Genomic DNA, 57671 nt, shown 5'->3' on the forward strand with positions numbered 1-57671 from the left:
GCAGACCTTGCCCTTACCTCCACCGCCTCTACCTGCGGCGCCCATAACGGCAAGTTGGAAGTAGCAGGCGTGACCGGCGGCACGGCTCCCTACAGCTACTCCATCAACGGCACCAATTTCCAAAGCAGCACCACATTCAGCGGTGTATTGGCGGGAGAATATACGGTAACGGTGAAGGACGCCAACGGCTGTAGCATCAGCAAAAAAGTGACGGTGGGTGATCAGGCTGGTCCCACAAACCTAACAGCTGGCTTAACGTCATCCACCTGCGGGGCCAGCAACGGCGAACTTGCCTTGACTGCCGTAACCGGGGGCACTGCGCCATATGCCTACAGCATCGACGGGGTGAACTTCCAGGCGGGGGCCACTTTCACGGCACTGCCGGCGGGAAACCACACCCTTATAGTGAAAGACGCTAACGGCTGTACCTTCGGCAAGACCTTTACCATCACCAACATCGCCGGCCCGACGGCGGCCACCGCTTCCTCGCTGCCTGCCACCTGCGCCGACAACGACGGCAGTATCACGGCAGGGACAGTGACCGGCGGAACGGCTCCTTATCTCTATAGCATCGACGGGTCAGATTTCAAGGCGGAGAAAGCGTTCGGCGGCCTGGCCTCCGGCGCCTACACCCTCACCGTGAAGGACGCCAACGGCTGCACGGTCACCACACCAGTGGCGGTCAGCAAAAACATCCCGACAGCCTTTACCTCCACTACTACCTCCTCCACCTGCGGCGCCAGCAATGGGCAGTTGACGATTACGGGCGTAACCGGCGGGTCATCTCCATATGCATTCAGCATCGACGGAACCAGCTTCCGCTCTTCCGCTACCTTCACGACCCTCTCGGCAGGAACCTACCAGGTACGTGTGAAAGACGCCAACGGCTGTGTCTACACCGGAAGCGTGCAGATAAGTAACATCGCGGGCCCGGCGTTTACAACAACGGCACAGGCAACCACCTGTGGCGGTACCAACGGCAGCATCAGCATCAGCAATGTTTCAGGCGGCACGGCCCCCTATACCTACAGCAAGGACGGCACGAGCTTCCAGGCCTCCACAACCTTCAACGGGCTTGTGGCAGGCGGCTACACCATCATCACCAAAGACGCCAACGGCTGTATCAGCTCTAACTTGGTGGAAGTACAGGACATTGCCGGTCCAGCTACGGTTGAGCTGACAGCTACGGCGACCACCTGCGGCAATAGCAACGGAAGCATAACGGTAGGCGCGGTAACCGGTGGAAAGGCCCCTTATATATATAGCATCGACGGATCAGCTACTTTCCAGAGTACGACTACTTTTGCTTCTGTCGCGGCGGGCAAACACGCCATCACGGTGAAGGACGCCAACGGATGTACCCTGATCAGAGAGGTGTCGGTGGAGGACATCGCCGGCCCTGCGGATCTTATGCTAAGCAGCACAGCCTCTACCTGCGGCGCAAGTAACGGAAAACTGGAAGTTAGCGGCGTAGACGGCGGAACGGCACCCTACATGTTCAGCCTGAACGGCGCACCTTTCCAGTCTGCCACCGCCTTTGCGAACCTGGCAGCCGGGCAGTATGCCGTTACTGTCAGAGATGCCAGCGGGTGTACGTTTGTAAAAAATATCACGCTCTCCAACATGGCCGGACCAACGGCAGTAGCTGTTACTTCGCTGCCTGCCACCTGCGCCGACAACGACGGCAGTATCACGGCAGGGACAGTAACCGGTGGAACCGCTCCTTATCTATATAGCATCGACGGATCTAACTTTAAACCGGCCACCCTGTTTGGAGCACTGGCCTCCGGCAGCTACACGCTCACGGCAAAGGATGCCAACGGCTGTACCGTCACCAGAGCCGTGACAGTGGGCAGGAACACCCCGACAGCCTTTGCCTCCACTACTACCTCCTCCACCTGCGGTGCCAGCAACGGCGAACTCACCATCACCGGCGTGACCGGCGGAAAGGCCCCTTATCTATATAGCATTGACGGCACGACGTTCCAGAGCGCCCCTACCTTTGCGGCCCTGACTGCCGGCAGCCACACCATCACCGTGAAAGACGCCAACGGCTGTACGGTTGCAGGTCAGGTGCAGGTAAACGACAGAGGCGGCCCGACCAACCTGGCGGCAACTGCAACCGCCACTACCTGCGGCAACCCCAACGGGGGCATCACCATCGCTTCTGTGACCGGTGGATCCGCGCCTTATATATACGCGCTGGATGGTGCCAACTTCCAGGCAGCGGCGAATTTTACTGCGCTGGCAGCGGGCACTTACCAGGTTAGTGTGAAAGATGTCAACGGCTGTGTATACACCGAGGAACTGGTCGTGACGGACCTCGCAGCGCCAACCTTTACGGCCACCCCACAGGCCGCTACCTGCGGAAACCCCAACGGAAGCATCGCGATCTCAGACATTTCAGGCGGCACGGCTCCTTTCCAGTTCAGCCGCGACGGCGTGACCTTCCAGGCGGCAACCACTTTCAGCGGACTGGCAGCGGGTGCCTATACCATCACAGCGAAAGACGCCAACGGCTGCCTGCGCACGGTGGCTGTTGCGCTGGAGAACATCGCCGGCCCGACAGACTTTACACTGGCCACAACCGCCTCCACCTGCGGCGCCAGCAACGGCAGCATTGTAGCGAGTGGCGTGACAGGCGGTACGGCTCCTTATACCTATTCCATCAACGGCGCCAGCTTCCAAAGCGCTGCTGCCTTCGAAGCCATACGGGCAGGAGAATACACGGTAACGGTGAAGGACGCCAACGGCTGTCGCATCAGCAAGAAGATAGTGGTAGATAACGTAGCCGGACCAGCTGACCTTGCCGCCAGTTTAACGCCTACTACCTGCGGCGCCAGCAACGGCGCCTTAACGGTAAGCGCTGTAACGGGCGGAACGGCACCTTACCGCTACAGCAGGGATGGCGTGAACTTCCAATCCTCTGAAACGTTCAGCGCCCTGGTAGCCGGGTCCTATGCCATCACCGTGAAAGACGCCAACGGCTGTACATTCGTGAAGACTTTCACACTGTCGGATATAGCGGGTCCTGCGGCCATCGCTTCCAGCACCCGGGCCGCCACCTGCGCCGACAACGACGGCAGCATCAGCATCAGCGGCGTGACTGGCGGAACGGCTCCTTACCTCTATGCCATCAACGGAAACACGTACCAGCCAGCGGCCACTTTCCCGGCACTGGCTTCCGGCACCTACACCCTCACCGTGAAAGACGCGAATGGCTGTACGGCAAGCAAGGAGGTTGCAGTAGCGAAAAACGTAACGACCAGCTTTGCCAGCACTACTGTTTCCTCTACCTGTGGCAACAACAACGGGCAGTTCACGATAAGCAGCATAAAAGGCGGCACCGCCCCCTACACCTACAGCATCGGCGGCGGCACGTATCAGACCAGTGCTACTTTCACAGCGCTCGCTGCCGGGGTATATAGGGTAAGCGTAAAGGATGCCAACGGCTGCGTGTTCATGGATGAAGTGCAATTGAACGATGCCTCCGGCCCGGGCTTTACGGCTACGGCACAGGCATCGACCTGCGGCAGCCCCAACGGCCAGGTAACGGTGAGTGCGGTAACTGGCGGCACGGCTCCTTTTACATATAGTGTGGATGGAGGAGCCTTCCAGACCACCACCACCTTCGGCAACCTGACCGCCGGAACGCACTACATCACCACCAGAGACGCCAACGGCTGCAGCACGTTAAAGGCTGTGGACGTGGGAGACATTGCGGGACCAGGCTATATAGGCATCCAAACAGTTTCCTCTACCTGCGGCAACAGCACCGGCCAGATCAATATCAGCGGCGTAACAGACGGCACGGCTCCTTACAGTTACTCCATTAACGGCACCGGCTTCCAGGGTGCGGCTACGTTTGCTGCGCTGGCAGCGGGGGAATATACCGTTACCGTGAAAGACGCCAACGGCTGTACCTTCGCCCGGAAAGCGGTAGTGGAGAACATCAACGGACCAACAGGGTTTACCGCCAGCACCATCGCCTCCGTCTGCGGTAATGCGAACGGAGAACTGACAGTTGGTGAGGTAACCGGTGGAGTTTCGCCCTATACCTACAGCAAAAACGGCACGACGTTCCAGTCCTCCACCAACTTCACAGGACTGGCGGCAGGAAACCATGCCATCACGGTAAAAGACGCCAACGGCTGTACCTTCATCAAGGCTTTCACCATCACCAACATCGCCGGGCCTGTCGCCGTGGCGGCCTCCGCGCTGCCGGCCACCTGCGCCAACAACGACGGCACGGTCGCCGCCGGAACAGTGACCGGCGGCACGGCCCCTTATCTCTATAGCATCGACGGGTCAAGTTTCAAGGCAGAGAAAGTGTTCAGCGGCCTGGCCTCCGGCGCCTACACCCTGACGGCAAAGGACGCCAACGGCTGTACCGTCACCACACCAGTGGCGGTCGGCAAAAAAATCCCTACTGCCTTTACCGCCACTTCCACCGCCTCTACCTGCGGCACTAGCAACGGCGCCCTCACCATCACCGGCGTGACCGGCGGAACCGCTCCCTATATATATAGCTTAGACGGATCTGCCTTCCAACAATCCACCACCTTCGCTGCCCTGGCTGCCGGAAGCCACACCATCACCGTGAAAGACGCCAACGGCTGCACCTACGCCAAGCAGGTGCAGGTCGGCAACATTGCCGGGCCGGCTGATCTAACGGCCGCCGCGAGATCATCCACCTGCGGCGAGCGCAACGGGCAGCTCACCGTCTCGGCTGTGACGGGCGGCACCGCTCCCTACGCCTACGCCCTCGACGGCGGGACCTTCCAGCCCGGGGCTGTATTCTCAGCGCTGGCCGCGGGTGATTATACCGTCACGGTCAAAGACGCCAACGGCTGCGTGTATACCGAGCAGGCAACGGTGACGGACATCGCCGGGCCGGCCTTCGCCGCCACGGCAAAATCGTCCACCTGCGGCAACAGCAACGGAAGCATAACGGTCGGCGCAGTAACCGGCGGCACGGCTCCCTTCTCCTACAGCAGGGACGGCGTGACCTTCCAGTCCTCCACTACCTTCAGTGGGTTGGCGGCAGGCACCTATACCCTCACCGTAAAGGATGCGAACGGTTGCCTTTCTACAAGGCCGGTGACCCTGTATGATCTTGCCGGACCGACAGACCTTGCCCTTACCTCCACCGCCTCTACCTGCGGCGCCAATAACGGCAAGTTGGAAGTAGCAGGCGTGACCGGCGGCACGGCTCCCTACAGCTACTCCATCAACGGCACCAATTTCCAAAGCAGCACCACATTCAGCGGTGTATTGGCGGGAGAATATACGGTAACGGTGAAGGACACCAACGGCTGTAGCATCAGCAAAAAAGTGACAGTGGGTGATCAGGCTGGTCCTTCTGACCTGGCTGCAACGTCTAAGCCTACGACCTGCGGGGCCAGCAACGGCGAACTTGCCTTGACTGCCGTCACCGGGGGCACTGCGCCATATGCCTACAGTATTGACGGGGTGAACTTCCAAGCGGAGGCCACCTTCACGGCACTGCCTGCCGGGCAGCACGCTGTAACGGTGAAAGACGCCAACGGCTGTACCTTCGGCAGGACTTTCACCATCACCAACATCGCCGGCCCGACGGCGGCCACCGCTTCCTCGCTGCCTGCCACCTGCGCCGACAACGACGGCAGTATCACGGCAGGGACAGTGACCGGCGGAACGGCCCCCTATCTATACAGCATCGACGGGTCAGATTTCAAGGCGGAGAAAGCGTTCGGCGGCCTGGCCTCCGGCACCTACACCCTCACCGTGAAGGACGCCAACGGCTGCACCGTCACCAGAGCCGTGACAGTGGGCAGGAACATCCCGACAGCCTTTACCTCCACTACTACCTCCTCCACCTGCGGCGCCAGCAACGGCGAACTCACCATCACCGGCGTATCCGGCGGAAAGGCCCCTTATCTATATAGCATCGACGGCACGGCGTTCCAGAGCGGCGCTACTTTCATGGCCCTGACTGCCGGCAGCCACACCATCACCGTAAAAGACGCGAATGGCTGTACGTTTGAGGGCCAGGTGCAGGTAAACGACAGGCCCGCGCCTTCTGGCCTGGTGGCTTCAATCAAAGCATCCACCTGCGGCGACAGCAACGGAGAGATCAGCATTACCTCTGTTCAGAACGGAACGGCACCTTACCTATATGCCTTGGATGGCACCAACTTCCAGGCGGCGGCTACTTTCGCTGCGCTGGCAGCCGGGGAATACCAGGTAAGCATAAAAGACGCCAGCGGTTGTGTGTATGCGGAGAAGGTGCAGGTGGAGAACGCCTCCGGCCCAACGTTCACGGCTGCGCCGCAGCCTTCTGCCTGCGGCAGCCCCAACGGCACCATCACGATCAGCAATGTAACCGGTGGGGCCGCGCCCTATACCTACAGCAAAGACGGCGCGGGCTACCAGGCTTCCGCCACGTTCAGCAACCTTGCCGCGGGCATATATAACGTCTCTACCAAAGATGCCAACGGCTGTCTGCGCACGGTGGCTGTGGTGGTTGAGAACATCACGGGGCCGACTGCCTTTGAGGTGGCCTCTGCTGCTGCTACCTGCGGTGCTGGTAACGGAAGCATCACCTTCGGCAGCGTAACGGGCGGCACGGCTCCTTACAGCTACGCCATCAACAGCACCGCTTTCCAGAGCACACCAGCCTTCGAAGCAGTGGCGGCCGGCACCTACACCGCAACGGTGAAAGACGCCAGGGGCTGTATTGTCACGCAAGAAGTAGTGATCGGAAACATCGCCGGTATATCGGATTTCAGAACGTCCGTGGCCCCCTCCGCCTGCAGCGCCAACACCGGCAGTATAACAGTGAACGCGGTAAACGGCGGAACGGCACCCTATGCCTACTCGCTGGATGGTGTGAAGTACCAGGCTTCGGCCACCTTCACGGCACTCGCACCCCAGGCACACACCGTATATGTGAAAGACGCCAACAACTGCAGCACATCCGCCACGGTTACCATCGGCACCAACGCACCGACCGACGCGACACTCACAGCCACGCAGGCCGGTTGTGCCGCTAGCAACGGCACGATCACGGTGGCAACCGTAACGGGCGGAACGCAGCCATATGCCTATAGCATTGATGGCCAGGCATTCCAGGCAGCGGCCAAGTTCGAAAACCTGGCTGTTGGCAGCTATACCGTTACCATCCGGGATGCGGCAGGCTGCACGCTCACACGCACCGCAGCAGTGGGAAGCACGGGAGGCGCAAGGTCCTTTACCGTCACCGCCACCGATGCCGGCTGCGGCGCGGCGAACGGGCGCCTCACGATCAGCAACGTGAGCGGGGGCAGGAGCCCTTACAGCTTCGCTGTGAACGGTACCACTTTCCAGGCAACAGCATCGTTTGCCAGCCTTGCCGCCGGCACTTACCAGGTGTCTGTAAAAGATGCGGAGGGATGTATTGCCACGCAGGTGGCGACTGTAAGAGGCGCTGAGCCACTGGCAAACCTGCAGGTGAGCGTAAGGCCAGCGGGCTGTGGCCAGAGCAGCGGCCAGGTGCTCGTGGAGAACGTGACAGGCGGCACCGCCCCTTATGCCTACTCCCTGAACGGCACCAACTTCTCCGCCTCCGCCACCTTCACCGGGGTGGCGCCGGGCAAGTACACGCTTACGGTAAAAGACGCCGGCAACTGCAGCATTACGGCGCAGGTGGTGGTGGAAACCGTGAGCAGCACACTGGCCCGCGTGCAGGACGAGAGTTGCTTCGGAGCAGCCGACGGCGAGATCGCCATCGCGGCGACCGGCGTGACTGACCAGACAGCGTACAGCATCGACAACGGGGTAAGCTTTCAGCAGAAGGCGGTGTTCTCCAACCTGCCGCAGGGCGTTTACCAGGTAATCACCCGCTTCTCCCCTACCTGCTCCGTCACCATCGGGAAAGTGGAAGTGAAAGGACCTTCGGAGATCCGCGCCACGGTAACGCCGCTCACCAAATCCATCGGGCAGCAGAACGGAGGCAGTGCCTCCATCACCAAAGTGGAAGGCGGCGTGAAACCTTACGCTTACCAACTGGACAACGGCAGCTTCACCACCGCAACAGAGCTCAGCAACCTGAGCGGCGGCACGCACACACTGGTGGTGAAAGACGCCAATGGCTGTACCACCGAGGTCACCTTCACCATCGATGCCATCACAGAAATCGAGATCCCGAACGGGTTCACGCCAAACGGCGACGGGCTCAACGACAGGTGGGCGATCAAAAACCTGGCGCTCCTCTACCCTAACTGCAGGGTGGCCGTGTACAACCGCTGGGGCAGCCCGGTGTTCGAATCGACGGGCTACAGCAGGGAGTGGGATGGCACCTTCAACGGTAAGCGGCTGCCGGACGGCACCTACTACTGCATTATTGAGCTGGGCGATGGCCAGGCCTCTATGAAAAAGTCTGTCACCATCATGCGATAACCCCATTACGCTTTGATTTTTACTGTTATGAAAAAATTCAGCATACTTCTTTTGTTTTCGCTGCTGGCCTCGGTTACGGTTGCCCAGCAGAAGGCCCTGTACAGCCAGTACATGACCAATTATTACCTGCTTAACCCGGCCGTGGCGGGCTACGGCAAAAACCTGAACGTGAAGGCCGGTTACCGCAACCAGTGGGTGGGTTTTGAGGATGCGCCCGCCACTTTCTACGTAAGCGGAGAGGCCGCCCTGTTCCAGAACGGGCGGCGGCGCAACCGCAGAAATCAGCCTTACCACGGGGCAGGCGGCTATATATACAAAGACGTCACCGGGCCGACCAGCCGCACCGGCGTGCTGCTTTCCTATGCGTACCATGTGCCGCTCAACCGGACCATGTACCTTTCCTCGGGGGTGTTTGCGGGGGTGCAGCAGTTCGTTTTCAGCGCCGATAAGATTCACCTGGCGGACGGCTCCAACGAGCGCGACCCGGTCACCAGCGGCGGCAACCAAACGTCCTTCATGCCGGATCTGAGCGTGGGCACTTACCTCCATTCCGATCAGTTCTTTGCGGGCGTGTCGCTTTTCCAGGTACTGGGGAACAAGATCTTTGAGTTTGATGATTCGAAAGACGCCAGCCGCCTGGCCCGGCACCTGTTCGTGTCCGGCGGCTACAACTTCGATATAAACCGGAACATCACGGTAGTGCCTTCGGTGCTGCTGAAATACGTGAGTCCCGCCCCGCTGCAGGCAGACCTCAACGTGAAGGGAGTATATAACTTCAGCAAAAGCCGCCGCAGGTCAGACTATGCCGACAAGGTGTGGGTGGGCGCATCCTACCGCACCCAGGATGCCCTGGTGGCCCTCTGCGGCTTCCAGTTCATGGAGCAGTACGAACTGGGCTACTCCTACGATATCACGGTGTCTCCGCTGCGGCACCACAGCTCCGGCTCCCACGAAATCACGATCGGCTTCCGTGTGAAGTAGGAACGCAACCCGGAAGGAAGGCAGACGGGCAGGGAAGGGGACAGTTTTTTCAGCGACCTCCAGGACATTGGTTTTGGGGGTCGCTTTTTTATATATAACCTACAGTATAGCCGCGCCAGGCAGCATAGAAAGCGCAAGCGTACAACGCAGGATTTTGGAGGATAGCTTTTTGGATCAAGATGCTCCCTGCGTCTCGTTGCCTTCGGAAGCGGGGGTTAGCTGATGTTTTCCACAGGTCAAAACATTTATATATAATCTGGTTATATATAAATGTTTACTCCGGCTCACTATATTAGCGGCTTCCGGACCGCCTGCGCAAGTTGTAGGCTGCCGCTACAACAGCCAGGCTATATAGCCCGTTACACTTAGTACCAACCTATATAAATGAAGCACGATACCATCACCCCCACGCCACCCGGCGCTCTTTCCCTTTTGTTGATCCTGCTGCTGGCCCTGAGCGGCTGCGCCCGGCTCCCGCTGGCAGACGTGCAGTATATATATGACCCCAGCATCAACTTCAGGAAGTTCCGGACATTTTCCTGGTACAAGGCCGAGGTGCCGACACCTTTGGCAGGCGGCGCCGGGCCACAGTTCACCACGCTGGTCGATGACCGGGTGAAGGGCGCTGTGGCGAGTGAGCTCGTGAAACAGGGGCTGAACCTGGTGGTGGACGAAGCACCTGACCTGCTGGTGGCCTATGACATTGCCGTGGATACCGCCCAGCTCGTGGCGCAGGATAATAACCTGCCTCCGGGCTACGGCTACGCCTACTGGTACGGGTACCGCTACCGCTACAGCTATGCCGGCGTGGCCAACTACCGAAGCATTGAGCGGCACGACATCGGCACCCTCGTCATTGACCTCATCGACCCCGACACAAACCAGCTCATCTGGCGCGGCTGGGTCGACTCCGACATTAACCCTACGGCTTTGGATGACTCCTATATAGCCGTGGTGGTGGCCAACATCATGTCACAATTCCCGCCTACGCCGGATATTACGCGGTAATCATTTCGCATTTCGTATACCGTTCCCCGTTATTCGGATGGGCCTGAACAAAGAGGAGAGCGGCGGCGGATAGATGGTTCCGCTGCCGCTCCCCTCTTTATATAGAAGCTCTTACAAATTATAGCTCACCCGGATGCCGCCGTAGAAGTTCCGGTCGGTGGCGGGCTGGAAGAAGCGGCCGCCAAAGGCGTTCAGGTCGTTGCCGAGGCTGTATTTCTCGTCCGTCAGGTTCTCTGCCCCCCCGAAGATATCCAGCGCGAGGCGGCTCCCCAACTGCCGCTTGTACCCCGCGCGCGCGCCTACTATGAAATAGGCATCCGAATACACCGTGTTCTCGTCATTCAGCGGAATCTCATCCACGTAGTTTGCCGTGGTATATAGATAAAAGCCCGGTTTGGTGAGCACATCCAGGCCGGCGGTGGCAGCGTGCGGCGCTACGCCTGTGAGTTCGTTGCCTGACAGTACCGTCTCGTCCCGCTGGTACTCCCTGAACCGGAAGTGGTTGTAGGTGTAGCTTCCCCACACCCGCAGCTGGCTCAGCGCAAGCCGGGCATCGTCGATGATGGTATACCCGAGCATGGTCTCAATGCCTTTCTGCGAGGTAGAGCCCACGTTCCGGAACACTGCCACACTGGATATATCCTGCCGGCTCACGATGGTTTCGCTGAGGCGGAAGTAGAAGCCGACCACATCAAACGAGAGGCGGCTGTTTAAGGCAAACCCACGGACACCGGCTTCATAGTTCACTCCTTTCTCCGCTTCCAGGTCCTGGTTCAGGCTGCCTTCCGAGGTCAGGATCTCCTCTTCGGTGGGAGGCGAAAAGCCGGAGCTCACGCTGGCGTGCACGGACACCTCATTGGTGATACGCTTGAGCAGGGCCACGCGCGGAGACAGCACCGCCTCAAAATCCCGGATATAGGTATAGGGCTCCCCGCTCGTGGCCTGCGCCAGCCGCGTAATGTCATACTGCGTGTCGTTCAGGCTCAGGGCGACGGTGGCGATGATGTCGGCGGGCAACTCGAGTTCGGCCTGCGCAAACGCGAAGCCTATTTTGGAGATTACCTCATCGTCGGAGCGGAGCGAGTCAGGGCTGCCGCCCCGGTTGCCGTAGGTGCGGGCCACCTCCAGGCCGCGCTGAAACTCGCCGCCAAAGGTGTAGGTGGCAGCGATGCGACCGATGTGTCCTTCCTTTACAAAGCTGGTGCGGCCGCCAAACTCCTGGTAGGCGTTGCGCTCGTAGTCGGTGTTAAACGGGTGGTCCTGGTAACGGTGCGACCCATATATGGAAGTGGTGTTCTGCCAGCTATCGCTGAACCGGTACTCCTGCCTCACGCCCACATTCATTGCCTCGTGGTTCATGGAGGCATTCTGGGCCACGCTCCCGAACATGCCGCCACGCGCCTGGCGCGGATTCTCGTCGTACTGCTCGCGTGTAAGGCCGCCCGGAAGCTCGTAATACAGGTTCGAGTAGAGGATATTGGCGGCAACGGTCTGCTTATCGGATATATAAAACTCCGGGGAGATCAGGAGCACGTGGCGGTCCATGGCGGTTTGCTCGCGGTAGCCGTCGTACTGCTGGCGGCTGTACTGCACCAGCAGGTTGCTTTTCTCGGATCCTGAGCTGGCGGTGGCCGTGTAGCGCCGCAGGCCATACGACCCGAACGTGGCGCCCGCCTGCAACTGGCTCGTGCCCGCCTCGGCCCGCCTCGGCTCCAGCAGGATGGTGCCGCCCGTTCCGGCGCCATATACGCTGGCGGTGGGGCCTTTCAGAATCTCAACCTGGCCGAAGTTGGCCGCATCCAGGAGGTTAAGCTGCGTCACGCCGGTGGCCTCGGTCAGCGGGATGCCGTTGTAGTACAGCTTCACGTTGCGGATACCATAGGGCGAGCGCAGCGAACTGCCGCGGATGGAGATGCGGTAGCTGGCGGGCGCGCGTTCCTCCATCCGCACGCCCGGCACCGTGTTTACGGCCCGCACCAGCGAACTCTCGTCGAACCGCTCCAGCATCTCCCGATCCACTACACTCACTGCCCCGGCCGTTTCCAGCAGAGGCCGGTTGGTTTCGTACCCCGTGATCACCACCTCCTGCAGGCTGGCGCCCGTAGGCTGCAGCAGCACCCGCAGTTCCTGCGCCGGTTCGGGGACCACGAGGCTTTGGGTGCGGTAGCCAAGGTAGCTGAACGTGAGCCGCCGCGCCGCTTCCGGCACTGACAGGCTAAAGTTCCCCAGTTCGTTGCTGATGGCTTGCCCGCCACTGCTGGCCGTCACGGTTACGCCCTCCAAAGGCAGTTCGCTCTGGGCATCCAACACCCGCCCGCTGACAAGCCGCTGGGCGATGAGGGCCTGTGGCAGCGCAAGCATCAGGAAAAAGAGCGTAAGGGTATAGAAAGGTATGGGGAATTTCATTTGTACATTTTAAAATCATCTTTCCAAACGCGGGAAGCCGCGCAGAGTTGGTGTGAGGAGGCATCAATTTTCAAAGACTTTCACCTGCCACCACCCCGTAACAATTAAACCGGCTTTGGGTTATAGGTTCATATCGCTACAGGGCTTCTTGTCCTGAGCATCTTTTTTGAACCTTAAATATAGCTATGAAAACGCAAAGTATCTTGTTAAGCATGAGCCTGGCACTGGCCTTCTCGGCTGCCACGGCACAAAACAGCGGCAAACCCATTACCGCCTCCATCGAAGGCCACATCTACAAACCCGCCAAAGTGCCTGCCTCCGACGAGCGGGTGAAGCAACTGAAAGTACCTGCCGGCTTCACCATCACCAAATTTGCCGAAAACCTAAACAAGCCGCGCATCCTGGCCACAGGCGCAGACGGCACGATCTATGCCACCGACCGCGACAAAGGCACCGTCACGATGCTGCGCGACACGAACAACGACGGCAAGGCAGACCAGCAGCAGGTGGTGGCCGCCAAAGAGAAAATGCACGGCATCGCCCTCCACAACGGGAAAGCTTACCTGATGGCCGTTAACGAGGTATACACCGCCGACATCAGGAGCGACGGAACGCTGGGTGAGCTGAAGATGATCGCGAAAGATTTCCCGGATGGCGGCCAGCACGCCAACCGGACCCTCAGGTTCGGGCCGGACGGGCTGCTTTATATATCGGTTGGCAGCACCTGTAACGCCTGCGAAGAAACGAGCAAAGAGAGCGCCACGCTGGTGCAGATGAAACCCGACGGCTCCGGGCGGCGCGTTTTCGCCAGGGGCCTGCGCAACACGATCGGCTTTGCGTGGCATCCGCAGACGAAAGTGCTTTACGGCTTCGACCACGGCATTGACTGGCTGGGCGACACGACGCAGAAAGAGGAACTCAACAAAATCGAGGACGGCGGGGATTATGGCTGGCCCTATGTATATGAGGACGGGAAAGCGAACCTGGCCGATGAGCCGCCCAAAGGCATGACCTGGGAAGAATATGCCAAAAAGACGAAATTCCCGGAGCTGACATATGATGCGCACGCCGCTCCCATGGACCTGCACTTTTACAACGGCTCTCAGTTTCCGAAGGAATATACAGGGGATGCTTTTGTGGCGCTGCACGGCTCCTGGAACCGCAGCGAACCCGCCGGGTATAAAGTGGTGCGCGTGCGTTTCGAGAACGGGGAGCCGAGATCCATGGAAGACTTTGTGACCGGTTTCCTGGTGAACGGTAACAAGGAAGTGTTCGGGCGCGTGGTGGGCCTGGCGCAGCACAAAGACGGCTCGCTGCTGGTATCCGACGACGAGAACGGCGTTATATACCGCGTAACCTACAAAAAGTAAAGCGCATTCTCACAACCTATATATAAACAGCCTATGCGCCTGTTGCCCCTGCACATTTCACCGGGCTTTAGCTGCCCTGGCAATGAATCCATAGCAGCCCTATAACACATAAAAAGGCCCGGCAGAATCCGCCGGGCCTTTTTGCTATATTAAGGGTGAAGTCTGTGTTTTATTTATTCCTAATGATCTTGAACTCGGTGCGGCGGTTGAGCTGGTGCTCTGCCTCAGAGCATTGCACGTTGTCGCCGCATTTGTTCACCAGCTTGGTTTTGCCGTAGCCTTTCGCCGTCAGCCTGCTCTTGTCTATGCCCTTCGACACGATATAGTCCACGGCTGCCTGCGCTCTCTTCTCAGACAACACCTGGTTGTAGTTCTGGCTCTCGCGGCTGTCGGTGTGCGCGCTCAGCTCCATGGCCACCTTCGGGTTGCTCTGCAGCAGCGAAGCCAGCTTGTCCAGTTCCCTGGCCGCATCCGGGCGTATGTCCCACTTGTCCAGGTCGTAGTAGATGTTCTCCAGCACGATGGCTTTCTCCAGCTCGTTCTTGTCGAACAGCAGCGCCACCTCTACCGTGTCAGGCGCCGTGGCCGGTATCTGCGCCACCGCCAGCGTGTTCAGGTAGCCTTCGCGGGCACCCGTCAGGGTATAGGTGTTGCCTTTCCTTCCGTCCATAAAATACTTTCCTGCATCGTCTGTCATCACGATCGCAGAGTCAGCGGTGGCTTCCTGCGCCACGATTACCGTTGTTCCCGGCAGCGGCCCCTGCACCGTGCGCTTCTGCTCGTTTTGCTTCCGCTCCAGCGTCGTAATGGCCAGCACCACCGGCTTCTGCAGTATCGTGAAGGTGTAGATATCGTCGGTACCGTTCTGCGCGTCGCGGTTAGACGACAGCAGGCCTTTCTCGCCCGGCTCGGTGAACATAATGCCGTAATCGTTTTTAGGTGAGTTTACCGGATAGCCGAGGTTCCTGACAACACGCCAGTCGCCTTGTGCACCCTCCGCCGAGAATACATCCAGCCCGCCCATGCCCACATGGCCGTCGGAGGCGAAGAACAGCTTGCCGTTGGCGTCCACGTACGGGAAGCTCTCGCGGCCCGGCGTGTTGACGGTGGTGCCGGCGTTCACAGGCTCCCCCCAGCTGCCGTCGGCCCGGCGCTCGGTGTAATAGATATCCGTTTCGCCCATGCCGCCGGGCATGTCGGATGTAAAGTACATCACCTTCCCGTCTGGCGTCAGCGCCGGGTGGCCCACCGAGTACTCGTCTACCTTATTATATTCGAAGGGCTTGATGTTGCCCCAGTTGCCGCTCTCTTTCTCAGCCGTGAAAATCTCCAGCCTGTTGAGGTGCTCTTTCTCCTCGGAGGCAGGCGCTTTCACCCAGCTGGTCGGGTCGGCGTTTGCGTACGCCTTTCTCGTCACTACCTGCGTGCGGGTGAAGTACAAGGTTCTGCCGTCTTCCGCGGCAGAGGCCGTGGCGTTGTGGTAATCGGCGTTGATGACGTCCTGCAAGGCTTTTGGGTTTCCCCAGTTACCCTGCACATCCTGCTCTGCCGTAAAGAGCTGCAGGTAAGGGCGCCCCGTCCAGCCATATATAGCCGTCTTGTCTTTTGGAGTTTCCAGGCCCCTGTCGGAGGTGAAGATGATGCCTTTGTTGCCGTACTGCATCGGGCTGAAGTCGGAGAAGTTGGCGTAGTTCAGCACCTGCAGCGGCTCTATCGTCGCTACGGCCGGCTGGTTGACCCACCTCGCGGCAGTCTCAGCCGCCTGGATCAGTTCCTGCGCCTGCTCTGCCTTGTCGGGCATCTCCTCGCCCCAAAGCATATACTGCTCTTTGGCCTCGGCATACTTGCCGTTGCTGCGCAGGGCCTCCGCAAAATAATACAGGTTCATGGGCTCACGGCCCTGCATGGCAACCACTTTGCCATACCAGTTCTCGGCCATCTGCGTCTGGCGCGTCAGGCGATACGAATCGGCAATGCGTTTGGCTGTCTCCAGATCCGGCGTGCGTTTCTGCACTGCCTCCTGGTACTCCTGCAGCGCCAGCGCGAACTCAAAGTTCTCGTAGTACTTGTTTGCCTTGCGCAACGACGACTGGCCGTTCGCCGCGGGGGCTAAGCCTAACATTGCCGCCACTACGAGGCATAAGGGTGTGTATTTGTAGTTCATAGGTATATGCGCTAAAAATTAAAAGTACTGTGGTGTCAGCATTTTCGTGTCTTTCTTCTTCTTGAAGAAGTAATAGCCAACCGAAACCTCGTGGGTGTTAAAGCCCCCCAGGCCGTTCAGCATTTTGTCGTAGGCATAGCCCACGCGCAAGGTCTTCAGCACCTGCAGCTCCGCGATCAGGGCCACTGCCGTGCGCTTGGTTATATCCTCTCCCTCGGTCTCGCCAAACAGCTCCATGCTCGTGCGGTAGGAGCTGCCCAGCCACAGGCGGTCGCTCAGCAGCACAAAGGCATTCAGGTCTATGTTGGCAGGGGCGTTGAAATCCTCCTTCACCAGCACACTGGGCTTGAATTTCAGGAACGGGCTCACATCAAACACATAGCCTGTGGTGAAGTAGAAATGGCGCTCCGGCTCCACCTGGTCCATGTCCTCGTACTGCAGCAGGTCGGAGGCCGACAGGCCGGCGTAGAAGCGGGGGGTGTGCAGGTAAGCGCCCAGCTTCACGTCCGGCTTTATCGTCGTCTCCTTGCCTGACGGAATAGAGGCGTCTCCCTCAATCCCGAGCTTTGAGCCGTCCATGGTGTACTGCACCAGCCCCGGCGCCATGCCCAGGCTCATTACGGCGTTCGCGCTGATCGGCAGCTTTACGGCGGCATTGGCATACACACTGAACGTGCTTTGCGCACCGATCTCGTCGCGGGTCATGTTCAGGCCCAGGCCGAGCCTGTCGTTTGCCACCACGCCGTCCACGGCCAGTGTCTGCGTATTGGGCGCTCCCTCCACACCTGTCCACTGCGAGCGGTGAAAGGCGTTCAGGTTCAGCACGTTCTTGCTTCCGGTGTAGGCCGGGTTGATGGACATGCTATTGAAGATATACTGCGAGTACTGCGGATTCTGCTGGGCGCTGGCCGCCGTTGTCAGCAGCAGCGCGAGCATTAAGTAAATTATTTTCATATTGATTGAAATTTCAGGTTTTACGACTACTGCTTATCGGAAAATAGTTGTGTATCCGGTGAATTCTTTCACGACACCCTCACATACTGTCACCCTTACCTTATAGAAGTAAGTACCCTGCTCCAGCTTGTTTCCCTTCCAGTCGTTCTTGTAGTTCTTCGTCTTGAAAACCTCAGAACCCCAGCGGTTGAAGACCGTCACGTCGCAGTTAGCGAACTTCTCCAGGTTTTTGATCACCCATGCATCGTTGTTGCCGTCCCCGTTCGGGCTGAATGCTTTCGGGAAGTTCAGCTGCCCGTCGGCAAGGGAGGCGTCGATGGCGGCGCTGGCGGCGAGGCCTCCGCAGGTGCCATTCAGGGCCACCACTGTCACCTCGCCTGTGGCTGTTGCACTCTCCGCCTTCACTTTGATAGAGGCGGTTCCCTGCCCGGCGGTGATGGTGAAACCAGCGGGCACGGTCCATTCGTAGCCTGTAGCGCCTTGTGCGGCATCCACACTGTACGTGAGGCCGTCGCATACGCTGCTGTTGTCGTGGATAGTGGCCGGTGTAAGTGGCGGCACTGTTATGCTAACCTCAGTCGAGATGCGCGCTGCCGTACCGCAGCCATTGGTGGCAACCACGGCGATGGTTCCGCCTGTGGCGGTTCCGTTTACTGTGATAGTGCCAGTCCCGTCTCCGGATACCAGTGTCCAGCCAGTAGGCACGGTCCAGTTGTAGGTCACGCCTTCCTCCACAGTAGCCAAAGTATACACGATGCCCTGGCTGTCGCGGCACACGGCGGCGTCTCCCACTATCTGGTTTGCCTCCATCGGTGCAAGTGACGGGGCGACGTTTAAGGTAGCTGCGTTGCCTGTGCCACATCCGTTGATCACGCGTACTGTTACCTGGCCTTCGCCTGTGCCAACCTCCGCTACAATGCTGGCAGTGTTCTGTCCGCTCACCAGTCTCCAGGTAGCAGGCACTGTCCATATATAGCCGGTGGCCCCGGTTACAGAAGGTATGGTAAAGGCCAGTTGCCCGCCGATGCAGGCGCTTGTTTCACCGGTAATGGCTGGCGCGGCAAGCTTGTCGTTTACAACTACTGCCTTCACTGTCGTGGCGCTGCCGCCGCAGGCATTGTCTGCGGTTACGCCCACGTTACCGGAAGTCGCCCCCACCTGTACCGTTACCTGTGCGGTGCCTTCGCCGCTGATGATTTCCCATCCGGCCGGGAGCGTCCAGGTATATCCCGTGGCGCCCGTCACGGCAGCCACACTGTAAGTCACTTCAGTGCCTGCACACACCGTGGCGTTGCCAGAGATGGCAGCTGGAGCCGCCGGACTTGGGCTGATGGTGCTGTTATAGGTACGCTCCCCGCTCTTCCCGCACTCGTTTACCGCTTTTACCTTGACAGTTCCTGCGGCTGCGCCTGCTGTTACGGTGATAGAGGGTGTGCCCTCGCCCGCTGTGATTACCCAGCCCTGTGGCACGACCCACTCATATGATGTGGCACCCGCCACGGCTGCAATGCTGTAGGTATTGCCTGTTCCCTGGGCACACACGGCAGACGGGCCGGTAATGGCACCCGGTGTGGCCGGTTTGTTGTTCACGGCTACGGCCAGTGTTGTGGCCGGGCTGCTGTCGCAGCTGTTGTCCGCAGTCACAGCGATGTTACCTGACGCTGTGCCCACCTGTACCCTTACCTGTGCGGTGCCTTCGCCGCTGATGATTTCCCATCCGGCCGGGAGCGTCCAGGTATATCCCGTGGCGCCCGTCACGGCAGCCACACTATAGGTTATTTCAGTGCCTGCGCACACGGCGGCGTTTCCGTTGATGGCTGCAGGCGCTACCGGCACCTCGTTCACCTGTACCGCAATCGCAACTGCGCTTGTGGTGCCGCATGCATTGCTCGCTTTCACGCTCACATCACCGGCGGAGCTGCCAACCTGTACTTTAAAGGTGCGGGTGCCTTCGCCTGAAACCACTGTCCAGTCTGCGGGTATGTCCCATATATAACTGTCGGCACGGGCTATGGCAGCCGTACTGTAGGTCACCTCATCCCCCACGCACACCGTGCGGCTGCCTGTAATAGCAGTCGGCGCCGCCGGCAAGGTTGTGGTTGTGATTACTTTGGTGGCAAGCGTTGTGGTAAAGCAGCTATTGCTTACCACCAGGGTCAACGACCCTCCCAACACACCGGCGCTTACCTGCACGGCGGGCGTATTGTTCCCGGCTGTGATCTGCAGGCCGCCCGTGGCTACCCAGGTATAGGTCACTTCATCGCTGTAAGCCGTCACGCTGTAGGCATTGCCTGTGCTGTTCTGGCAGATGGTGGCGGGCCCTGTGATAGCAGGGTTAGCCAGGCGCTTCACAACGTTCACCTCTTTCGTGGCTGTAAAGGTGTTTCCACAAAGGTCAGTCACCGTTACTTTCACCGTGCCAGAAGCGGCCCCGGCACTTACGGTGATGCTGCTGCCTGTTTGCGCCACCTGTGTCAGCCCGCCTGTGAGGGTGAAGGCGTAGGTAGCGCCCGGTATGGGTGTTGCCGAGAACACGGCGTTCGTGATTCCTTCGCAAAGCGTGAGTTCGCCTGTGAGCTCAACTGCTGTTACCGGTACGCAGGTCACGTCAATTTCTTCCTGGTCTGTGTTATCCCCCGGATTTGTGTCAGGCACCGTCGTGCCGGGAGCCACCACCACCGTGTTCAGGATTTTGCCCGGCGCGGTTATTCTGGCTAACAGGGTGAGGGTTGCCTGGCCGTTTACTGGCAGGCTGCCGATGGTATAAAGTCCTGTTGTCGGGTTGTAGCCCCCCTGGCTTACAGAGGCAGACACAAACGCAAGGCCTGCCGGAAGCAGCTCCGTCAAGGTAACTCCCTCAGCAGCGTATGGACCTGCGTTGTTCACCGTGATAGTGTACGTCACGTTGCCGCCTACCATATAGGGTGCGCCTGAGGCAACTTTCGTTACACTCAGGTTGGAGCTGATCACCGGCACGACGATCTCCTCTTTGTCGGTGTTGTCGTCCTGCTTCGGGTCTGTCTCGTTGCTTCCAACGGTCACGGTGTTCTCAATAGCACCTGCTGCCACAATGTCGAACGTCAGCTTTATCTCGCTGCTCTCGCCAAACTGCAACATATCCATACTCCAGGTGTAGGTGCTTTCGTTGAAAGTGCCGTTGCTATAAACAGCAGAACCGGGCACGTAGCGCAGGCTAGCCGGGAAATTATCCGTTATCACAAGTTTGGTAGCGGTCCCCGGGCCTGCATTGCTGACAACGATGGTATAGGTCACCTGCTCGCCGACGCGGTATTCTCTGGCAGGGGCGGTTTTGGTGATACTGAGGTCCGGATACAAGTTGGAAGGCAGGAACAGGTTGTTCCTGTCATTGAGCACCACCTTGCCCTCCAGCGACATCACCCTTCCTTCTACAATCACGCCATGCAGGTTGATGTCTTTTTTAGCCAGCACATTCCCTTTCATCGCGGAGATGCTGCCCAGCCTCACCTCGCCGCTTATCACCCAGTAAAGGTTCTTTACTTTCGCACGGTTCTGCTCCAGAATACCCGCATTCGGGGATTCTGAGATCAGGTCGCCATCCACGATGATGATAAACACGGAGTTGTCATCGCCTAATCCATCCAGTGTTAGGACACCTTGCAGGCTTAGGTCGCCACTAATCCTGTAGGTACCGGGCGTCAGGGTCGTTCCTGTGCCGATAATGGGAGAAATGGTATTGACAGGTTGGCTGGCGAGGAGGGAGTTATAGGCGGACAACGCGTCTCGCATGCCGCTTGCGGCAGCATCAGTGCCTTTTTCGGCACGGCCCTTCAGAATTGTTATCGCCTCTTCCCCGAATATGGTAGTACCGGGATGCACGCCGATGTTTCCCGTTACACCGGTCACCCCGTTGTTCACGATTTCTGTGGCGGCCAGCACGGTGAAGGGAGTTGCTTGCTTAAGCGTTGGGTCATTCTGCGCGAAGCTAAGGGTGACGCTCGCAGCCAGGGAGAGATAGACTAAGAGTAAAGTTCGGATCATAGGGATATATTAATACAAATTGTTAATTCACTCCTTTAAATTACTGACTTGTATAATCTTATATATAGATATATGATTAACAATATTATTTACTCTTAATCTTAAATAATGTTGCCTGAAAGCGCAGTATTTTCCCAAAAAATATAAACAAAACTAAATATATTAATTAAAAGATATACCAGCGGGCGCGTCAGCGGGCTTTTAGGATGATTTTGACGCAAAAGAACTCCATAACATCTGATCAACCGGGAGCAAAAATACAGATTTTTCTATATAAAAGAATAAGATATATAAATATATAAAAAATAAAATTGGTACACACCCAAAATGACCTAATCCGACTCCTGATAGCAGTTTACAAATCAGAATAGCTAAAATATTTCCGAATGTAGTGCAACAAAAAGCCCTGCTGCAGAATCTGCAGCAGGGCTTTTTGCCTTGATTGTATGAAATATGTTATCAGACGTTCACGTGGCGCTCGGCGTGGTAAGAAGACCGCACCAACGGGCCCGACTCCACATATTTAATTCCCCGGTTAAGGCCTTCTTCGCGGTAGTGGGCAAACAGGTCGGGGTGGATGAACTCGGCCACCTCCAGGTGCATCTTGGTCGGCTGCAGGTACTGACCGAGGGTCAGGATATCACAGCCGTTCGCGGCCAGGTCGTCCATCGCCTCGTACACCTGCTCGCGCGTCTCGCCCAGCCCCAGCATGATACCGGTTTTGGTGCGCTTGCCATATTCCTTGGTGCGGCGGGTCTGCTCAAGGCTACGCTCGTACTTGGCCTGTGGCCGCACGCGGCGGTATAGCGCCTTCACCGTCTCCATGTTGTGTGACACGACCTCCTGCCCCGGCGAGATCATCGTGATCAGGGCATCCCAGTTCGCTTTCACATCCGGGATCAGGGTTTCGATGGTGGTGGTCGGCGAGAGCAGCTTCACCTGCTTCACTGTTTCGTTCCAGATGGCAGCGCCACGGTCCTTCAGCTCATCGCGGTTTACGGAGGTGATCACGGCGTGCTTCACGCCCATCAACTGGATGGCCTCCGCCACGCGGCGCGGCTCATCCTCGTCGTACTCGTTGGGCCGGCCGGTGGCCACGGCACAGAACGAGCAACTGCGGGTGCAAACGTTCCCTAAGATCATGAACGTAGCGGTGCCTGCCCCCCAGCACTCGCCCATGTTCGGGCAGTTGCCGCTTTCGCAAATGGTGTGCAGTTTATATTCGTCTACGATGCTCCTTACTTTGGCGTACTCCTTCCCGACCGGCAGCTTGACGCGCAGCCAGTTTGGCTTACGGGGCTGGCCCAGCGCGTTCAGCCCCTCGGGCGTGGCATTAGGCTGTATAACCGGAAGTGTCATTAATTCATCCATGTTGCAAAGATAGGAAGTTATGCGTTAAGAGGTTGCCGCAGGGCTAAAAATGTAGCCGCGCGGGGTTGCTTCTTAACAAAACAGGAGAGTGGTTTGTTCGGGGAGCGGGTTAATTGCGGCTGCCGTAGTAGAGGTTCAGGTACACGGAGGTAAAGGTCTTCTTGTTGCCGGCGTTGGGGATGATGATGGGCGTGCTGGCGTAGCGCTCCACCATAAAGCCCACCTCTATGCCGGCGATGCTCTCGCGGTAACGGCCGTACTCAAAACTGAGCCCGGCCTTCAAATGCACCCCGGGCTTGAGCTTCATCTCGCCCAAGCCCCGGAACACGTTATCGCTGCCCAGGATGTAGTCGCGGTCCAGGTGCTTGCCCGGGTCATACTGCTCGGTGCGGATGCTTGTGCCCTGGCCACCGTAGTTGTAGTCTATATAATAGGGCACCAGCAAGCCCAGTGACGGCCCCGCTGCCGCCAGGGCGTTTACCTGCACCCCCGACTCAGGCGCCTTCTTGAAAAGCACCACCTCGCGGCCATAGTGCGGCCGCACCACGAACAGGTAATTCTGCTTGCCATATACAAACGCCTCCCCTGAGATAGGGCTGAAGTCGCGGTTTTCCTTCGGGTGCTTCACCTCCACGATCTCCAGCCCGCCGAACTGGTACATCTGATCGCTCATATAGAACGAGGAGCGGATAAACGCCCCGCCGATCAGGCCGCCGTTGGAGTTGAAGTTCACGCCGTAGCTCAGCTCGTTCTGGAAGCTTTCATCCTCCTCGGATTGGGCTTTGACCTGAGCAGCCAGCAGCAGTGCGAAAGCAAGCAGGAGTAAAAGGGGTCGGACCAAGGATTTGTGTCTTTTAGATTATATAAAAGTAAGTAACTTTACGCTGATTTCAAAAACTGAGTTTACACCTATGGCTACCATAAAAAGCACCTACAAAGGAAGTTTGCGCACTTCCGCCCAACATCTATCCTCCGGTAACACCATCATCACAGATGCCCCGCTGGACAACAACGGCAAAGGCGAGGCTTTTTCGCCCACCGACCTGGTAAGCGCCGCCCTCGGCTCCTGCATGATGACCATTATGGGCATTGTAGCCAACCGCGCCAACATCGACATCGACGGCATGGACATGGAAATAACAAAGGTTATGGCTGCTGAGCCACGGCGCATTGCCGAGGTGGTGCTGAACTTTACCATGCCCGCCGGCAAAACCTACTCCGACAAAGAGAAGGCGATGCTGGAGAACGCCGCCCGCACCTGCCCGGTGGCCCTTAGCCTGCACCCGGATGTGAAACAGACGATCAGCTTCACGTATTAAACGCAAAGCGACGCTGCGACAGTATATAAACCGCTACGCCGCTACCTTTTTCTTCAGGGCGTCTACGCCAATGCTCATATGGGAGGCATCGTAGGTGCAAACGCCATCCTGCAGCAGCAGCAGCTGCGGCGACTGGTGGTGCACCTGCAGCACTTCAGCCACTTCGTTCGAAACCGGCCTGTAGCGCAACAGGTCCAGGTAATAGGCTTTTACATGGTCTAAGCCTGCGCCGTCCCACTGCCGCTCAATGCGGCTTTTAGCGGTGGCGCTTATCGAGCAGGAGGTGCTGTGCTTGAAAATCACCACCGGCGTCTCTTTTGATTCTGCAATTACCTCGTCCAGTTGCTCTGTGCTTGTTAGTGGGTGCCAATTCATATCACTCGTTTCTTTTTCTTCTTTAGTCTGTTTTCTTTTCCCGCTTGTGTTTTCTCTTCCTGAAGATCTTGGTCCATTTCACCGGTTTGCCGTTTTCGTTGAACTGGTACCCGGACCGCTCCTGCTGCTTTAGCCGCTTGCGGGCCGCCACTCCTTTTCTGAAACTATACGCGTGGGTGTTGAGGTGTGTCTCCTTGTAGGCAAGGTCCGCCTGCTCCGCCTCCTTCAGCGACTTGCGCATTTCCCGCTCGTGCCGCTCATGGGCCTTGAAACTGATCTGGCCATACCCTGGAAGGGCCACCAGCAGTAGCAGCAGCGCCAGGCCCCATGCGGCTTTCGCGGACCTGCTTTTACCTATATGCTCCTCTCCCTTCACCATCGTAAGAGATTATACTCTTCCTGAAAAAAGTAGTTTCTTTTGCTTACCATATACTCCAGCCCCCCTTCTTCACCCGGCCGTTCTTGTCGGTGGGCACTTTCACGGCCTCGAATCCCTGTCCTCCCTGCGTCTCCATCTTCACGCGGTTTCGCTTGCCGGTGGGCTTGGGGCAGGGGATGCCCTTGCGCTGGCAGCCGCTGCCCAGCACAAGCGTAAGGCAAAAGGCAGTGAGAAGGAAAGCGTGGAAAGTGCGCATGAGGCTGTAGGTTAAAGGTTCTTATATAGCGTTTATATAGTACTTAGCAAATATAGATTAATACTGTAACATTTCCTCTGCTTTTTGACGAAGACGCTGCTTCGGCAAAAACTCCTGTTCCAACGGCGGGGCAAAAGGCACGGCCGTATCCATGCTGGCGACGCGGGCCACCGGGGCGTCCAGCAGCTCAAAGCAGTGCTCCCCTATCCAAGCGGCAATCTCGCCGCCTATGCCTCCTGTTAACGTATCCTCGTGCAGGATCAGTACGCGTCCTGTCCTGGCCACTGCGGCCCGCACGGCCTCTTTGTCCCAGGGCAGCAGCGAGCGCAGGTCCAGTATATACAGGCTGGCATCTGTTAGCTCCTGCTGCAACTGCCTGGCCCAATGCACGCCCATGCCGTAGGTGATGATGGTCAGGTCGGTGCCTTCCGCCACGGTGCTGGCCTTGCCTATCTCCACGGTATAGTAATCGTCAGGTATCTCCTGCGAAACCGAGCGGTACAGCAGCTTGTGCTCAAAGTACATCACCGGGTTCGGGTCTTCGAGGGCGGCGTTCAGCAAACCTTTGGCATCGTAAGGCGAGGAAGGGTAAACAATTTTCAGGCCAGGCGTGTGGAAGAACCACGCCTCGTTGCTCTGCGAGTGGAACGGACCTGCCGCAGCGCCCGCCCCGGTGGGCATGCGCACCACCACATCGGCGTGCTGCCCCCAGCGGTAGTGGCTTTTGGCGAGGTTGTTCACGATCTGGCTAAAGCCCGCGCTCACAAAGTCGGCGAACTGCATTTCCACCATGCTCTTCTGCCCACGCACCGACAGACCCAGGCCTACGCCCACGATCGCCGACTCGCACAGCGGGGTGTTGCGCACGCGCTCTTTGCCGAACTGGTCCACGAAGCCTTCCGTCACCTTGAACACGCCACCATACTCGGCAATGTCCTGCCCCATCAACACCAGCTCCGGGTAGCGCTCCATGCTCTGCCGCAACGCGTCCGAGATGGCATCCACAAAGCGCCGCTCCGATTTTGCCTCCGAGGCCGGCTGGATCACCTCCTGGTCAAAGGGCCTGTACATATCCTCCAGTTCCTCCTGCGCATCGGCCTCTGGCATTGGCGTGGCAAAGGCGGCCTGCAAGCCATTCTCTATTTCGGCTCTGATTTCCTCTTTGATGCTCTCCAATACCTTATGCGTCAGGATCACCTCATCTAGCAGGTACTTCTCAAAGTTCTCCACCGGGTCTTTCTTCGCCCACTTCTCGAACAGCTCCTGCGGCACGTACTTAGTGCCGCTGGCCTCTTCGTGGCCGCGCATCCGGAAGGTAATGGCCTCGATCAGCATCGGGCGGGGGTTCTTGCGGATGCTGGCCGCTGCCTGCCGCACGGTATGGTATACTTCTATGATGTTGTTGCCGTCCACCTGCAGCGCATCGATGCCGTAGGCCGGGCCCTTGTCTATGAACTGGCCAAACTTAAACTGCTCGTTGCTGGGAGTGGACAAGCCGTAGCCGTTGTTCTCGATCATGAAGATGACGGGCAGGCCCCACACCGCCGCCACGTTCAGCGCCTCATGGAAATCCCCTTCCGAGGCGCCGCCATCGCCACTGAACACCAGCGTCACTTTCTCTTTTTTCTCCAGCAGGTCAGCCAGCGCGATGCCATCGGCCACGGCCAGCTGCGGCCCCAGGTGCGAGATCATGCCCACAATATGGTGCTCGTTGCTACCGAAGTGGAACGAGCGGTCGCGGCCCTTCGTGAAGCCGGTTTTCTTGCCCTGGAACTGGGCAAACAACCGGTCCAGCGGGACCTCGCGGCTCGTGAACACCCCCAGGTTGCGGTGCAGCGGCAGGATGTACTCGTCTTTGTCCAACGCCAGCGCCGCCCCGACCGATATGGCTTCCTGGCCGATGCCCGAAAACCACTTGCTTACCTTGCCCTGCCGCAGCAGCACCAGCATGCGCTCCTCAATCATGCGCGGCTTGAGGATGGCGCGGTACAGGCTGATCAGTTCGTCCTCGGTATAGTCTTTGCGATTGTAGTTCATCTCTGAAAAAAGAAACCTTGTTGAAGGGCGGCAAGTTACTATATCAGCGCATGACCTGAAATTTATGCCGCTTATTTTTAATTTTGTTGAAATTTAGACACAAGATATTAGACTCAGGACACAAGACTTATATAAGGATGAAGCAAGATTTCTTTCTTGATAGTCTTGTGTCTCATATCCTGTGTCCTGCGTCCATTCGAAAAACATGATAGACTTCAAAGAATTTACCCTTGACAATGGCCTGCGCGTGATCGTGCACGAGGACCACACCAGCCCGATGGCAGTGCTGAACGTGCTCTATGACGTGGGCTCCCGTGACGAAGAAGAGGCCCATACCGGGTTCGCGCACCTGTTTGAGCACCTGATGTTCAGCGGCTCCAGGCACATCCCCATATATGACGAGCCGCTTCAGCGCGTGGGCGGTGAGAACAACGCCTTCACCAGCCCCGACATCACCAATTATTACCTGTCGTTGCCGGCGCAGAACATCGAGACGGGCTTCTGGCTGGAGTCGGACCGCATGCTGGAACTGGCTTTCAGCGAGAATGGCCTGGAGGTGCAGCGCAAGGTGGTGGTAGAGGAGTTTAAGCAGAACTACCTGAACCAGCCCTACGGCGATGTGTGGCTGAAGCTGCGCCCGCTGGCCTATAAGGAGCACCCTTACAAGTGGGCGACCATCGGCAAGGAGATCTCCCATATAGAGGACGCGACCATGGACATCGTGAAGGCGTTCTTCCGCAAGCACTACTCCCCAAGCAACGCCATTCTGGTGGTGGCCGGCAACGTGACCTTTGAGCGGGCAAAGGCCCTGACAGAGAAATGGTTCGGGCCGATACTTGCCGGAGAGAGATATGTGCGCAACAACCCGCCGGAGCCAAAGCAAACGGAGCCGCGCGTGCTGGAGACAAGCGCCGATGTGCCGCTGAGCGCCATATATAAAGCATACCATATGCCCGCCCGCACCGAGGACGATTACCACGCCGTGGATTTGATCAGCGACATCCTGGGCCGGGGCAAGTCGAGCAGGTTATATGACCGGCTGGTGAAGGAGCAGAAGCTATTCAACTCTATCTCAGCTTCGGTTTCAGGCTCTGTGGAACGCGGGCTGCTGATGATACAAGGCAAGCTGAACGAAGGCGTGGACCTGCAGGCGGCCAACGCGGCCATCGAGGCCATCAACCAGGAACTGATGGACCAGCTGGTGGACGAGGAGGAACTGAACAAGGTGAAGAACCAGGCCGAGACCTCTATTGTGTTCTCCGAGATCGAGCTGCTGAACCGCGCCATGAACCTGGCCTACAGCAAGCTCCTCGGCGATGCCAACCTCATCAACCAGGAGGGCGAGAAAGTGCAGGCCGTGACGCCGCAGGACATTCTGCGCTGCGCCAAAGAGGTGCTGGACCCGAATAACTGCTCCACCCTGCTCTATAAAGCGGAGAAAAAGAAGAAGAAAGCGGAAGAACCCGTGGCCGCAGAAGCGTAAGTTGTGGCAAAAGACCCTTTGACAAGAGACAAAGGATTCTTTGACAATATATAAGTCTATATAAGTACAACGGCTGCCATATTCCCGACAGCCGTTGTACTTATGTATTTAAACCCTGGAGTAGATTTTAACTTGCCAAGAAGTGAAAGCTCTTCCAGTTTTCACTTGAGGCGCCTTGTATATTTCTGGTGCCGCGGATGCGGCAGCCGTCAGGCAGGAAATCTACACAGCGCCGAGGGGAAAACGAGGCCGCTCGGCCTGAGAGCACCGCTGTCGGCTATAGGACTTCGAAGGAATTAAGCCAGAGGCATATGGAGCAGCAATGGTATATAGCAGTCCCAGAAATATGAATTCAGCCCGTAAGTTCTCAGCTCTACACTATTTAAGTTATAAAACCCTTCTTCCTTTTCAACTCCTTTGCTCACAACGCAACCTTCCCCGCACGATGTTTGTATATACAAACATTATCCATACCTTTGCAGTTACTGAAAGAGAGATGCGCATAGAAGACGAAATACATCAGAAGGAATTTAAGGATGATTACCGTCGTCTGCTCACAAACCTGTTGTTCACCAACAACTGGCTGAACCAGCAGCTCATGCCGTTCTTCAAAGAACTGGGGCTTACGCTGCAGCAGCACAATGTGCTGGCTATCCTACGGGGGCAACACCCCGACCCGGTGTGCTTCGGTGATATCCAGAACCGGATGGTGGACCGCAACTCCAATGTGACGCGCCTGATCGACAAGCTGATTGAGAAAGGCTACGTGACCCGTGACATCTGCCCGAGCAACCGGCGCATGATCGAGGTGCGCATTACGGAGCCGGGCCTGCGCAAGCTGCAGCAGGTGGATGAGAACTTCCCGAAGCTGTTCGCCAAACTGAATAACCTGACGCGCGAGGAAGCCGTTTTAGTAAGCAACCTGTTAGATAAGCTTCGCGGATAGCCTATTTTTTTATCCATATAGTTGTATACACAAATTATGTATACACACTAAACCAACAGCTATGAAAGACATTAAAATAAAAGACGCTACCATACCGGCCCTTGGGTTCGGGACCTATGAGTTGGCGGGAAACACGGCTCACAAAATGATAACGGCGGCCCTTGGCGCCGGCTACCGCCACATCGACACGGCGCAGATGTACCAGAACGAGGAAGCGGTGGGCAAGGCCGTCAAAGAAGCAGCCATCGCGCGTGAGGAGGTGTTTCTGACGACAAAGGTGCTGCCTTCCAACCTGGACAAGAAAAATTTTCTGCCGTCGGTGGAGGAAAGCCTGCGGAAACTCAAAACAGCGCACGTGGACCTGCTGCTGATTCACTGGCCAAACGCAGCGGTTCCGGTGGAGGAATATATGGCCGAGCTGGTGAAGGCGCAGGAGAAAGGCTACACAAGGCATATCGGCGTCAGCAACCACACCACAGCGCTGCTCGACAAAGTACTGGCCACAGGCGCCAACATCGTCACCAACCAGGTAGAGTATCACCCCTTCCTCAACCAGGACAGGCTATATAGCTACCTGCGCACCCACGACCTGACCCTGACGGCTTACAGCCCAATTGCGCACGGCAAGGTAATGGGCAACAGCACCCTGAGAGGCATCGGTGGAAAGTACGGCAAAAGCGAGGTGCAGATCACGCTCCGCTGGCTCCTGCAACAGGATGGCGTGCTGGCTATTCCGAGGTCCTCGAAAGAGAGCCACATGAAAGCCAACTTCGACATCTTCGATTTTGAGCTGACGCAGGACGACATGCAGCAGATACACCAGCTGACGCAGCAAAACAGCCGCCTCATCAACCCTGCTACCGCCCCGGCCTGGGACTAGAAAACCAAAGCAATTATAGGATGAAGCGCCTGCCCCTACGAAAGGGGAAAGCGCTTTTAATGAGCATAAAACTAATAATCAAGCATTTAATAATTAGCAATTAATATGACACAAGCACTTTTAAAACCGATAACATTAAACGACCTCGAGCTGAAGAACCGTGTGGTGATGGCCCCCATGACGCGAAGCCGCGCCGACAACAAGGGCAATGTCCCGAATGACCTGATGGTGACGTATTACACGCAGCGCGCCGGCGCCGGACTAATCATTTCGGAAGGCTCGCAGATATCGAAGCAAGCAGAAGGCTATATCAACACGCCCGGTATTTACACGCCGGAGCAAGTGGAAGGCTGGAAGAAAGTGACAGCGGCCGTACACGCGGAAGGCGGTAAAATCTTCCTTCAGCTGTGGCACGTGGGCCGCATGTCGCACCCTGATTTCCAGGACGGCGAGCTGCCCGTCGCCCCATCCGCAATCAACCCGAACGCCCAGGCGTACACGCCGCATGGATTCAAGGACACGGTGACACCGCGCGCGCTGGAGATCCCGGAAATAAAGGCAATCGTGCAGGACTACCGGAACGCCGCAAAGAACGCCATGGACGCAGGCTTTGACGGTGTGGAGATTCACGCCTCGAACGGCTACCTGCTGCACCAGTTCTTCGTGAGCACAGCCAACACCCGGACCGACGCATATGGCGGCTCCAAAGAGAACAGGGCGCGTATCTTGTTCGAGGTGCTTGACGCGGTGAAGGAAGTCGTGCCGGTTGAGCGCATCGGCGTTCGCCTGAACCCCAGCCTGCACGGGGGCTTTGGCATCACGCTGAACGGGGACACCATCCCGACGTACGATTACATCATAGAAAAGCTGAACGACTACAAGCTATCGTACCTGCACCTGACAGAGGCGGCGCCCAGCGTGAAAAACATGCCGGATGCCGAGCCGAACATCGCCAAGCGCTACCGCCCCCTTTACAAAGGCAACTTAGTGATCAACGGCGGCTTTAAGCAGGAAACCGGTAACCAGGTGATTGAGGAGGGCGATGCCGACATGGTGGCCTTCGGGGTGCCGTTCATCGCCAACCCTGACCTGCCGGAGCGCTTTGCCCAGAGCGCGGACCTGCAACAGGCCGACCAGAACACGTTCTACGCGCCCGGTGCCAAAGGCTATATCGATTACCCGACGCTGGCGGAAGCCGAGGCTTAAGCCAACGGCGCTTGATGTACCCTCTTTATATATAAACTAAAGAACAGCCAGTTGCCGAAAGGCGGCTGGCTGTTTCTTTTCCGGCAAAGCCTATGGACAGGCCATGATTATGGCGGCAGGGCCAAGGCCGGCGCAGCAAAAATCAGCAGGCTGTTTACCTTTTCAGCACAAATTAAGCTACTTTTACTTTCCAGTCCTGCAGCTAAAGAGCGGCACAACAGGCCTGAAACAAGGATATTCGACATGAAACTGAAAATAAGAACAGGCTTCGGCTACGATGTGCACCAACTTAAGGAGGGGCTGGATTTCTGGCTCGGCGGCATCAGGGTTCCCCACACGCACGGGGCGCTGGGCCATTCCGATGCCGATGTGCTGATTCACGTGATCTGCGATGCCCTGCTGGGCGCGGCCAACATGCGCGACATCGGCTTCCACTTCTCCGACAAAGACCCGAAGTACAAAGGCATCGACAGCAAACTGCTGCTGAAAGAAGTGGTGCACCTGCTGGCGCTGGAAGGCTATGAGATCGGCAACATCGACTCAACGGTGTGCCTGCAGGAGCCCAAGGTGAACCCGCACATCCCGGCCATGAAAACCTGCCTGGCGGAAGTGATGGGTATCCCGGAGACGGACATCTCCATCAAGGCCACCACCACCGAGCACCTGGGCTTTGTAGGCAAAAAGGAAGGCGTGGCCGCTTACGCAACCGTTCTGATCGTGAAGCAGTAGGAAGCAGGGCACGGCGGCATATACCGCTGCGCCTTTGCCCTAAACTCATCCATATATAAACCAGTCTGATACTTTACATCAACCACTAATTCACACAAACTACTATATGCGACATTATGTCTATGGCTATGTGCTGCTGGCCGCCCTCGGGTTTGGCTGCGCAAAAACACCGGCCACTTCCACTACCGGCACAGCCGGAACAGCCACAACAAGTCCGGTAACCGATGCGGCCGTGCTCAGCGAGGCTGCGCCGAAATATGCCAGTTCTGTTACCGCCGCTGACCTTTCCAGGCACCTCACCATCCTGGCCTCCGATGAATACGAAGGCCGCAACACCGGCGAGAAAGGGCAGAAGATGGCAGCCGAGTATATAGCGCGCGAGTTCCGTGAGGACGGCCTGGCCGGCCCTGTAAAGAACAACACCGCCAACCCCTATTACCAGCCCTTCGACCTGGAGCGGAGCATGTGGGGCGATGGCTACATGCTCATCGGCAAGGAGAAATACCTGATGATGCAGGATTTCTTCGTGCTGGGCAGCTCCCCTTTCCAGACCGAGCAGGCCGTGGACGTGGTGTTTGCCGGTTACGGGATTGATGACCCCGCCTACTCAGACTACGCCAACCTGGATGCAACAGGCAAGGTGCTGGTGGTGCTGGCCGGGGAGCCGAAGGGCGCTGACGGGAATTTCCTGGTGAGCGGCACCGCCAAAGCCTCGGACTGGGGCAACGACTACCGCATGAAGCGCAACGCCGCCTCCGAGCACGGCGCCAAAGCCGTGATGATCGTGACCGGCACCAACCCAGGCGAGTTCAACAGCCTGACGCAACGCTACAGGTCTTATGCCAACCGCCCGTCCATCGGCCTGAAGAGCAGCGCCGAAAAGCCGGAGGCGGCCACTATTTTTATATCGCCGGTGGCGGGTGCGACCCTGCTGAGCACTACTACCGAAAAACTGTTAAACTACAACACGCAGGTAGCCAGGGCAGGCAAGCCGGTAACAGCTGATTTCAAAGCTGCCAAAGACGTCAGGATCATGACGGAGCGCAAGTCCGATCCGCTGCCGACGGAGAATGTGCTGGGCTTTATCGAGGGCACCGACAAGAAAGACGAAGTAGTGGTGGTGACGGCGCATTACGACCATGTGGGCGTAGATTCCACCCTGCAGGGAGACCAGATATTTAACGGCGCCAACGACGACGGCTCCGGTACCGTGGCGGTGATAGAACTGGCCGAGGCGTTTGCCCAGGCGAAAAAGGACGGTTTCGGCCCGCGCCGCAGTATCCTGTTTATGACCGTGACAGCCGAGGAGAAAGGGCTCCTTGGCTCTGAGTATTATTCGGAGAACCCGGTCTTCCCGCTCGGGAATACGGTTGCCAACGTGAACATCGACATGATCGGCCGCATGGACACCGACCACGAGAAGACCAACGACAGCAACTACATCTACTCCATCGGGGCCGACAAGCTCTCCTCGGAGCTGCACCAGATAAACGAGGCCATGAACGAGAAGTACGTGAACCTGACCCTCGACTATACCTACAACGACGAGAACGACCCGAACCGCTTCTACTACCGCTCCGACCACTATAACTTTGCCAAGCACGGCATCCCGATCGTGTTTTACTTCAACGGCGTGCACGCTGACTACCACCAACCGTCCGACGAGGTGGACAAGATCATTTTCGAGAGCGCCGAGAAAGTGGCAAGGCTGGCGTTCCACGTAACCTGGGAACTGGCCAACCGCGAAAACCGCATCGTGGTAGACAGCAACAAAAAATAGTTCTGAGTGCCGGGTTACGGGTTGAGTTAATCAGCAGTAAAAAATGGCTGCACTGTTTCCTTCACAGAGCAGCTTGCCATACAAGCCTTGAATTCGTAATTCTTAATTATTTAGAACGTTACAGAAAAACACCCTAACTTTAAGGGTGTTTTTTCTTTTATCAGCACAAAAAAGTGAAGCTATATATAGACAAAGACCGTAGGGGAGATTAGCATGAGTAAACTGAAACAGTTTCTGCTGGATGCAGAGACAAAATCCTTTGACAAGGGCCACCGCGCGACCATCCGGTTCAACATCGGCAAGTATAACACTGCTGTGGCGCGTGGCCTCACCCAATACACCGACCATGAACTGGCCCGTGAGCGTGGCTCTTTTATAAAAACCAACACCATCAACAACCTCGACAAGTACCTCATGGAGTTCGAGGCCAACTTCACTGCCCGTGGCGGCAAAGTGATCTGGGCCCGCGACGCACAGGAGGCGCTGCGGGAGATCGGGGAGATCATGAAGCGCAAGCGCGCCCGGTCGGTGGTGAAGTCCAAGTCGATGACGACCGAGGAGATCCACCTGAACGAGTACCTCGAGAAGAACGGCATCGAAACCGTGGAGACCGACCTGGGCGAATATATTGTGCAGCTGGCCGAGCAGCGCCCGTACCATATCGTGACGCCGGCCATGCACATGTCCAAGAAAGACATCGCGGAGCTGTTTGTGCGCAAACTGGGCATCCCGCTCACCGACAACGCCGAGGAGCTGGTAGCCGTGGCACGCAAGGTGATGCGCGAGAAGTACACAGCGGCAGAGGTAGGCATCACGGGGGGCAACTTCCTGATTGCCGATGTGGGCGGCATCGCCGTGACGGAGAATGAGGGCAACGCCCGCCTCTCCACCACCTTCCCCAAAACGCACATCGCCATTGTGGGCATCGAGAAGATGATCCCCTCTATCATGGACCTGGACCTGTTCTGGCCGCTCCTGAGCACCAGCGGCACCGGCCAGAACGTGACCATCTACAACACCATCATGACGGGCCCGCGCCAGCCGAAGGAAAAAGACGGGCCGGAGGAAATGTACGTGATCCTGCTCGACAACGGCCGCACCGACCTGCTGGCGCTGCCCGAGAAGCGCGAGGCCCTGAACTGCATCCGCTGCGGCGCCTGCCTCAATGTGTGCCCGGTCTATAAAAACATCGGCGGCCATACCTACGAAACCACGTACAGCGGCCCGATTGGCTCCGTGATCTCACCGCATTACGACGGCATGGCCGAGCACAAGCACCTGAGCTTTGCCAGCTCCCTTTGCGGCGCCTGCACCTCCGTGTGCCCGGTCAAGATCAACATCCACAACCTGCTGCTGCTGAACCGCAAGCAAAGCGTAGACGAGGGCCTGGCCGACAAGCAGGAGACCACGGCGTTTAAATTCTGGCTGAAGGCGATGAAGAGCCGCACGCTGCTGAACCTGGCCCCGGCCTTTGCGAAGAACTTCGTGCTGAAGCAGATCCTGAAAGACACCTGGAGCAAGCGCCGCGAACCGCTGCACGTGCCGCCAAAATCGTTTAACCAGCTCTGGAAGGAGCGTCAGAAATAAACAAAAAGCCTGCTATCTATATAGCAGGCTTTTTTATGAACTAAAGAATATCAACTCAAAAGAACATGAGGTCAGAAGTCAGTCAGTTATATAATAGGAGGTTATATAAAAAGTAGCCTTAGACTTGATTTTGCACGGAGTGAAAGCTCTTCCAGTTTTTCCTGGAGGCGCCTTGTAGATGTTGCGGTGCCGCGGATGCGGCAGCCGGAGCAGAGCGGAGGCAGCTTCAGCTACACAGCGCCGAGAGGGAAAACGAGGCCACTCGGCCCGAGAGCACCAAAGCCAGATATGGAGCTTAAAGTTAATTAAGCCGCAGGGATGTACAGCAGCGTATAGCATAGGCAGAAATTACTTACGAGCTCAGTTCATATAGCCAGGGATTTCACATTCCATAACTAGTTCATGCCCGCATCCATATATAAAGCATATATAACTAGAGCCACCAGCTATCAATCACAATTAAAACATATATCCCCATGACTGTTTCTAAAATGGCGCAAAACCTTATCGGCTCCGAGATCATCCGGGTGGCGGGCGAGGTAAACGCGATGATAGCCAAAGGCGGCCGATCTGTAACCTCACCATCGGCGATTTCAACCCGGCCCTATACCCTATCCCGGAACCTTTGCGCAAGGGCATTACCAAGGCCTACGAGCAGGGGGCACACCAATTACCCGCCCGCAAACGGGGTGGCGGTGCTTCGCAAGGCGGTGGCCGCCTTCACGCAGGAAAAGCTCGGCCTCTCCTACCCCGAGAACGATATCCTGGTGGCTGGCGGTTCGCGCCCGCTCATATATGCCACCTACCTGGCCATTGTAGACCCGGGCGACAAAGTGATTTTCCCGACGCCCTCCTGGAACAACAACCACTACTGCCATTTGTCGGGGGCCACGCCCGTAATGGTGGAGACGCGCCCGGAGAACAACTTTATGCCCACGGCCGCCGAGGTGAAACCGCACCTGAAAGGCGCAACGATGCTGGCCCTGTGCTCGCCGCTGAACCCAACCGGCACCATGTTCACAAAAAAGGACCTGGAGGAGATCTGCGACCTGGTGCTGGAGGAGAACCGCCGCCGCAGCGAAGGCGAAAAGCCGCTCTATATCCTCTACGACCAGATATACTGGATGCTGACCTTTGGCGCTGCCACGCATTACGACCCGGTGAGCCTGCGCCCCGCACTCCGCGACTACGTGATTTACATAGACGGTATTTCCAAGTCCTTTGCCGCGACGGGCGTGCGGGTAGGCTACGCGTTTGGCCCGAGCGTGGTAATGGATAAGATGAAGTCGATACTGGGGCATGTGGGCGCGTGGGCACCGAAGGCCGAGCAGATGGCGACAGCCGCGTTTCTGCAGGAGCCGCAGGAGGTGGAGCGCTTCCTGAGTGAGTTTAAGCCGAAGGTGCGGCAGAGCCTGGACGCGCTGTACCACGCTTTTCAGCAGCTGAAGGCAGAAGGTTTTCCGGTGGATGCCATCGAGCCGATGGGCGCCATCTACCTCTCCGCCAAAATAGACCTGAAGGGCAAGACCACGCCGGAGGGCAGGGTGCTGGAAACAAGCCAGGATATAACGTTTTACGTGCTGCACGAGGCCAAACTGGCCGTGGTGCCCTTTTCGGCATTCGGCTCTTCCCGCAACCTGAACTGGTTCCGTTTATCGGTAGGCGGTGCCTCGCTGGAGGATATAGAAGCGTCGCTGGGGAGGCTGCGGGAGGCATTACAGCAGCTGCAGTAAAGCCAGCCACCCCAAACACATCAAGGCCGCTGCAGTATAAGCTGCAGCGGCCTTGATGTAAGCCCACCCGGCCCTTCGCTACTATATAGCAGCCGGGCTTGCCGTAAAGTTTTTCCTGCACAGGAAATACCCGCATCCGGCGGGCCAGTGCAGAAGATCAGGGAGTACGACAGGAGGTTTATGGCCCCCGCCGCGCGCTATATGGTGATCTGGCGGCTGATGCTTTCGTCCAGCGAGATCAGCGTTTCCGTGCGTTGCACGCCTTCCACGGCCTGCAGTTTCTCGTTCAGCACCTCGCGCAGGTGCTTGGTGTCGCGGCAAATAAGCTTGGCAAACATACTGTAGGTACCGGTGGTGTAATGCAGCTCCACCACCTCTGGAATGGCGCGGATCTGCTCCACGGCGTCCTTATACTCCGAGCCTTTCTCGAGGAACACCCCGATGAAGGCACAGATATCAAACCCTACCGCGGAGGGGTTCACCAGGAGCTGCGCCCCTTTTACCACCCCCATCTCGTTCAGCTTCTTCATGCGCACGTGGATCGTACCCCCAGACACGTTGAGCTCCTTCGCGATATCGGTATAAGCACGCGTCACGTCCTGCATCAGCAGCCTTAAAATCTGCTTATCCAGATTATCGATTTCATAATTCATATGCTCCTATACTTGCTGTTATTAACAAAGTTGCAAATATAACACCATTTTCTTAAAAATCTAACAACAGGCAAAAATTATATTTGTTAATTTCATATCTAACCTCTATATTTATTACCTTTGTGCATAGTAAATTCAAAATACATTACCAATTTAGCAAAAATATGGAGCAACAAACATTCGCAGCGTCAACAGCGCTGGATGCTACTTTAGGCCATTTGGGCCGGGCAATTCTACCAAAAGTGCTACAAGTGCAGCAAGGCATTGTTCGCGCCACGCATGAATTCATGTTTAAGAAGGGTCTGACGCAGCTCATGCCGCTCATGCTCTCCCCCATCACAGACCCCCTAAACCATGGGGTAGTGGATGCCTCCATACAATATGCCGAGCAGCGCTGGAGCCTCACCAAGTCCATGATTTTCCATAAGCAGCTGGCCTTGCTAAACCCGGAGCTGAGCAGCCTGTATATCGTTTCGCCGAACGTGCGCCTTGAGTTCGCGGACCGCGCAGACACCGGCCGCCACCTGTTCGAGTTCACGCAGATCGACTTCGAGTTTAAGAACAAGGACCGCTTTTTCGTGATGGAGTTCATGGAGGAGCTGGTGAATTTTATCTTCGACCGCCTCAACAAAGAGATCCCCGAGCTACTGCAGGAACTGCGCGGCGAGCTGCTGCCACAGTACGAGAAGTGGCCTGTTTACCGTACCGAAAAACTGGAGGCCGCCATGGGGCCGGATTATGAGCACCTGAAGTCTAAAGAGGCGACCAGTCCGTTCTGGCTGCTGAACCACCGCCGCGAGTTCTATGACAAGGAGGATCCGAAGAACCCGGGCACTTATCTGAATTATGACGTGATCTGGCCGGAGGGCTTTGGCGAAGGTTTGTCGGGTGCCGAGCGGGAGAATGAGTACAACCAGATCCGGAAGCGCATGGCCGAGGTAGGCACCAACGAAGACACCTTCAAAAACTACCTGGAGATCGCCAAGGAAAGCGGGTTGCCTAAAACGGCCGGCGGCGGTTTCGGTGTGGAGCGCATGACGCGCTTTATCTGCCGCCTGAAAGACGTGGATGAGGCCACTGTCTTCTCGCGCAAGCCGTTTACCCCGGCTATTTTCTAAGCTTTAAAGAAAGGCCCGCCATTTACCTGCGCGGCCATATATAAATATCCCATTTTAAAATGCCCGCTGCCACACAGCGGGCATTTTTTATTCCGCCCCAAAAGCAAACCGGGGCACAAGCGGTTACCGTAGTAGGATTGAACCGCAAACTCAATGAAATTATGCTAACCGGACACGTGAATGCCCCTGAACTGTATACCGGCTTCGACTGGCTCAACACCAGCCGCAACTGGTCGATCAAAGATTTCAGGGGGAAGATTGTGCTGCTCGATTTCTGGACCTTCGGCTGCATCAACTGCCAGCACATTGTGCCGGACCTGAAGCGGCTGGAGGAGGAGTTTGCCGATGTGCTGGTGGTGATCGGGGTGCACTCCGCCAAGTTCGACGCCGAAAAGCAAAACGAGACCATCCAGCAGGCCATCCGCAAGTTCGGCATAACGCACCCGGTGGTGAACGATGCCAGTTACAGGCTCTGGAACGAGTACGGCATCCGGGCATGGCCGACGGTGGTGCTCATCAACCCGAACGGCAAAGTGGTGGGCCAGCATGCCGGGGAGGGCGTGTACCAGACGGTGCAACCCTATATACAGCAAATGGAAGCGGAGTTTGCCGGGGAGCTGAACCGGGAGCCGATCGATTTCAAAGCGGAGCAACGGCAGGAGCAGGCACTGCTTTCCTTCCCCTCCAAGCTCATCCCCGACAGCGAAGGCAACGTGTACGTCTCCGACAGCGGGAACAACCGCATCCTCAAACTAAGCCCGGAAGGCAGGGTGCTGGAGACCATCGGAAGCGGCGCGGAGGGCTTTGCGGACGGCAGTTACGCGGAGGCCTCTTTCTACGAGCCGCACGGCATGGCGCTGCACAACGGCAGTTTATATATCGCCGACGCCAAAAACAACGCCATCCGGAAAGCAGACCTGTCGCAGCGGCAGGTGCGCACAGTGGCCGGCACAGGCGAGTTGAGCTATTACTTTAAAGACGATCAGCTGGAGGTGCCCGTAAACCCGAACAGCCCCTGGGATTTGCTCGTGCTGGGCGACAATTTATATATAGCCAGCGCCGGCAACCACCAGATCCTGCGCATGGACTTGGGCACCGAAAAAGTGTACCGCTTTGCCGGCAGCGGCCGCGAAGCCCTCACCGACGGCCCGCTGGCCGAAGCGGCCTTCAACCAGCCCAGCGGACTGGCAAACAACGGCAGCGTACTCTATATAGCCGACGCCGAAGCCAGCGCCATCCGCACCCTCAACCTTGACACCGGCATGGTGCTCACGCCGCTGGGCCGCGGCCTCTTCGACTTCGGGGATGTGGACGGGCACGTGGACGATGCGCTGCTGCAGCACTGCGTGGGCGCGGAGATTATTGACAGCGACGTATATATAGCCGACACCTACAACGGAAAGATAAAAGTGCTGGACCTGAGCCGCCTGCGCGTCCGCACCCTCACCAACGGCCTCCGCGAACCCAACGATCTTATTTTTCTGAACGGAAAACTCTGGGTCACCAGCACTAACAGCCACCAGTTGTTTAAAGTGGACATGCACACCGGGGAGAAGGAAGAGGTAGTCGTTCAGTTTTGAGAGTTTATATATAGCGATGAGTCTGTGACCTGGAGCTTGTTTTGAGTCCAGTATCATCAGCTAAAGCAATGTATATATGGTGCGAGCGTCTTCGCCCGTATCTACTATTGCTGGGCCTCTGGCCCAGTGGAGTCGGAGACTCCACATGCATCCCAAGTCACGAATCTGTAGATTCGCGCCAGCACAGGCAGAAGGAAACGGCTCTGCTCCTGAGAGGAAGCAGAGGTGGGTTCTTTCAACCTCTTGCAGCTTTCCTTCTATATAAATCTCCCGCTTCTACGCATTCACCTCCTCGGCCTGCCTGGCAACCAGGGAGGAACGCATCCTGCGGAAGAACTTGAGCATGACCTGGAAAATGGGGCTTTGGATGAGGCTGTAGAAGAACGTGGCGACAAAAACAGGCCCGCCGAGGAAGTAGCCGATCACCATCACCACCAGCTCCACCACAATGCGGGCGCGGCTGATGGAAAGCTTTGTCCGGTCAGATACGGCCAGCATGAAGCCGTCGCGGGGGCCAGCGCCGATACCGCCTGCCACATACAAGCCGCCCGCAATGCCGGCGATCACGATGGCGCAGGCCAGCAACAGGTAATCCAGGTAGGTGTGGCTGGCGTCGGGCAGGAAGTCGAGCCACAGGAAGAAGTCCATGAACGGGCCTACCAGCAGCGCGTTGCCAAACGTGCCGATGTTGATGTACGCGCGCTTCACAAACCAGGTAACGCACACCAGCAGCAAGCCCACGATCACGCTCCAGGTGCCGATGGTGAGGCCGAACCTCTGAAACAGCGCCACGTTAAGCACCTCCCAGGGGTGCAGGCCCAGGTACTTCACTTTTATAGCCATGGCGTTGCCGAAGCCAAACAAAACCAACCCCAGAAAAAAGAAGGTATACTGTACTACCCGTTCGCGCATTTCCGTTCAGCCTGCCGTGGCGGCCCTATATGTTCAGACTCTAAATGTGCCGCAAGAAAACACATTTATACGGAAACACCTGCATAAAGCGGACGAACACCGGCTGCTGCTTTAGCCAAGCCAGCCCAAAGCAGGGCAAAGGCACGGAAAACCAGCCTCGGTGTGCTGCGATGCTATAGAACCGGCTGTTTATATAGGTTTATATATAGGTGGGCGCTGCCTGGCTTAGGCCACCTCCTGCTTCTGCAATTGCGCCTTCACACGAAGGGCCTGCTGCATATGGCGCTCCTCATGCAGCACCACAAACTCCAACGCCTCCCCAATGCGCAGCTTCATCAGCCTGAAAAACTCCACCGGCACCGCCTTTTTATGCAGGTCGGCGTTGGCGGCGCGCTGCAGCAGGTGTTGCAGGCCGGTCTGGTGCTGCAGAAACTCCTCCACGGTAGCGCGGCCCAGGTCACTGTTGGCCGGGTTCATGTGCTTCACGGTTTTGTGTTTCTTCGTGTTCTGCGGCCGCACCACCTCCAGCGATTTTCTGCCCATCCAGCTGTAAGTGATCTCCGGCACGGCGGCTCCTCCGGAGTTGTTCTCGATGGCGGTGGCCAGCGCGGGGTTGTAGTAGCGGCTGTAGCGGTTCAGGTGCTCGAGGCACTCGAGGATGCTCCAGCTGTCGGGGCTGGTCTTAAAGTTGAGCTCGTCGAGGGACAGCTGGGCCAGTTGGGTGGCAACCGTCTCCTGCAGCTGGTGCGCGGTCTGGGATAATTGCTTCAAGGTGCTCATGGCGTTTATGTTTAGTTTGTATAGCGCAAATCTAATCTCCCTCCCGCTTCGAATCCTTGACGGGCATCAAGATTTATACGCAGCCGCCGGGTCCGGAATCTATCGTTTTGACGCTATATATAAACTATTATTTGCCGAGCTGCTACAAAGCATCCCTTGTCCGCAAACCACCGGAATCAGGGGCAACTTACTTCAGGCGGCTGAGCGTTTCGGGCGACATGCGCAGGTAAGAGGCAATGTACTTTTTGGGGATGTGCTGAAAAAGCTGCGGGCTCCGCTGCCGCACGCGTTGCAGGCGCTGCCCCGGCTCGGGCAGCAGCAGGTCTACCTCGCGCTCTATCTTGCCCACCAGCGCTTTCTCCAGCTCCTCGTACCAGAACCGCCTGATGTTGGGGTGCCGGGCCATCAGCTGCGTAAAATCCGTTTTGCTGATGCCCAGCAGTGCGCTCCTTTTCAGGGCCTGTATATAATACGCCGAGGGTTTGGCGTCCACGAACGAGGGGAAAGAGACCAGCAGCGTATTGGGGTAGCCGAAGCCCACGCAGATTTCCTCGTCGGGCAGCGGGAAGTAGATGCGCAGGGCACCGCCCGTAACGAAGTACAGCCCCTGCTCCACCTGCCCCTGCCGGATCAGGAAATCATACCGGTTCAGCTGCACCCGCTTCTTCCAGAGCGGCACAAACGCCGCTATATCTTCCGGGGTAAGGTAAGGGATCTGCTGGAGGAGGGTGCGGAGCATGGGGGGTTATGGCTGATCTTCGGTTCTACTTGTTGGGATATATAAATCAATCGCTCCGTTGCCGCCCTTGCTGCGTGTTCTCACCAGCAAGCGGTTGGAGTTCGGCCTTTGGTGCTATCGGTGAAGCTGGTTTATTGGGTTATATATCCATCGCTTCGCTGTGGCCCCTGCTGCGTGTTCTCACCAGCAGGCGCTGCAAAGGATGTTGTTGGTGAAAACACCAACAACGGCGGGCAAAACACCAACAACGGCAGACTATATAATTCCATCGCTCATCCGTTGCCCTTGCTGCGTGTTTTCACCAGCAAGCACCTGGTGGGTGAACAACGGCAGGTATTCTTAATTGACTCAATCTTATTGATAAGAAGATAGTCTTCTGACTGCTTAAAATCTTCTATCAGATGCAAGGATTGTGGAAACTTCGCCATATATGTATCACATCATTTATTATTAAAGATATGAGTAAAATTTTAAAGCAGCACCTTTATAGATACCCTCCCCCTACCGCTTCACCTTGAACTCCTTAAACCCGACTAACTCCTTCATTTCCTGCACCTCCACCTTCTCTACTCTGGCTTTGCGCGGGCCTTCGTGCGCCCACTGCTCCAGTTGCTTCAGGGCGGCGGGCGTGCCTTCGGCTTCTATATAAACGGTGCCGTCTTCCTCGTTCTGTGCAAAGCCGGTGATGCCGAGCTCGTGCGCTTTCTCCCTGGTGCTGGCCCTGAAAAACACGCCGTGCACTTTGCCGTGCACCCGAATGGCGATATGCTTGATGGTATTGCTCATGTTCAGAATAGTTAGCCTTTACTTCTGCAGAACGGGCGAAGCCGCCGCAGGTTCTCTAAAACGGATCAGCCGCGATTTATATATGCTCGGAGCACGCTGTAACCATTTTTTTGCCGGGGAGCCGGCGATTATACAACGCAGGCAGGCGCACATGTTTTAGCCGATGCTTCCATCAAAGGGGCTAAAGTTTTATATTTGATAAATTTGGCTTCTTAATCTCCTGCTATATGGCTTTTAAACAGTTCGCCCTGTTCCTGTCCCTTTTTATCCTGGCGCTTGCCTCTGCTCCTGCCGCCTGCGCGCAACAGTCCGCGGACTCAGCGGGCACGCTGCCGCCTTTTTTGCAGCAGGACAGCAAAAAATGGGTAGATTCTGTTTTTGCCACCCTCACCCCCGACGAGCGTATCGGCCAGCTGATCATGCTGGCGGCCTACTCCAACCGCGACAGGGCCTTCGAGGACACGCTTGCCCGGCAGATCATGAAGTACAACGTGGGGGGGCTGGTGTTTTTCCAGGGCGGCCCGGCGCGGCAGGCGCACCTCACCAACCGCTACCAGAAAATTGCGAAAGTGCCGCTGCTGCTGGCCATGGATGCCGAGTGGGGCGTCGGCATGCGCCTGGACAGCGTTCAGAAGTTCCCCTTCCAGATGACGCTCGGCGCCCTGCCCGACGACACGCTGCTCTATGACATGGGCGTGGCCGTGGCCGACCAGTTCAAGCGCCTGGGCATGCACATTAATTTCGCGCCGGTGGTGGACGTAAACAACAACGCCGACAACCCCGTGATCGGATTCCGCTCTTTCGGGGAGGACAAGTACAACGTGGCCCGCAAGGCCGCCGCCTATATGCGGGGCATGCAGGACAACGGCATCATGGCGGTGGCCAAGCACTTCCCCGGCCACGGCGACACCGACGTGGACTCTCACCTCGACCTGCCGAGCATCTATCAGAGCGCCAGCCGCATCGACTCGCTGGAGCTGTACCCGTTCCGGCAGCTCATGAAACAGGGCCTGGGCGGCATGATGATCGCCCACCTCAACATCCCCTCCCTCGATACCACCACCAACCTGCCCTCGTCTTTGTCGAAGCCGGTGATCACGGACCTGCTAAAGGAGAAGCTGGGATTCAAGGGGCTGGTGTTTTCGGATGCCATGAACATGAAGGGCGTGACGAAGTTTTACCCCGGCGGCTCCGCCGATGCCATCTCCCTGATAGCGGGAATGGATATCCTGGAGTTCCCGGAAAACATCGACTCCAGCTTCAACGCCATCAAGGCAGCCGTGGACAGTGGCCGGATTATGCAGGCATCAATCGATGCGCGTGTCAGGCGCGTGCTGGAGGCGAAGTACTGGGCCGGCCTGAACAAGTTACAGCCGGTGAAGCTGCAGCACATTACCGAGGACCTCAACAACCCGCAGGCATCCTATATAAACCGGAAGCTGGCCGAGAACGCCGTGACGGTGCTGCAGAATGACAATGCCGTGATCCCGATTCACAATTTCGATATGCTTCGGGTGGCGGCGCTGGCCATCGGCACAACCAGGCACACAGCTTTCCAGCAGAAGCTGGCCGAGTATATGGCCGTGGATACCTTCTTCCTGCCCGCCAACAGCTCCATCGACAGCCTCTACAGCATGAAAGAGCGCCTGAAAGAGTATAACACAATCATTGTGGGCATCCACGATGTGGGCACAAGGCCCGCAACTGACTATGCCATATCACCCGAAGAAGTGGTGTTTGTAAAAGAGCTGGCCACACGCGGGAATGTGATCATGAGCATTTTCGGCAATGCCTACGCCGTCTCCAGGTTCCGGGAGCTGGGCAAGATCCCGGGACTGATCATGGCGTACCAGGAGACCAAAAACACCCAGGAAGTAGCCGCTCAAATCATATTTGGCGGCTCCGGGGCGAAAGGCAAAATGCCTGTTACGGCCACGCCTGCCTACGATTTAAAAACCGGCCTTCCCACAGAGACGGGGCTGCGCTTCCGGTATACCTACCCGGAGGCTGTCGGCCTGGACTCCAGGGATTTCAGCAGGATCGACACGCTGGTGAACCAGGCCATCGCGGCCGGGGCCATGCCGGGCGCACAGGTGCTGGTAGCCAAGGGCGGCAACGTCATCTACCAGAAATCCTTCGGCTACCACACCTACGATAACGCGGTTCCGGTACTGAACACTGATCTGTATGACCTGGCCTCCATCACCAAAGTCAGCACTTCGCTGGCGGCTCTGATGAAGCTGCAGAGCGAAGGCAAGTTCGATTTCAACAAGCGCCTGGCAGATTACCTACCGGAGTTTGAGGGATCGAACAAGGAAAACCTGACGTTTAAGGAGATGCTCACGCACCAGGCAAGGCTGAAGGCATGGATTCCCTTCTGGATGGAGACGGTGAAGAAGAACGGCAAATTCAAGTGGCGCACCTTCAAAGCCGATTCCTCTGCCCGCTTCCCGATAAAGGTGGCGCAGAATTTATATATCCACCGCAGGTACAACAGAAAGCTATACAAGGAAATCCGAAAATCCCCGCTGAACCCGGAGCCCGGCTACGTGTACAGCGACCTTTCTTTTTACCTGTACCCGCTGATCGTGGAGCGCATCACGGGCCGGAAATTTGAGGATTACTTGCGCGAGGAGATCTACAAGCCCATCGGCGCCACTACGCTTACTTTCAACCCGGAGAAGCGTTTCCCCAGGTCCCGCATCGTGCCTACTGAGATCGACACGCTGTTCCGGAAGCAGTTGCTGCACGGTACGGTGCACGATGAGGGCGCTGCCATGCTGGGCGGCATCTCGGGCCACGCCGGTTTGTTCGGCACATCCAACGACCTGGCCAAGCTCATGCAACTGTACCTGCAGAAAGGCCAGTACGGCGGCACGCGCATTCTGGATGCGGCGGTGGTGGATACTTACACGGGCTGCCAGTTCTGCCCCGACAACCGCCGCGCCTTGGGCTTCGACCGCATCAACTCGCCCTATATAGAGAACGGCAACGCAGCCAAAGGCGCAAGCCCCGAAAGCTTCGGCCACTCCGGCTTCACCGGCACCTTCACCTGGATCGACCCCGCCCATGATTTGGTCTATGTGTTCCTTTCGAACAGGGTGTACCCAACCCGCGAGAACAGCAAAATCAGCCAGCTGAACGTCCGTACCAATGTGCAGCAGGTGATATACGATGCCATAGAAGCGGCAGCGGCAGGCAAGAAAGGCACAGTGCAGAAGTAGTAATTCCGGCTTTCAGCCAATTCATATATAAAACGTGCCCTGCTATATATAGCAGGGCACGTTTTATATATGCCAGAGCCTATGAAAACGTATGAAAATTAAAACTTCACACGAGGAATTAGTGCTATCAACGAAGCACGCAGCGAAAGCTTTTCCAGTTTTTCCTGGAGGCCCCTATCCCCGGCAGATTCACTTACACAGCGCCGAGGGTAAAACGAGGCTTCTCAGCCTGGGAGCACCAAAGCGAGCTATAGCACAAGAAGGCAGTAAGGCCTGGGATAAAAAACTGATAGCAGCAAAATCATATACTACATTTTCTTCGTTCACGCGGCTTTACGATCCCTCTAAATCGCAAGTCAGTCCTGCTGTTCATCCTGCTCACACGCTTTTTTCACTCCCTCCAACTGGTCCTCGCTTATCCAGCCCATTTTCACGGCGTGCTGGGCAGCAGAGAGGGTCTCTTCCACTAACTCCATTTCCGCGCCCTTCGCCTTCACCTGTTCGGCTATCGCCCTTACCTCCTTATCCCGTTCGTCCGGAGAAACATCCCGGATATAGATGCCGAGGATGCGGCCCGGGTATTCCTCCAGAATCTTCTGGTAGATCTCGGGGTCGTGCTGGCCGCTGTCGCCGATGCAGATAAACTTCAGGCGCGGGTAGGTGTCGAGGATGTGCCGTATCTTCTTGCGCTTGTATTCGGCTTCGCTTGTCTCCAGCTCGCCACCGTCCAGGCCGGTTCCTTTGTCGCGGAGCAGCAGGGGGCCTTCCGGGATGTCGTGGGAGCGGAAGAAAGAGATCAGCAGGTCATACAGGTTCCATTCGCTGCCCGACACAAAAAAGAGCGGGTTCCTTCCCTTTTCGTCGCTGCCCTTGCACAGTGCCCGCAGGAAACCTGCAATACCCGGGAACGGGCTGCGCTCGGTGCCGTTTTTCAGCAGCACGAGCTTCAGCCGCCCCAGGAAATGCGTAATTTTAGATACCAGCACCGTGTCGTCGATGTCGGAGATGATGCCGTATTCCGCATCTTTGCCCGGCACGAAGATATAGGCCTCTGCCTCCAGCCTATCGTTATCTGTTTTCTGCTCCAGCAGGCGCAGCTTCACCTTTTGGCCGGTCGTGCCGTAGTCGATCGGCGTGTCTGTCCGGAACTCGATCTCAAAAAACCCTTCCTTGTCTGTCTCTAACACTGCTTCCTGCCCGGCAAAGCTGGCTTGCAGTTTAATGCCCGGTATTTCATCCGATTCGTAGCGCTTGTAGGTGTCTTTCAGGTGCTCTGAAGCACCGTCCCCCTCTTTTGGCTCCTTCACCTTTTCATCTTCCAGCACCCTCCCCTTCACGAACACATAGTTGTCGCTCCCAAAGCCGTAATAGGGCATAATATTGATCGGCTCCAGCAGGTGCAGCCTGTCCTTTACCTTAAACTTGGCCGCAGACAGGCTGTGCTCTACCTGCTCGATGGCCGCCAGCATTCTTTCTTTTGCTACCTGTGTTAAGTTCGTCATAAATTGTATTTTATTCTTTTTGAACGGATTGCAGCCGAACGAGTTAGCGGCGGGCACAGGAATGCAGGGAAGAACGTTTCCGGTGCCGGGCGTTGTTATCAGGGAGGCCCCTGTAGCGGCAGATATAAATTGTGGCTATATTGGCCGGCCTTTCACTTGTATGCTTAAAAGGGAGATTTATATATGTCTTTATTATTTAACGATTTCAGGAGCTGGGAAAAGCACTGCGCCGACACAGGCGAACCGCTGTACCAGCCTGTATTAGCGTACGAAATAGACCAGAAAGACCGTACCGAGGCCTTTATCTGGGAGAACATTGCGAAGGCGTACGATGTGATGAAGGACGCCGTGCAAACCGGCCTCACCGAGAACATGCAGAGCCGCTCGGGCATGGTGAACAACAGCGCTAAGAAGGTGGCAAAGGCACCCGTTACGGTGCTGTCGCCGGAGTTTCAGATGCTGGTATCGCGGGCGCTGGGGGCTAAGGAAGTGAATTCCTGCATGGGCCGCGTGGTGGCGGCCCCGACAGCGGGCGCCTCGGGCATATTGCCTGGCACCCTCACCACGCTGCAGGAACTGCACAACCTGGACGACAGGAAGATACACGAAGGCTTGCTGGTAGCGGCGGGCATCGCCCTCATCATTGAGCAGAACGCCTCGCTGGCCGGTGCCGTGGGCGGTTGCCAGGCTGAGACCGGCAGTGCGGCGGCCATGGCGGCGGGTGCCATCGTTTACTGCCTGGGCGGTTCTGTGGACCAGGTGTTCACCGCCGTCGCCATTACGATCCAGTGCATGCTGGGCCTCATCTGCGACCCTGTGGCGGGGCTGGTGGAGGTGCCCTGCATTGTGCGCAACGCCAGTGCGGCAGCCATCGCCTTCTCCTCTGCGCAAATGGCCATCGCCGGCGTCAACGCCGTTATCCCGGTAGACCAGTGCGTGGCCGCCCTCGGCGAGGTAGGCGAGAGCATGGAGCGCAAGTACAAAGAAACAGCCGAAGGCGGGCTGGCCAACACGCCAAGGGCGCGCGAGATAGAAAGCTTTGTGCTGGTGCAGGATGTGGAGATTCTGCCGGACGAAGACCCGGAATAATCAGGGTATATATACAGGATATATGAGCAGGAAAGGCAGGAGGCTATAGCCGCTTCCTGCCGTTTTTGTTTAAAGGAAATCTCCCAAACGAGATTTAGGCCAGTATTAAATGCATGCAGCGCCGGGTCCATAAACACTTTAACTAAAGGGCATAAAGCCAAAGCAATAAAATTTTAGCCAAAGTAACTCTTGATGAAGTTTTTATATAGCTATATTTTATATATTACTTACTAAAATCCTACTATGGCATAATATATGATCAGCCTATATAGGTAGAGCACCTATCAACAACTTCCTAAACCTCAACCTAAAAAACTATGAAAAAGCGATTTTTAGCATCCTCACTGGCTTGCATACTGGTATTTTCCGGCTGCACGGTGCCACATATGGCAGTGGCCCCAGATTTCCAGGAAACCGCCGAAGAATTGCCCATCGCGGGCCGCAAGTTCTTGAAGCCCAACGGCGACTTCCAGATCGGCCCCTACACAGTAGCCAACATACACCGCGGCTGGCGCAACATGGGCGGCTTCAGTATTTTCAGCTACAACAACATCAGGGCAAAGCAGCAGTATGAGTTCAGCATTCAGGATAGGCAAGGCAGCGAGTGGTACGTCTTCGGCGCCAGCCGGCTGAAAGACAAATCCCTCCGTTCCAAAACCGGCGTCACGATAGATGTGGGCCCGAACATGGAGTATTACGCCAGCCACTTCACCTCCCCTGAAAGCGGCGAGTGGCACCTGCTCACCGCAGATCCTAACCAATACCTGCGGCGCAGGAAGTTTCAGGGGGAGCTATCGAACCGCACCACCACCTACACCATTGCCCCGGTCTATAATTTCGAGGGAAAGGGGCTGCCTATGTCTGACCTGATCGGCTACGAGTTCAAGGAGGGGGACAAAGTAGTGGGCGCGGTGCAGGTTATCAACAACGGCAAGGTGTGGGTAAGTGCGCAGCTAAACCCGGACACGCGCATGGTGCTGGCCAGCGGCATGGCCTCCCTGCTGCTCTATGAAAAGCTGAATGAGCCGGTGGAGAACTTTGCTTTTGAGTAAGAACCTGTTTTTTTATCCACATTCAAAGTTAGTCTTTCTCCGAACTCAACCTCTTTAAAAGCGCCTGCGTCACCTACTGACGCAGGCCCTTTTTATAGGCCCTCACACCTAAAACCTTCACAGGCTGACAATCCCGCGTTTTTGTTGTAAATTTGCCTAAACAGCTGCAGCTATGGCAGAATCCTATATATCTGACTTCGGAACCATCCTGCTCTTCCTGATCGGGAGTGCCATCTTCGTGATGGTTGGACTGCTCACGAGCAGGCTGATTCGCCCGAACAGGCCCAACCCGGAAAAACTCACCACCTACGAGAGCGGCGAGGAACCGATTGGCAATGCCTGGGTGCAGTTCAACCCGAGGTTTTATGTGGTGGCGCTTATCTTCATTATTTTTGATGTGGAGCTGGCCTTCCTGTTTCCGTGGGCCACCGTGTTCGGCCGCCGCGATTTGATAGAAGCCACCGATGGGGCGTGGGGCTGGTTCTCCCTCATCGAGATGTTCCTCTTCATTGGTGTCCTGATGCTGGGCCTCGCCTACGCCTGGGCCAAAGGCCACCTCGACTGGATCAAGCCGCAGCCGGTCATCCCACAAAGCCGCTCTAAAATCCCGCTGGATGTATACCAACGCGTAAACGAGCGGCAATATGGCCCAGGGAAAGCGGCTCCAATTGAGGAACAGAATGCACTTGACATATAGTTGAAGTGAACAGAAGGAATGGAGCAGGAGTAAGAAGCACTCCCCTCCTGGGGGTAGGGGCCCTCTACGAGGACAAGGAGGGGTAAGGGGTGGTTCGATACTTTAAAGGGAAAGACACATAAACTTATATGGAAGCAAAGACCGGAGAAGGCGGCATTGTCATTACGAAGCTGGACGACCTGCTGAACTGGGCACGCCTGACCTCGCTGTTCCCGATGGGGTTTGGCCTGGCCTGCTGTGCCATAGAGATGATGGGTGCCTATGCCTCCGCCTACGACCTGGACAGATTCGGCATTATTCCGCGCGCCTCTCCGCGCCAGTCGGATGTGATGATTGTGGCCGGAACCGTGACCTTTAAAATGGCCGACCGCGTGCGCCGCCTCTACGAGCAAATGCCGGAGCCGCGCTACGTCATTTCGATGGGCTCATGCTCTAACTGCGGCGGCCCTTACTGGGAGCACGGCTACCATGTGGTAAAGGGCGTGGACCGCATCATTCCGGTGGATGTGTATGTACCCGGGTGCCCGCCAAGGCCGGAGGCGCTCATCGGTGGATTTCTGCAGCTGCAGGAGATCATCCGGAAAGAGACCATCCGGGCACCCAGAGCTGTGCAGCAGATCATGGCAAAGCGCGCGCAGCAGGGCCAGCCTGTAGTCGACGCCGATAGACCAGCAGCTGCCATTTCTAATGCATAATTTCTAATTTCTAATATAAGAAGCCGGTGTCTTTCGAAGAGCTAAAAGCCCTGATAGGCGATACATTTGGTGAAGAGGTAATCGTGGCTGAGAAAACGGATAAGCTGCAGCCTTACCTCGTGCTGCAGACGGAGCGCCTGGCGGAGGTGTGTCTCGCGCTGCACGACCACGAGCAGACTTACTTCGATTTCCTCTCCTGCGTCACCGGCATCGACAACGGCCCGGAGGCGGGCACGCTGGAGGTGGCCTACAACCTCTACTCCATTCCCTACGACCACCACCTGATGCTGAAGGTGCAGGTGCCGCGAAACAATACGCCCGACCAGCCCATACCATCCGTCCCGACCGTCAGCCATATATGGCGCACCGCCGACTGGCACGAGCGCGAGGTGTTCGACATGGTCGGTATTTACTTCACGAACCACCCAGACATGCGCCGCATCCTGTGCGCCGCCGATTGGGAAGGTCACCCGCTCCGCAAAGATTACAAGCTCCAGGATTACTACCACGGCATCAAAGTGCCCTACGACAACCACAACGAGAACAGCGGCTTCCGTGGAGAGCCGCAACAGCTGACTACTACGCCAACGCCTTTCTCCGATAAGCGCGAGAAGCCGGAGTAGTACCCCACCCCAACCCTCCCCTAAAAACAGGGGAGGGAGCCTTTTCTTACTTTAGCTCGGAGAAAGTTCTATAGTTTTTGTTCTGGAATGATATAAAATTGACTCCGTGTATGAACATGCATCTACCCAGCCTGCAACTCTCTCCAAAAAGGATTCTTTCAGGGGAATACAGAATTAGCTACGGGTAAGAAAGAAGCAGCAGTAGAGAAAGCTCCCTCCCCTGTTTTTAGGGGAGGGCTGGGGTGGGGTTTTACTCCACGTTCTTGAAAAACGTGGGGGAGTTGCCGTAGAGCGGGGTGCGACCATCCCACTTCTCGATGAACTGCTGCTGGATGAGCAGAGGCGTGAGGGTGCGCTGGCGCAGGTCGTTGGCCCGGGCTTCGGCCTCGGCTTCCACTATCTTTTTGCGGGCCTGGGCCTCGGCTACTTTCAGCTCGTTCTCTACCTGCATGGCCTGCTGCACAGCCTTGTTCTTCAGGTTCACGGCCTGCACAATCACCTCGGGGTACTGCAGGCCGCTGGTCATTTGCTCCAGTTCAAAGCCCTCTTTTTTCAGGGCGTCGCCGAGGGCCTGCTGCACTTTGTCCTCAAACGACTGGCGGTTGGAGATGATGCTGTCGGTGCTGTACTGGTTAAACTGGATGCGGAAGGCGTCGCGGGTGTAGTTGTAAAGCGTTGTTTCAGTGATCTGGCCTATCTCTTTGCGGTACTTGCTGAAGATGCGGGGGCTCTCGCCGGCCATCACCCGGAACGAGATAGTCGGGTCGACGGTGAAAACGGAGCCGTCTTTGGCGTTTACCGAAAAGGGGTTGTAATCCACGGTTTGCACGTACGTCGGAAACTCGAACACCTCCTCGGTGAGGGGGTTGTACCACACGCGCCCCGTTACCAGCGACACGTCCTGCACGCCCTTTTCGGAGCCATACAGTTTCACGAGTATACCTTCGTGCCCGGCATCAATGCGGGTGCAGGAGGTCATGGCGGTAAAGGAGAACAGAAGCAGGAGGATGACAATGGCACTCCAGGTAAAGGTTCGGGTATTCATCAGGCGTCGAGTTTAGAAAGGGAATAGCGAATAATAAAGAAATTAACGACAGCAAGCAAGGCCAGCAACCCCAGCCCCAGCATCACGGCGGTATCAGAAGGCTTCCGCAGGAGCGCGGCCACCTCGGTGAAGGCGAATATGTCAGCCAGCAGCAGCAGGCCCAGCAAAAGGATGTATGGGAATTTCATGGGGAGGATGGGGTAGGCAAAACCAAGCTTCAATGTAGTTTAGTTTTGCTTGCTATAGTCAATCTAATTTTCTTCTATCCTCGTTGTCGAAGATTCGTGTATATTGTTTCAAATCATATGTTCCCATTTGACCATAGAGTATTTCTTCATAGGGCATTCCATTCTTAAGGTATTCGACATATATAGATGGGATGCTATAATACGCATCTGGTTCCATGTCATAATCTACAATAAAATCATATGGTATTCTTAAAAAGGTGTGAAACGGTATCACTTCATAATTTGAATTATTTTTCCTTTTATCATATCCATTTTTCAGTATGTCCCAATTTCCATTCTTGTCAAAAATAGCCTCGCCACCCCAAGAAATAAGTTCTATTCCGTTTTCGTAGAAGTCCCAAGTTTCTCCCTTGAACCAAGAACTCATTTCACCATTTGGTCTGTCATCAACTTCAGGAAAGGATTTGTCATCTACGGACCTAACTAAAATATTCCTGTACTTAAACTTAATCCATGGCTCATATCGAGCATATTCCCACTCCTCATGCTTTAACTTAATCAGCAGGTCCTTTTTTATTCTTTTTTTGAGTGTCAAATTCCTCTTAACTATAGAAGAATTATTTCTTTTGGGGGCAATTTTATTTGCAGCTCGGTTTTCCTCATTGAGTAGTTTGCTTATTCTTTTAATTTTTGCAGTAGACAAACTATTAATAAAACTGAGTAAATCGCGAAAATCAATAATGTTTCTATCTTCATTAAAGTCAAGTTCATCTGAAACACTGAACTCAGGATAGTTCTTCTGTTTTTTGCCAAGTACTAAAATATAAAGCTCATCATAGTCATTGTAGAGCTTGTTTTCAAGGAACTTGTCTATAGTAGATTGAATCTTCTTACTTGATTTTGTTGAAGTTACTTGAAAGCATATTCTGTTGTAATTATCTCCAAGGTCGATTGAAGGGAAATTCTTTTGAAGCGCATTTATATTATGAAGTTTGTATTCATAAATGCAGTTCAGCAACTCACAGATTGAATGTTCTGAGAATATATTGGCGTCAAATAAATTCAGAGAGCTCAGATTTGATATCTTTATTTCCCAGTGAGCAAACTCATTGGATATAGCCTTCATTTCAAATTCTCGTGAATTCATTCTATAATTATCGCCACTCGTTTATATGTTGATTTCCGTTTAGCCGCTCATAGGCGTGTAAACGTGACTGAACTACCGAATATACAATATGCCTTCATCAATATATAATAAAATTATCACAAGTTCCCACAACTGCCTCTTCCCTATCTTCGACTCGTAGCGAGACGTAACTTCCCGCAGCATAACTCCCGCATTTTTCCGAACTTTGCATTTACTCCATCATCCTTTACTGACCTTTGGAAACCAACACCATATATAAAGACTACCTGCTGCAGTCGGAGCCCAACAAGTTCAGCCTCGACAACCTGAAGGCCGGCGAGATGATTGTGAACATGGGCCCGCAGCACCCGAGCACGCACGGCGTGCTGCGCCTGGAGGTGGTGACGGACGGGGAAATCATCACGGACGTGGCGCCGCATGTCGGCTACCTGCACCGCTGCTTCGAGAAGCACGCCGAGCATATGGCCTATAACCAGACCATCCCCTACGTGGACCGCATGGATTACCTGGCGGCTATGAACTCGGAGCACGTGTGGTGCATGGGCGTGGAGAAACTGCTGGGCATCACCAGCCAGATTCCGAAGCGGGTGGAGTACATACGCGTGCTGGTGGCGGAGCTGAACCGCATCGCTTCGCACTTTGTGGCCATCGGCACTTACGGCATCGACATCGGCGCTTTCACGCCTTTCCTGTGGATGCTGCGCGACCGCGAACACATCCAGCGCCTGCTCGAGTGGACCTCCGGCGCCCGCATGCTCTACAATTATATATGGGTGGGCGGCTTGTATTATGATTTGCCCATCGGTTTTGAGAAGCGCTGCCAGGAGTTTATCGATTACCTGAAGCCCAAGCTGGATGAGATAGACACGGTGCTGCTGGAGAACAGGATTTTTATTGACCGCACCGCCAACGTGGGCATTCTTCCGCTGGATGTGGCCATCAACTACGGCTGCTCCGGCCCCATGCTGCGCGGCTCCGGCCTGAAATACGATTTACGCCGCGTGGACGGCTACAGCGTGTACCCGGAACTGGAGTTTGAGGTACCAACTGGCACCGGCCTGGTGGGCACCGTAGGCGATTGCTGGGACCGCAACTACGTGCGGGCGCTGGAGTGCCGCGAGTCCGTCAAAATCATTCAGCAGTGCCTCGACCGCCTGCAGGGCGACTACAAGCGCACTCCTGATTTCGACCCGCAGGCGGCCTGCCCCAAGAAACTCCGCACCACCGGCACACAGGAACTGTATTTTCGGGGCGAGACGCCGCGCGGCGAGCTGGGCTACTTCTTCCGCACCACCGACCGCAGCGACGTGCCGTTCCGCTGCAAGGGCCGCGCTCCCAGTTTCTCTAACCTCTCGGTGCTGCACGAGATTGCCAAAGGCTGCATGGTAGCGGATTTGATTGCCATTGTAGGCTCGGTGGATATCGTGCTGGGCGAGTTGGACCGGTAGCTTCCATATATAAGCTCAGCTACTTTATATATATAGCGCGAGCCTCCTGGCTCGTGTTCAGGCGTGAGTTGCAAGTTTCAATAGCAAAAGAGTTAAGTTATCGGGCTTGGTTCAACCCACCCCTGACCCCTCCGAGGAGGGGAATTATTTCGCTCCTGCGAAACGCCCCTTTTGGGAGGGGCAGGGGTGGGTTACACTATCACGCACTAATCATATATAAGCTATGCATATATAACAGCCGTTCCTCATCCTCACTCGGGCCAGAAAGTGTAACTATATATAAATTGCGTGTATAACCCCGCTGTAGCAGCACCCGTTAAGTTTTATATGCTCCCGTAACTTAACACAAACTTAATGATGCTTTTCCCATTACGGCACACTTCTAAACTAAACAAACTACTCACCGTCCACCTGCTTTGGCTAAGCGTGCTGCTGAGCCCTGCCATGGCCTTGGCCCAGGTGCAGCCCAGGCATACCACAAAGCCCGACACGGTAAAAATCCACGAGGAAGGATTTATTCCGCCGGACACCGTGCTGCCGGGCCAGAAGAAACCCTTTACCGATGCCCAGCGCCTGGAAGGCGACAACAAGCGCTTCCTCAAGCGGGCCGTGCTGCCGTCCGCTATTTTAATTGGCGCTGGCATTTACACCATCCAGGACCGGGGCTTTATCAGCAGCTTCGACACCCGCGACGCCCGCAACAAAGTGCTCCCCGAGTTCGCCACCAATGCCGATGACTTTATCATGCTGGCCCCGCTAGCGGGCCTATATGGCTTCAACCTGATCTCATCACAGAACCGCCACGAGTTAAGCCGCCAGACGCTCCTGCTGTTTTCCTCGGGCGTGCTTGCCTCGGCCATGGTATGGCCAACCAAGAAATTCACCGATATAGACCGCCCGAACGGAAAACCGCACGCCTTTCCTTCGGGGCACACCGCCTATGCTTTCACCATCGCCACGTTTATGGACAAGGAGTTCCGGCATAAAAGTC

At 56.4% G+C, this 57671-nt stretch carries 42 protein-coding genes (1 of these 42 only partly in view); 23 read left to right on the forward strand and 19 right to left on the reverse strand.

Features of this window, described 5'->3' with window-relative positions:
- The 3 genes from ABD920_RS23980 to ABD920_RS23990 form a co-directional block, all read left to right on the forward strand.
- Positions 1-8418 (forward strand): T9SS type B sorting domain-containing protein (locus ABD920_RS23980; RefSeq protein WP_345163337.1); only part of this gene is annotated, 8418 nt, incomplete at its 5' end.
- 27 nt (positions 8419-8445) lie between these two features.
- Complete coding sequence (locus ABD920_RS23985) at positions 8446-9399, forward strand: PorP/SprF family type IX secretion system membrane protein (RefSeq protein ID WP_345163340.1); 954 nt, start codon at positions 8446-8448, stop codon at positions 9397-9399.
- A gap of 384 nt (positions 9400-9783) precedes the next feature.
- The gene (locus tag ABD920_RS23990) at positions 9784-10407 is read left to right on the forward strand and encodes a DUF4136 domain-containing protein (RefSeq protein ID WP_345163344.1); all 624 of its coding nucleotides are present in this window, start codon (positions 9784-9786) and stop codon (positions 10405-10407) included.
- 111 nt (positions 10408-10518) lie between these two features.
- On the opposite strand, the gene ABD920_RS23995 is transcribed toward ABD920_RS23990, so the two are convergent.
- Positions 10519-12813 carry a TonB-dependent receptor domain-containing protein gene (locus ABD920_RS23995; protein WP_345163347.1) on the reverse strand — a complete coding sequence of 765 codons (2295 nt, stop codon included), beginning with the start codon at positions 12811-12813 and terminating at the stop codon, positions 10519-10521.
- Between the two features lie 185 nt (positions 12814-12998).
- Between ABD920_RS23995 and ABD920_RS24000 the strand changes: the two genes are divergently transcribed.
- Positions 12999-14183: a PQQ-dependent sugar dehydrogenase gene (locus ABD920_RS24000; protein WP_345163350.1), complete on the forward strand. Its 1185-nt coding sequence runs from the start codon at positions 12999-13001 to the stop codon at positions 14181-14183.
- A gap of 169 nt (positions 14184-14352) precedes the next feature.
- Here ABD920_RS24000 and ABD920_RS24005 read toward each other — a convergent pair whose 3' ends face one another.
- From ABD920_RS24005 to ABD920_RS24025, 5 genes are all read right to left on the reverse strand, one after another.
- A complete protein-coding gene (locus ABD920_RS24005) occupies positions 14353-16347 on the reverse strand; it encodes an OmpA family protein (protein ID WP_345163353.1) in 1995 nt (664 codons plus the stop codon).
- Between the two features lie 18 nt (positions 16348-16365).
- Positions 16366-17301 (reverse strand): PorP/SprF family type IX secretion system membrane protein, encoded by a 936-nt coding sequence (locus tag ABD920_RS24010; RefSeq protein WP_345163356.1) that lies wholly within the window; start codon positions 17299-17301, stop codon positions 16366-16368.
- A gap of 33 nt (positions 17302-17334) precedes the next feature.
- Positions 17335-21321 (reverse strand): ice-binding family protein, encoded by a 3987-nt coding sequence (locus tag ABD920_RS24015; protein WP_345163358.1) that lies wholly within the window; start codon positions 21319-21321, stop codon positions 17335-17337.
- A gap of 459 nt (positions 21322-21780) precedes the next feature.
- Positions 21781-22692 carry a lipoyl synthase gene (lipA, locus tag ABD920_RS24020; protein ID WP_345163361.1) on the reverse strand — a complete coding sequence of 304 codons (912 nt, stop codon included), beginning with the start codon at positions 22690-22692 and terminating at the stop codon, positions 21781-21783.
- Between the two features lie 109 nt (positions 22693-22801).
- Positions 22802-23533 (reverse strand): hypothetical protein, encoded by a 732-nt coding sequence (locus tag ABD920_RS24025; protein WP_345163364.1) that lies wholly within the window; start codon positions 23531-23533, stop codon positions 22802-22804.
- 70 nt (positions 23534-23603) lie between these two features.
- Between ABD920_RS24025 and ABD920_RS24030 the strand changes: the two genes are divergently transcribed.
- Positions 23604-24011, forward strand: coding sequence for an OsmC family protein (locus tag ABD920_RS24030; RefSeq protein ID WP_345163368.1), 408 nt, complete (start codon positions 23604-23606; stop codon positions 24009-24011).
- Positions 24012-24044: 33 nt separating this feature from the next.
- Here ABD920_RS24030 and ytxJ read toward each other — a convergent pair whose 3' ends face one another.
- Genes ytxJ through ABD920_RS24050 form a run of 4 tightly spaced genes read right to left on the reverse strand, consistent with a single transcriptional unit; the run spans position 24045 to position 27058 of the window.
- Positions 24045-24386, reverse strand: coding sequence for a bacillithiol system redox-active protein YtxJ (ytxJ, locus tag ABD920_RS24035; protein WP_345163371.1), 342 nt, complete (start codon positions 24384-24386; stop codon positions 24045-24047).
- Positions 24387-24408: 22 nt separating this feature from the next.
- Positions 24409-24765 (reverse strand): hypothetical protein, encoded by a 357-nt coding sequence (locus tag ABD920_RS24040; protein ID WP_345163374.1) that lies wholly within the window; start codon positions 24763-24765, stop codon positions 24409-24411.
- A gap of 43 nt (positions 24766-24808) precedes the next feature.
- Positions 24809-25021 (reverse strand): hypothetical protein, encoded by a 213-nt coding sequence (locus ABD920_RS24045; RefSeq protein WP_345163377.1) that lies wholly within the window; start codon positions 25019-25021, stop codon positions 24809-24811.
- A 57-nt stretch (positions 25022-25078) separates the two neighbouring features.
- Positions 25079-27058 carry an alpha-ketoacid dehydrogenase subunit alpha/beta gene (locus tag ABD920_RS24050; protein ID WP_345163380.1) on the reverse strand — a complete coding sequence of 660 codons (1980 nt, stop codon included), beginning with the start codon at positions 27056-27058 and terminating at the stop codon, positions 25079-25081.
- A 205-nt stretch (positions 27059-27263) separates the two neighbouring features.
- On the opposite strand from ABD920_RS24050, the gene ABD920_RS24055 reads away from it, so the two are divergent.
- The 8 genes from ABD920_RS24055 to ABD920_RS24090 all read left to right on the forward strand — a co-directional run bounded on the left by ABD920_RS24055 (position 27264) and on the right by ABD920_RS24090 (position 37402).
- Positions 27264-28541: a M16 family metallopeptidase gene (locus ABD920_RS24055; protein ID WP_345163383.1), complete on the forward strand. Its 1278-nt coding sequence runs from the start codon at positions 27264-27266 to the stop codon at positions 28539-28541.
- A gap of 496 nt (positions 28542-29037) precedes the next feature.
- Complete coding sequence (locus tag ABD920_RS24060; RefSeq protein WP_345163386.1) at positions 29038-29487, forward strand: MarR family winged helix-turn-helix transcriptional regulator; 450 nt, start codon at positions 29038-29040, stop codon at positions 29485-29487.
- Positions 29488-29548: 61 nt separating this feature from the next.
- The gene (locus tag ABD920_RS24065; protein WP_345163389.1) at positions 29549-30367 is read left to right on the forward strand and encodes an aldo/keto reductase; all 819 of its coding nucleotides are present in this window, start codon (positions 29549-29551) and stop codon (positions 30365-30367) included.
- A 105-nt stretch (positions 30368-30472) separates the two neighbouring features.
- Positions 30473-31573, forward strand: coding sequence for an alkene reductase (locus tag ABD920_RS24070; RefSeq protein ID WP_345163392.1), 1101 nt, complete (start codon positions 30473-30475; stop codon positions 31571-31573).
- Positions 31574-31816: 243 nt separating this feature from the next.
- Positions 31817-32302 carry a 2-C-methyl-D-erythritol 2,4-cyclodiphosphate synthase gene (gene ispF, locus ABD920_RS24075; protein WP_345163395.1) on the forward strand — a complete coding sequence of 162 codons (486 nt, stop codon included), beginning with the start codon at positions 31817-31819 and terminating at the stop codon, positions 32300-32302.
- Between the two features lie 106 nt (positions 32303-32408).
- Positions 32409-34082 carry a M28 family peptidase gene (locus ABD920_RS24080; RefSeq protein WP_345163398.1) on the forward strand — a complete coding sequence of 558 codons (1674 nt, stop codon included), beginning with the start codon at positions 32409-32411 and terminating at the stop codon, positions 34080-34082.
- 213 nt (positions 34083-34295) lie between these two features.
- On the forward strand, positions 34296-35669 hold the full coding sequence (locus tag ABD920_RS24085) for a LutB/LldF family L-lactate oxidation iron-sulfur protein (RefSeq protein WP_345163401.1): 1374 nt from the start codon (positions 34296-34298) through the stop codon (positions 35667-35669).
- Positions 35670-36145: 476 nt separating this feature from the next.
- Complete coding sequence (locus ABD920_RS24090) at positions 36146-37402, forward strand: pyridoxal phosphate-dependent aminotransferase (RefSeq protein WP_345163404.1); 1257 nt, start codon at positions 36146-36148, stop codon at positions 37400-37402.
- A gap of 197 nt (positions 37403-37599) precedes the next feature.
- On the opposite strand, the gene ABD920_RS24095 is transcribed toward ABD920_RS24090, so the two are convergent.
- Positions 37600-38055, reverse strand: a complete 456-nt coding sequence (locus tag ABD920_RS24095) for an Lrp/AsnC ligand binding domain-containing protein (RefSeq protein ID WP_345163407.1) — start codon at positions 38053-38055, stop codon at positions 37600-37602.
- 164 nt (positions 38056-38219) lie between these two features.
- Here ABD920_RS24095 and ABD920_RS24100 point away from each other — a divergent pair, with 164 nt between their 5' ends.
- Both ABD920_RS24100 and ABD920_RS24105 read left to right on the forward strand, forming a co-directional pair.
- A complete protein-coding gene (locus ABD920_RS24100; protein WP_345163410.1) occupies positions 38220-39173 on the forward strand; it encodes an asparagine synthetase A in 954 nt (317 codons plus the stop codon).
- Between the two features lie 161 nt (positions 39174-39334).
- A complete protein-coding gene (locus tag ABD920_RS24105) occupies positions 39335-40753 on the forward strand; it encodes a thioredoxin-like domain-containing protein (protein ID WP_345163413.1) in 1419 nt (472 codons plus the stop codon).
- A gap of 276 nt (positions 40754-41029) precedes the next feature.
- On the opposite strand, the gene ABD920_RS24110 is transcribed toward ABD920_RS24105, so the two are convergent.
- From ABD920_RS24110 to ABD920_RS24125, 4 genes are all read right to left on the reverse strand, one after another.
- Positions 41030-41665, reverse strand: coding sequence for a YczE/YyaS/YitT family protein (locus ABD920_RS24110; RefSeq protein WP_345163416.1), 636 nt, complete (start codon positions 41663-41665; stop codon positions 41030-41032).
- A 225-nt stretch (positions 41666-41890) separates the two neighbouring features.
- A complete protein-coding gene (locus ABD920_RS24115; protein WP_345163419.1) occupies positions 41891-42445 on the reverse strand; it encodes a DinB family protein in 555 nt (184 codons plus the stop codon).
- A 187-nt stretch (positions 42446-42632) separates the two neighbouring features.
- Positions 42633-43184 carry a Crp/Fnr family transcriptional regulator gene (locus ABD920_RS24120; RefSeq protein WP_345163422.1) on the reverse strand — a complete coding sequence of 184 codons (552 nt, stop codon included), beginning with the start codon at positions 43182-43184 and terminating at the stop codon, positions 42633-42635.
- Positions 43185-43685: 501 nt separating this feature from the next.
- Positions 43686-43970, reverse strand: coding sequence for an acylphosphatase (locus ABD920_RS24125; RefSeq protein WP_345163424.1), 285 nt, complete (start codon positions 43968-43970; stop codon positions 43686-43688).
- 227 nt (positions 43971-44197) lie between these two features.
- On the opposite strand from ABD920_RS24125, the gene ABD920_RS24130 reads away from it, so the two are divergent.
- Entirely contained in the window at positions 44198-47194 is a 2997-nt protein-coding gene (locus ABD920_RS24130) for a serine hydrolase domain-containing protein (RefSeq protein ID WP_345163427.1), read from the forward strand.
- Positions 47195-47550: 356 nt separating this feature from the next.
- On the opposite strand, the gene ABD920_RS24135 is transcribed toward ABD920_RS24130, so the two are convergent.
- Positions 47551-48696, reverse strand: coding sequence for an App1 family protein phosphatidate phosphatase (locus ABD920_RS24135; RefSeq protein WP_345163430.1), 1146 nt, complete (start codon positions 48694-48696; stop codon positions 47551-47553).
- 183 nt (positions 48697-48879) lie between these two features.
- Here ABD920_RS24135 and sdaAA point away from each other — a divergent pair, with 183 nt between their 5' ends.
- The 5 genes from sdaAA (at position 48880) to ABD920_RS24160 (ending at position 52852) form a co-directional block, all read left to right on the forward strand.
- Positions 48880-49785 (forward strand): L-serine ammonia-lyase, iron-sulfur-dependent, subunit alpha, encoded by a 906-nt coding sequence (gene sdaAA / locus ABD920_RS24140; protein ID WP_345163433.1) that lies wholly within the window; start codon positions 48880-48882, stop codon positions 49783-49785.
- Between the two features lie 386 nt (positions 49786-50171).
- Positions 50172-50837 (forward strand): hypothetical protein, encoded by a 666-nt coding sequence (locus ABD920_RS24145; RefSeq protein WP_345163436.1) that lies wholly within the window; start codon positions 50172-50174, stop codon positions 50835-50837.
- A gap of 172 nt (positions 50838-51009) precedes the next feature.
- The gene (locus ABD920_RS24150; protein WP_345163439.1) at positions 51010-51534 is read left to right on the forward strand and encodes an NADH-quinone oxidoreductase subunit A; all 525 of its coding nucleotides are present in this window, start codon (positions 51010-51012) and stop codon (positions 51532-51534) included.
- Between the two features lie 128 nt (positions 51535-51662).
- A complete protein-coding gene (nuoB, locus tag ABD920_RS24155) occupies positions 51663-52229 on the forward strand; it encodes an NADH-quinone oxidoreductase subunit NuoB (RefSeq protein WP_345163442.1) in 567 nt (188 codons plus the stop codon).
- Between the two features lie 26 nt (positions 52230-52255).
- The gene (locus ABD920_RS24160; protein ID WP_345163445.1) at positions 52256-52852 is read left to right on the forward strand and encodes an NADH-quinone oxidoreductase subunit C; all 597 of its coding nucleotides are present in this window, start codon (positions 52256-52258) and stop codon (positions 52850-52852) included.
- 250 nt (positions 52853-53102) lie between these two features.
- On the opposite strand, the gene ABD920_RS24165 is transcribed toward ABD920_RS24160, so the two are convergent.
- From ABD920_RS24165 to ABD920_RS24175, 3 genes are read right to left on the reverse strand one after another with little or no spacing between them, the layout of a single operon-like run.
- Positions 53103-53897, reverse strand: a complete 795-nt coding sequence (locus ABD920_RS24165; protein ID WP_345163448.1) for an SPFH domain-containing protein — start codon at positions 53895-53897, stop codon at positions 53103-53105.
- The gene (locus ABD920_RS24170; protein WP_345163451.1) at positions 53897-54085 is read right to left on the reverse strand and encodes a hypothetical protein; all 189 of its coding nucleotides are present in this window, start codon (positions 54083-54085) and stop codon (positions 53897-53899) included. The genes ABD920_RS24165 and ABD920_RS24170 overlap by 1 nt, the downstream gene beginning before the upstream one ends.
- A 58-nt stretch (positions 54086-54143) precedes the next feature.
- Positions 54144-55232, reverse strand: coding sequence for an SMEK domain-containing protein (locus tag ABD920_RS24175; protein ID WP_345163454.1), 1089 nt, complete (start codon positions 55230-55232; stop codon positions 54144-54146).
- Positions 55233-55468: 236 nt separating this feature from the next.
- Between ABD920_RS24175 and ABD920_RS24180 the strand changes: the two genes are divergently transcribed.
- Together ABD920_RS24180 and ABD920_RS24185 are read left to right on the forward strand one after the other, a co-directional pair.
- Entirely contained in the window at positions 55469-56680 is a 1212-nt protein-coding gene (locus ABD920_RS24180) for an NADH-quinone oxidoreductase subunit D (RefSeq protein WP_486357935.1), read from the forward strand.
- A gap of 354 nt (positions 56681-57034) precedes the next feature.
- Positions 57035-57671, forward strand: partial view of a phosphatase PAP2 family protein gene (locus tag ABD920_RS24185; RefSeq protein ID WP_345163457.1) — the 5' portion only. Its footprint extends 236 nt past the window's final position; 637 of the gene's 873 nt are visible here — the first part of the coding sequence; it begins with the start codon at positions 57035-57037; the stop codon falls past the right edge of the window.

The organism is Pontibacter saemangeumensis, from assembly GCF_039541895.1.
GTDB classification, from domain to species: domain Bacteria; phylum Bacteroidota; class Bacteroidia; order Cytophagales; family Hymenobacteraceae; genus Pontibacter; species Pontibacter saemangeumensis.

Bases quoted from the DNA above. Each gene is read 5' to 3' on its own strand.
- ABD920_RS23985 (WP_345163340.1), top strand. From the start codon at position 8,446: ATGAAAAAATTCAGCATACTTCTTTTGTTTTCGCTGCTGGCCTCGGTT.
- ABD920_RS23990 (WP_345163344.1), top strand. From the start codon at position 9,784: ATGAAGCACGATACCATCACCCCCACGCCACCCGGCGCTCTTTCCCTT.
- ABD920_RS23995 (WP_345163347.1), bottom strand. From the start codon at position 12,813: ATGAAATTCCCCATACCTTTCTATACCCTTACGCTCTTTTTCCTGATG.
- ABD920_RS24000 (WP_345163350.1), top strand. From the start codon at position 12,999: ATGAAAACGCAAAGTATCTTGTTAAGCATGAGCCTGGCACTGGCCTTC.
- ABD920_RS24005 (WP_345163353.1), bottom strand. From the start codon at position 16,347: ATGAACTACAAATACACACCCTTATGCCTCGTAGTGGCGGCAATGTTA.
- ABD920_RS24010 (WP_345163356.1), bottom strand. From the start codon at position 17,301: ATGAAAATAATTTACTTAATGCTCGCGCTGCTGCTGACAACGGCGGCC.
- ABD920_RS24015 (WP_345163358.1), bottom strand. From the start codon at position 21,321: ATGATCCGAACTTTACTCTTAGTCTATCTCTCCCTGGCTGCGAGCGTC.
- lipA (WP_345163361.1), bottom strand. From the start codon at position 22,692: ATGGATGAATTAATGACACTTCCGGTTATACAGCCTAATGCCACGCCC.
- ABD920_RS24030 (WP_345163368.1), top strand. From the start codon at position 23,604: ATGGCTACCATAAAAAGCACCTACAAAGGAAGTTTGCGCACTTCCGCC.
- ytxJ (WP_345163371.1), bottom strand. From the start codon at position 24,386: ATGAATTGGCACCCACTAACAAGCACAGAGCAACTGGACGAGGTAATT.
- ABD920_RS24040 (WP_345163374.1), bottom strand. From the start codon at position 24,765: ATGGTGAAGGGAGAGGAGCATATAGGTAAAAGCAGGTCCGCGAAAGCC.
- ABD920_RS24045 (WP_345163377.1), bottom strand. From the start codon at position 25,021: ATGCGCACTTTCCACGCTTTCCTTCTCACTGCCTTTTGCCTTACGCTT.
- ABD920_RS24050 (WP_345163380.1), bottom strand. From the start codon at position 27,058: ATGAACTACAATCGCAAAGACTATACCGAGGACGAACTGATCAGCCTG.
- ABD920_RS24055 (WP_345163383.1), top strand. From the start codon at position 27,264: ATGATAGACTTCAAAGAATTTACCCTTGACAATGGCCTGCGCGTGATC.
- ABD920_RS24060 (WP_345163386.1), top strand. From the start codon at position 29,038: ATGCGCATAGAAGACGAAATACATCAGAAGGAATTTAAGGATGATTAC.
- ABD920_RS24065 (WP_345163389.1), top strand. From the start codon at position 29,549: ATGAAAGACATTAAAATAAAAGACGCTACCATACCGGCCCTTGGGTTC.
- ABD920_RS24070 (WP_345163392.1), top strand. From the start codon at position 30,473: ATGACACAAGCACTTTTAAAACCGATAACATTAAACGACCTCGAGCTG.
- ispF (WP_345163395.1), top strand. From the start codon at position 31,817: ATGAAACTGAAAATAAGAACAGGCTTCGGCTACGATGTGCACCAACTT.
- ABD920_RS24080 (WP_345163398.1), top strand. From the start codon at position 32,409: ATGCGACATTATGTCTATGGCTATGTGCTGCTGGCCGCCCTCGGGTTT.
- ABD920_RS24085 (WP_345163401.1), top strand. From the start codon at position 34,296: ATGAGTAAACTGAAACAGTTTCTGCTGGATGCAGAGACAAAATCCTTT.
- ABD920_RS24090 (WP_345163404.1), top strand. From the start codon at position 36,146: ATGACTGTTTCTAAAATGGCGCAAAACCTTATCGGCTCCGAGATCATC.
- ABD920_RS24095 (WP_345163407.1), bottom strand. From the start codon at position 38,055: ATGAATTATGAAATCGATAATCTGGATAAGCAGATTTTAAGGCTGCTG.
- ABD920_RS24100 (WP_345163410.1), top strand. From the start codon at position 38,220: ATGGAGCAACAAACATTCGCAGCGTCAACAGCGCTGGATGCTACTTTA.
- ABD920_RS24105 (WP_345163413.1), top strand. From the start codon at position 39,335: ATGCTAACCGGACACGTGAATGCCCCTGAACTGTATACCGGCTTCGAC.
- ABD920_RS24110 (WP_345163416.1), bottom strand. From the start codon at position 41,665: ATGCGCGAACGGGTAGTACAGTATACCTTCTTTTTTCTGGGGTTGGTT.
- ABD920_RS24115 (WP_345163419.1), bottom strand. From the start codon at position 42,445: ATGAGCACCTTGAAGCAATTATCCCAGACCGCGCACCAGCTGCAGGAG.
- ABD920_RS24120 (WP_345163422.1), bottom strand. From the start codon at position 43,184: ATGCTCCGCACCCTCCTCCAGCAGATCCCTTACCTTACCCCGGAAGAT.
- ABD920_RS24125 (WP_345163424.1), bottom strand. From the start codon at position 43,970: ATGAGCAATACCATCAAGCATATCGCCATTCGGGTGCACGGCAAAGTG.
- ABD920_RS24130 (WP_345163427.1), top strand. From the start codon at position 44,198: ATGGCTTTTAAACAGTTCGCCCTGTTCCTGTCCCTTTTTATCCTGGCG.
- ABD920_RS24135 (WP_345163430.1), bottom strand. From the start codon at position 48,696: ATGACGAACTTAACACAGGTAGCAAAAGAAAGAATGCTGGCGGCCATC.
- sdaAA (WP_345163433.1), top strand. From the start codon at position 48,880: ATGTCTTTATTATTTAACGATTTCAGGAGCTGGGAAAAGCACTGCGCC.
- ABD920_RS24145 (WP_345163436.1), top strand. From the start codon at position 50,172: ATGGCAGTGGCCCCAGATTTCCAGGAAACCGCCGAAGAATTGCCCATC.
- ABD920_RS24150 (WP_345163439.1), top strand. From the start codon at position 51,010: ATGGCAGAATCCTATATATCTGACTTCGGAACCATCCTGCTCTTCCTG.
- nuoB (WP_345163442.1), top strand. From the start codon at position 51,663: ATGGAAGCAAAGACCGGAGAAGGCGGCATTGTCATTACGAAGCTGGAC.
- ABD920_RS24165 (WP_345163448.1), bottom strand. From the start codon at position 53,897: ATGAATACCCGAACCTTTACCTGGAGTGCCATTGTCATCCTCCTGCTT.
- ABD920_RS24170 (WP_345163451.1), bottom strand. From the start codon at position 54,085: ATGAAATTCCCATACATCCTTTTGCTGGGCCTGCTGCTGCTGGCTGAC.
- ABD920_RS24175 (WP_345163454.1), bottom strand. From the start codon at position 55,232: ATGAATTCACGAGAATTTGAAATGAAGGCTATATCCAATGAGTTTGCT.